Annotated in this window: 31 protein-coding genes and 7 pseudogenes; 13 read left to right on the top strand and 25 right to left on the bottom strand. The window is 58.9% G+C overall.

The annotated features are described in order from the left end of the window. Positions 1–51: 51 nt before the first annotated feature. From EN808_RS19425 to EN808_RS37805, 4 genes and pseudogenes are all read right to left on the bottom strand, one after another. A complete protein-coding gene (locus EN808_RS19425) occupies positions 52–1,260 on the bottom strand; it encodes a beta-ketoacyl-[acyl-carrier-protein] synthase family protein (RefSeq protein WP_135916645.1) in 1,209 nt (402 codons plus the stop codon). Further along, a complete protein-coding gene (locus EN808_RS19420; protein WP_126057635.1) occupies positions 1,261–1,542 on the bottom strand; it encodes an acyl carrier protein in 282 nt (93 codons plus the stop codon). Between the two features lie 1,218 nt (positions 1,543–2,760). Continuing rightward, positions 2,761–3,285, bottom strand: coding sequence for a transposase (locus EN808_RS37810; protein WP_245265439.1), 525 nt, complete (start codon positions 3,283–3,285; stop codon positions 2,761–2,763). A gap of 91 nt (positions 3,286–3,376) precedes the next feature. Continuing rightward, positions 3,377–3,751: pseudogene (locus EN808_RS37805) on the bottom strand (IS110 family transposase); the annotation flags it as partial. A 701-nt stretch (positions 3,752–4,452) separates the two neighbouring features. Here EN808_RS37805 and EN808_RS19410 point away from each other — a divergent pair. Further along, on the top strand, positions 4,453–5,370 hold the full coding sequence (locus EN808_RS19410; RefSeq protein WP_024505887.1) for a LysR family transcriptional regulator: 918 nt from the start codon (positions 4,453–4,455) through the stop codon (positions 5,368–5,370). A 48-nt stretch (positions 5,371–5,418) separates the two neighbouring features. Here EN808_RS19410 and EN808_RS19405 read toward each other — a convergent pair whose 3' ends face one another. The 11 genes from EN808_RS19405 to EN808_RS19355 form a co-directional block, all read right to left on the bottom strand. Then, positions 5,419–6,222 (bottom strand): TIM barrel protein, encoded by an 804-nt coding sequence (locus tag EN808_RS19405; RefSeq protein WP_024505888.1) that lies wholly within the window; start codon positions 6,220–6,222, stop codon positions 5,419–5,421. 164 nt (positions 6,223–6,386) lie between these two features. Next, positions 6,387–7,448 (bottom strand): LacI family DNA-binding transcriptional regulator, encoded by a 1,062-nt coding sequence (locus EN808_RS19400; RefSeq protein WP_024505889.1) that lies wholly within the window; start codon positions 7,446–7,448, stop codon positions 6,387–6,389. Positions 7,449–7,720: 272 nt separating this feature from the next. Next, a complete protein-coding gene (locus tag EN808_RS19395; RefSeq protein WP_126063813.1) occupies positions 7,721–9,007 on the bottom strand; it encodes a dicarboxylate/amino acid:cation symporter in 1,287 nt (428 codons plus the stop codon). A 377-nt stretch (positions 9,008–9,384) separates the two neighbouring features. Further along, positions 9,385–10,146 (bottom strand): sulfotransferase, encoded by a 762-nt coding sequence (locus EN808_RS19390; RefSeq protein ID WP_024505871.1) that lies wholly within the window; start codon positions 10,144–10,146, stop codon positions 9,385–9,387. A gap of 289 nt (positions 10,147–10,435) precedes the next feature. Next, a complete protein-coding gene (locus tag EN808_RS19385; RefSeq protein ID WP_029356621.1) occupies positions 10,436–11,224 on the bottom strand; it encodes an ABC transporter permease in 789 nt (262 codons plus the stop codon). Between the two features lie 3 nt (positions 11,225–11,227). Beyond that, entirely contained in the window at positions 11,228–12,142 is a 915-nt protein-coding gene (nodI, locus tag EN808_RS19380) for a nodulation factor ABC transporter ATP-binding protein NodI (RefSeq protein WP_024505873.1), read from the bottom strand. A 260-nt stretch (positions 12,143–12,402) separates the two neighbouring features. Further along, positions 12,403–13,728, bottom strand: coding sequence for a chitooligosaccharide synthase NodC (gene nodC / locus EN808_RS19375; protein WP_032899868.1), 1,326 nt, complete (start codon positions 13,726–13,728; stop codon positions 12,403–12,405). 15 nt (positions 13,729–13,743) lie between these two features. After that, positions 13,744–14,403, bottom strand: a complete 660-nt coding sequence (gene nodB / locus EN808_RS19370) for a chitooligosaccharide deacetylase NodB (RefSeq protein WP_126057632.1) — start codon at positions 14,401–14,403, stop codon at positions 13,744–13,746. Further along, complete coding sequence (locus EN808_RS19365) at positions 14,400–14,990, bottom strand: NodA family N-acyltransferase (protein WP_024505875.1); 591 nt, start codon at positions 14,988–14,990, stop codon at positions 14,400–14,402. The genes nodB and EN808_RS19365 overlap by 4 nt, the downstream gene beginning before the upstream one ends. Before the next feature lie 853 nt (positions 14,991–15,843). Beyond that, on the bottom strand, positions 15,844–17,052 hold the full coding sequence (locus tag EN808_RS19360; protein ID WP_126057631.1) for a beta-ketoacyl-[acyl-carrier-protein] synthase family protein: 1,209 nt from the start codon (positions 17,050–17,052) through the stop codon (positions 15,844–15,846). After that, a complete protein-coding gene (locus EN808_RS19355; protein WP_029356603.1) occupies positions 17,053–17,334 on the bottom strand; it encodes an acyl carrier protein in 282 nt (93 codons plus the stop codon). A 369-nt stretch (positions 17,335–17,703) separates the two neighbouring features. Here EN808_RS19355 and EN808_RS37055 point away from each other — a divergent pair. Then, positions 17,704–17,832: pseudogene (locus EN808_RS37055) on the top strand (LysR family transcriptional regulator); the annotation flags it as partial. Between the two features lie 104 nt (positions 17,833–17,936). Here the strand turns inward: EN808_RS37055 and EN808_RS19350 are convergent. Further along, a pseudogene (locus EN808_RS19350) lies at positions 17,937–18,083 on the bottom strand (multicopper oxidase domain-containing protein); the annotation flags it as partial. 993 nt (positions 18,084–19,076) lie between these two features. On the opposite strand from EN808_RS19350, the gene EN808_RS36375 reads away from it, so the two are divergent. Beyond that, the gene (locus tag EN808_RS36375; protein ID WP_024504272.1) at positions 19,077–19,346 is read left to right on the top strand and encodes a hypothetical protein; all 270 of its coding nucleotides are present in this window, start codon (positions 19,077–19,079) and stop codon (positions 19,344–19,346) included. A 594-nt stretch (positions 19,347–19,940) separates the two neighbouring features. Here EN808_RS36375 and EN808_RS19340 read toward each other — a convergent pair. After that, a complete protein-coding gene (locus EN808_RS19340) occupies positions 19,941–20,882 on the bottom strand; it encodes a TauD/TfdA family dioxygenase (RefSeq protein ID WP_281041791.1) in 942 nt (313 codons plus the stop codon). Between EN808_RS19340 and EN808_RS37050 the strand changes: the two are divergent. The 3 genes and pseudogenes from EN808_RS37050 to EN808_RS19325 all read left to right on the top strand — a co-directional run. Further along, positions 20,788–20,994, top strand: a pseudogene (locus EN808_RS37050) (pyridoxal-phosphate dependent enzyme); the annotation flags it as partial. The gene EN808_RS19340 and the pseudogene EN808_RS37050 sit on opposite strands and share 95 nt — an antisense overlap. Positions 20,995–21,269: 275 nt before the next feature. Further along, positions 21,270–21,433, top strand: a pseudogene (locus tag EN808_RS19330) (thioredoxin domain-containing protein); the annotation flags it as partial. Between the two features lie 41 nt (positions 21,434–21,474). Continuing rightward, positions 21,475–22,929 carry a glutamate synthase subunit beta gene (locus tag EN808_RS19325; RefSeq protein WP_024504270.1) on the top strand — a complete coding sequence of 485 codons (1,455 nt, stop codon included), beginning with the start codon at positions 21,475–21,477 and terminating at the stop codon, positions 22,927–22,929. A 464-nt stretch (positions 22,930–23,393) separates the two neighbouring features. Here the strand turns inward: EN808_RS19325 and EN808_RS37045 are convergent, their stop codons facing one another. Further along, the gene (locus EN808_RS37045; RefSeq protein WP_245454714.1) at positions 23,394–23,759 is read right to left on the bottom strand and encodes an extracellular solute-binding protein; all 366 of its coding nucleotides are present in this window, start codon (positions 23,757–23,759) and stop codon (positions 23,394–23,396) included. Positions 23,760–24,813: 1,054 nt separating this feature from the next. Here EN808_RS37045 and EN808_RS19315 point away from each other — a divergent pair. Together EN808_RS19315 and EN808_RS19310 are read left to right on the top strand one after the other, a co-directional pair. Then, positions 24,814–25,034, top strand: a pseudogene (locus tag EN808_RS19315) (insulinase family protein); the annotation flags it as partial. A 57-nt stretch (positions 25,035–25,091) separates the two neighbouring features. Continuing rightward, positions 25,092–26,150, top strand: a complete 1,059-nt coding sequence (locus EN808_RS19310; protein ID WP_024504268.1) for a class I SAM-dependent methyltransferase — start codon at positions 25,092–25,094, stop codon at positions 26,148–26,150. Between the two features lie 606 nt (positions 26,151–26,756). On the opposite strand, the gene EN808_RS19305 is transcribed toward EN808_RS19310, so the two are convergent. From EN808_RS19305 to EN808_RS19295, 3 genes are read right to left on the bottom strand one after another with little or no spacing between them, the layout of a single operon-like run. After that, positions 26,757–27,812, bottom strand: coding sequence for a hypothetical protein (locus EN808_RS19305; RefSeq protein WP_126057630.1), 1,056 nt, complete (start codon positions 27,810–27,812; stop codon positions 26,757–26,759). Continuing rightward, a complete protein-coding gene (locus EN808_RS19300; RefSeq protein ID WP_126057629.1) occupies positions 27,809–29,875 on the bottom strand; it encodes a hypothetical protein in 2,067 nt (688 codons plus the stop codon). The genes EN808_RS19305 and EN808_RS19300 overlap by 4 nt, the downstream gene beginning before the upstream one ends. 2 nt (positions 29,876–29,877) lie before the next feature. Next, positions 29,878–31,335: a metallophosphoesterase gene (locus EN808_RS19295; protein WP_126057628.1), complete on the bottom strand. Its 1,458-nt coding sequence runs from the start codon at positions 31,333–31,335 to the stop codon at positions 29,878–29,880. A gap of 59 nt (positions 31,336–31,394) precedes the next feature. Here EN808_RS19295 and EN808_RS19290 point away from each other — a divergent pair, with 59 nt between their 5' ends. After that, the gene (locus EN808_RS19290) at positions 31,395–31,724 is read left to right on the top strand and encodes a hypothetical protein (RefSeq protein WP_186815491.1); all 330 of its coding nucleotides are present in this window, start codon (positions 31,395–31,397) and stop codon (positions 31,722–31,724) included. 21 nt (positions 31,725–31,745) lie between these two features. Here the strand turns inward: EN808_RS19290 and EN808_RS19285 are convergent, their stop codons facing one another. Beyond that, a complete protein-coding gene (locus EN808_RS19285; protein WP_126063811.1) occupies positions 31,746–34,430 on the bottom strand; it encodes an AAA family ATPase in 2,685 nt (894 codons plus the stop codon). Positions 34,431–35,101: 671 nt separating this feature from the next. On the opposite strand from EN808_RS19285, the gene EN808_RS19280 reads away from it, so the two are divergent. Genes EN808_RS19280 through EN808_RS19270 form a run of 3 tightly spaced genes read left to right on the top strand, consistent with a single transcriptional unit; the run spans position 35,102 to position 44,833 of the window. Then, complete coding sequence (locus EN808_RS19280; protein ID WP_126057627.1) at positions 35,102–41,065, top strand: DUF3320 domain-containing protein; 5,964 nt, start codon at positions 35,102–35,104, stop codon at positions 41,063–41,065. 13 nt (positions 41,066–41,078) lie between these two features. After that, positions 41,079–42,203: a DNA repair exonuclease gene (locus EN808_RS19275; protein WP_126057626.1), complete on the top strand. Its 1,125-nt coding sequence runs from the start codon at positions 41,079–41,081 to the stop codon at positions 42,201–42,203. Next, the gene (locus tag EN808_RS19270) at positions 42,200–44,833 is read left to right on the top strand and encodes an ATP-binding protein (protein WP_126063810.1); all 2,634 of its coding nucleotides are present in this window, start codon (positions 42,200–42,202) and stop codon (positions 44,831–44,833) included. The genes EN808_RS19275 and EN808_RS19270 overlap by 4 nt, the downstream gene beginning before the upstream one ends. 21 nt (positions 44,834–44,854) lie before the next feature. On the opposite strand, the gene EN808_RS19265 is transcribed toward EN808_RS19270, so the two are convergent. The 3 genes and pseudogenes from EN808_RS19265 to EN808_RS37040 form a co-directional block, all read right to left on the bottom strand. Beyond that, complete coding sequence (locus EN808_RS19265; protein ID WP_126057625.1) at positions 44,855–45,232, bottom strand: DUF5615 family PIN-like protein; 378 nt, start codon at positions 45,230–45,232, stop codon at positions 44,855–44,857. A 4-nt stretch (positions 45,233–45,236) separates the two neighbouring features. Next, positions 45,237–45,887, bottom strand: coding sequence for a DUF433 domain-containing protein (locus EN808_RS19260; RefSeq protein WP_126057624.1), 651 nt, complete (start codon positions 45,885–45,887; stop codon positions 45,237–45,239). A 533-nt stretch (positions 45,888–46,420) separates the two neighbouring features. Next, a pseudogene (locus tag EN808_RS37040) lies at positions 46,421–46,943 on the bottom strand (SMC-Scp complex subunit ScpB). Between the two features lie 898 nt (positions 46,944–47,841). Here EN808_RS37040 and EN808_RS37800 point away from each other — a divergent pair. Next, a complete protein-coding gene (locus EN808_RS37800; protein ID WP_306283303.1) occupies positions 47,842–48,303 on the top strand; it encodes a hypothetical protein in 462 nt (153 codons plus the stop codon). The last annotated feature ends 500 nt before the right edge of the window (positions 48,304–48,803 follow it).

Raw genomic sequence — 48,803 nt, 5'->3', positions numbered from 1 at the left:
CAAGCAGCTAGATACGACAGGTGACCTCAAATGAGGCGTCTTGCATGGCTTCTACACCTGCCTGAATGCCAGAACTGCGTTCGTACCGCCCATGGCGAAGGCGTTGCTCATGGCGACGCGCACCTTGCGCTCGCGCGGCACATTGGGTGTGATGTCGAGGTCGCAAGCGGGATCTGGCTCGCGATAGTTGGCGGTCGGCGGCACGACGTCCTCTTGGATTGCCATCACGCAGGCGATCATTTCAAGCGCGCTCGCTGCGCCGAGGCAATGCGCGTGCGTGGACTTGGTGGAAGAGATGGACATCAAATAAGCGTGGTTTCCAAACACACGCTTGATCGCCGCCGTTTCAGTCTGATCATTGCTTTTGGTACCGGTGCCGTGCGCGTTGAGGTAGTCGACGTCCTCGGCATTCAGCCCGGCATCGGCAAGGCAGGCGCGCATCGCCGACGCTGGCCCCTCGACAGATGGCGCGGCAATGTGGAAGGCATCGGCGGAAAGGCCGACGCCGGCGATCTCGGCAAGAATTGTGGCACCACGCCTCGTGGCATGCTCGTAGCTTTCCAGCACGGCCATGCCCGCACCCTCGCCCAGCACCAGGCCCTTCCTATCGGCGGAGAAGGGCCGGCAGGTATCGGGTGAAAGCACGCGCATTGCTTCCCATGCTTTCAGCACGCCCCATGCGAAGGGTGCGTCGCTGCCTCCGGAAACCATTACGTCGGCCCGGCCCAGCTTGATCTGGTCCACCGCCGAGGCGATCGCATGGTTGGCCGAGGCACATGCGGAGGTCACCCCGAAGACCGGCCCGCGCAAGCCGAGGCTCAAGCTAAGATGGACGGAAGCGGCGCTGGGCATCACCTTTACTCCAGTGAAGAGTTCAGCACGGATTGCGCTACCCAAAAGCAGTGAGCGGTAAGTTTGTTCTGTTGCGTATGAACCGGTAAATCCGACGCCCACTGTCGCGCCGAAGCGATGGGCATTCCCCTCGTCCCAGGAAAGTCCGGCCTGCCGCATGGCTTCGCGCGCTGCAAGCACGGCGAGCAAGCTGAAGCGGTCCATGGAGATGAGATGCCCCCGGTTGATGTCGTGCTGGGGCAGCGCCTTGATCTCAGCGCCGGTCATGCCCTCCAGGTCATGAAGCTCGGAATTGGCGATCGGGCCGATGGCGGAGCGGCCTTCGCGCANCTCTTTCCACATAGAGGCGGCGTCGGCGCCCAGTCCGCACAGGCCGCCCACTCCGGTGATAACGACGCGCCTGTCCATTCAAGCCTCCTTCGCAAGCAAGCCGCGGACGGCTTCCACGACGTCGCCGACATTCTTGAGATTGGACCAGGCATCGGCCGTGTTCATGTCGATCTTGATGCCGTAGGCCTGCTCCACATCCCAGAGGACGTCCGCCAAACCCAGCGAATCAAACCCGAGCGCGTCCAGTTCCGTGGCGATTGTTATCTCGCCGACGAATGACGTAGGCATTCCCTCACCGCTCTCCGACTCGGCGCGTTTCTTGATCAGGGCAATGACGTCCGTTGCGAATTGATCGGCCATTCTGTTTCCTGTCTTTCTTTCCCGCGTTTCGACCTGGACGCGGCTCAGTTCCTGAGGCGCGCCGCGTCGCGAAAGCCATCACGCTTGGGCAACTGACAAAGCCCAATGCTCATAAAGCCGGATCAGGTCCGGCCGGTGTGTGGCGTAGGTGCAGTATGACGATGTGAGCCGCTACACCGTGCGCGTCTCCCAGTCTGTCCATAGGCTCGGAAGAAGTCGGACCCGGTCAGTTGCAACTCCCTTTCCCAGCACTCCACTGCCCGGTAGAGCGCATGAAAAATCTCCTTTCGGGCGGTTTCTTAAGACGCTCGCCACGCCATGAGGCAGTGGGGGCATCGGTGTGCGTCAGGTGCTTCTGCCCATGCAGGATTCCAGAACATTGATGAAATCGTTTGTTTCGATGAAAGGCATCCACACTTTGGATAGTTGACCACGCGTTTCAAAGATCGTGAACTACATCTCGTCGTTGTGCTCGACGCACTCCCGACAGAGCGCAACCTCATGGGCGCGGCATGCAGGATTAACCGAGCCCAGCCGGTCATGAGTGCGGCCGGCGCTCGGCTGCTCGATTATTTGCGCGATAAGCTCGCGACCATGTCCGCGGAGGTATTCAAACTTAACGCTGCGTCCGGGAGCTCTTGCCCTCCAGTTCGCGACGCTCTCCCGCCCATCCAGTGCTCGTTTATTTCGTCGGATAGTTTGACCCGGCTCTACCGAATCGCCGCTTCAGGATCATTCTTCCCGATTTCGTCACGCTCGTATTTTCTGCCGCGTCCTACACCGATTGGGCGCGAACAAAACTGAGCGCCTTGGAACCCGAACCCGTGCGTCGTGACCGGGAGCATCCGGGGCGAACTCATCCGCTCGGGGGCATCGCATCACCGGACGGCGACAGGCACGGTCGACCGGCATCTCGGCATCGGCTGGGAATTCGTCCATGGTCTGCATTGGCGACGACGCTTCCTGAGGCCACGTAGCCCTTATGCCAAGCTGGGCGCCCGGTTTGCGGCATCCGTGCCTACCCTCTTCGGACCTCGTGGGTTCCAACCGGCGACGAGGCGTGCATAGGCGCCCTCGGCCTGCTCCACCCAGCGGCGCTCTTCTTCCCGGTGGCTCTTTATGTTGTAGGCGTGCGCTCCCTTTTGGCCGCGCACAGCCTTGCTCCCGGCCTTGAGTTCCACATCGCGCAAGCTTCTTGGCATGCAGGGAGGGTCGAGCCTACGCGTAACTCTCGCCCTTCTCAACAGATGACAGATCACGACAGAGAGTTTGCGTGCGGTTGCCACGGCCGCGACATGCTGTCCGCGCCGGGCTCGCACGCCGCAGGGAGAAGGCTCGCAACGGTCCGGGAGCACGAGCGGCCGCCCAGGCCGCCTCGACGAGCATGCCGCGCGCATGACCACGGCCCTGCTTGGTGATCCGCCCATGGTAGGCCGGACCTGGCCGGACTGCTGGACGCTTGGGTTCAACCCGAGATAGGTCACGAGCTTCTGCGGATCGTCGAAGCGCGACACGTCGCCGATCGCCGCCCTTCATCGCCAGCGCGACGGTGATGTCGACGCCGGGAATGGTCATCAGCCGCTTCACGCCTTCATCCTCGAGAGCCGAGCGGACAAGATCGCGTTCGATGACCTGGAGGTCTTCGCCCAATCGGTCGAACTCGCGCAGATGCCCATCGATCGCGAGGCGCTCGTCCTGCGGTACGACCTGCTCGATTACCAGGTCCGACCCTTGGCGCCGCACAGGTCGGCATGCGGGCAGGACGGATCAGGTGGCTATGAAGGATCGACTGGATGACGCTCTTCAATCGAGATCTCTGTCGGACAATCTGATTGCGCCGTGTCACCTGTCGACGCAGAGCCTGCGTCGGCTCGTCCGCAATCCAGACTTCTGGCAAGAAGCCGCTGGCATAGAGCTGCGCAAGAACGTCGGCGTCGATCGTCGTTTTGATCTTGGCATAGGCAACGATAAACACCTGTTTCGGCTTGGCGATCCCCACCTTCTTCACATGCGGCGCAATCACAGCTGCAGCGGACGTCGCGCTGCCGGTGGCCTCGATCACCCCGACATCGTTCGGCGACAGCTTCGCGGCGAACGCCGCCAGCAGATCGCGCCGCATGTCGACGCGGCCGAGTCGCCTGAGCCTGCCCTCCTCCCATGCCACTGCTTCGGCGAAGGCGCGGTGAATATCCAGTCCGATGATAAGCATGCCCGTTCCTCCTTCTTGGCTCGGTCAAAGACGGGAGCTGGCGGGCAACACGACATCTACTGATCCGCGCTCGCAGCGCATCCGGGAAAGTCGCCAGGGGCGGCCATGTAACGAGCTCGGGCTCTCAGCCCACGGTCTATTGACGGCCTGCCTGCACCTTTGTGCTCCCGGTGCCCCACGTCCCGGATGGGCTCACCATAAGGGCGTTCCAAAACAAGAACAGCAGGACGAGAAGACACCACAGATCACATACCGGATAGCGGCAAGGCCAAGCGCTTCGTTCAGATAGGCTTGCGCCAATGGGCTTAGGCCGAGCCTACAACAGCTCTCAAAAACGCTGCCGGACTGCTGCATTGGCTCGCCGATACAATTGGCACAGGCCTCACGGCAGCTTAGGATCAAACCGCCCATCAGTCGCCTCGGACTGGAAAGGTGCACCCTATTAGATTCCACGCCCAGCTAGGTCGGGGCCGCCGAAGACGCTGGTTGATAGCCCGGCGCCATCGGCCCGGCGTTTCAAACTGCCAATCTCTGACCTGCACAGTACGAACGATTGCTCGCTTCGGCAGATCACGCGGCTCATATGTCGGACCTTAACGTCATCCATCATAAACTTTTTGCGACAAAAGATTGCAAGAATGCTAAATTGTTAAAGTCGTTTGTTTCGGTTAAAGGCATCCATCCCATGGATGGCTGATGACATGCGTTTCAAAGGACTTGATCTAAATCTCCTCGTTGTGCTCGACGCACTCCTGACGGAGCGTAATCTCTCGGCGGCGGCACGCAGGATCAACCTGAGTCAGCCCGCCATGAGTGCGGCCGTCGCCCGACTGCGCGATTATTTCCGCGATGAACTGTTTACGATAAGAGGTCGCGAACGATTTCTAACCCCGCGTGCGGCAGCATTTGCCCCCGCAGTTCGCGACGCTCTCCAGCACATCCAGTGCTCGATTATTTCTTCGGATCCGTTTGACCCAGCTCGAGCCGATCGCCTCTTCAGGATCATTCTTTCCGATTTCGTCACGCTCGTGTTTTTCGAAAAGCTTGTGGAGCGTATTTCACGGGAAGCCCCCGCCGTCAGCTTCGAACTGCTGCCTGTCGACGATAGCCCCGATGAGCTTCTCCGGCGCGGTGACGTCGATTTTCTAATTCTACCGGATATGTTCACGTCGAGTGTGCATTCAAGCATTGCGCTGTTTGACGAGAAGCTCGTGTGCGTAGGCTGTCCCACAAACAAGCAGCTGCCACAGCAGCTTACATTCGAGAGATACATGTCGATGAGGCACGTCGCGGTCAGGTTCGGGCGTACGATGAAGCCGTCTATCGAGGAATGGTTTTTGCTTGAGCATGGCCTTAAGAGACGTGTCGAGGTCGCCGTGCAGGGCTTCAGCATGATTCCACCTATGGTGTCCGGCACAGCTCGTATAGCGACCATGCCCTTACGGCTGGTCAGGCATTTCGAAAAAACGTTCCCCCTGCGGGTTATCGAACTTCCGCTGCCATTTCCCACATTCACCGAGACCCTCCAATGGCCGGCCCTCCACAATAGCGATCCGGCAAGCATCTGGATGCGGGAGATAATGATACAGGAGGCATCTCGGATGGCTGCCCCGCTGTGAACCCTCGGAAAATTCAGGCGCACCTATAGTCACTACACCTGTCACCATCTACTTTGACGACAATAGCCCTCGCCGGATAAAGTCGATGCTGGCGGCAAGTGCGCCTGCGAGATCGTCCAGAGAATGGACTTCCTCGATCAGCTCGAACGAGAAAGGTCCCGCGTAGCCGCCATCCAGCAGCGCCTGAATCTGGCTGCCATTGTCGGAACCTGCAAGAAAGCGATCGGGGTAAATCCAGAAGGTCGGGTCGTTTACGCTTGAAATGTGCACCAGGCCGGTAAGCTCGCAGAACAGGCATGTCTCCCCGGCCAGGGTGTGGTGGAACGTGTCGTGCACGAGGCGAAAGACGGACTGGCCATCAACCGCGGCAACGGCCTCGGCCGCTTCCTTCTTTGATCGAAGCGAGCAGGTTCGGAAACCCAGCGGCTCGATGAGACCGATCAGACCCCGCGACTGGAGGATTGGCTTGATCTCGTTTAGAGCGAAACGAAGATTGTCCTGGCGCTCGCTATTGGTGGGCCACGAGCTGCGGTTGGCCGGCACCAACACGAGCGTCTCTGCCCCGCACGCCGTCGCATAATCGGCGAGGTTGCTTGCCTCGGCCTGACGCGTTGGAGTCCAGTCGTTGAACCGCTGCAAGGCGTTGACAGAGATGATCGTGACGCCCGCTTCGGTAGCGGCAAACCGAACGTCCGCAGCCGGAATGCCGCGTGCGACAGGATTGCTGAAATGAGGGTAACGGATTTGGACGTCGGTCAGGCCTTGGTCACGGGCAAGCGCGAAAAGCGCACTGACGTCAAGGCGGGGCGCCGCCATGTGATCGAGTGCAAAGCGGGGCGATACCTGGCGCATTGCTTGACTTTCCTTCCATGAAGCGCGGCTGCCATTTCGGCATCCGGCTTCTTTCAAGACGGAACCACGCCGGTTCACAGATCGGACAGAGACGGCCGAGTCAATCGAGCTTTCCTTTCATCGGTGAAAGGAAAATGGGCGCTCATGATAGAAATCCATCAAGGTCAAATATTTTCCGGAAGATAAATGTCGAACGGCAGAAATGTCTGCCCCGGGCTCTCCGCGACGCCGGCTTTGATGGCCCGCTCCATTGCCATTATCAGCTCCTGGCAAAGTCGGCGCATTGGCGTGCCGACCGCCATCGTCAAGATGTCATCCGCAAGCGCCCCACGTGACTGCGGCGTCATTTCACTCACGATCGCGACGAGATCCTGACCGCTCCCCTCTTCTCGGAGCGCGGAAATTGCTCCCTCTATACCCCCGCCGGCCATATAGAAGCCGACGAGCTCTGGTTCCCGCTGCATAAGATCCAGCAATTTTTCGTAAGTGAGCTGCCGTTCATCAAGGTTCACGAGCGGATCAAGCACCTCGAATTTGGGCGCGTTCTCACGAAAATAGGCACGAAAGGCCGTTTCCCGCGTCGCATGCGCCTGGAAGCGATGGCTTCCGACAAACACCGCCACCTTGCCGGGCCGTTTTGCGGCCTTGGAAAACACCCAAGCGGCAGTCCGTCCGACCTTGCTGTTGTTGAGGCCGATGTAGCCCTCGCGCACGCCATCGGCGAAGTCGGATAACAGCGAAAATACCGGGATACCTTTCGCCTTGAGCTCCTCGACTGATGCTGTGATTTTCGGGTGATCGGCCGCCACCATGGCGATCGCCTGGCAGCGGCTTCCAAGGTCCTTAAGAAGCGGGAGCAGGTCACGCGGCAAATGTGACTGCGCGAACTCGATGATCGGAAGGCCGTGGAAGGATTTAGCCATACTGACCGACTCTTCAATATTGCGAGCGAAATCTTGGTAAAAATCGTGGGCAGGTTTTCTCAAGATGAAGCCCAGCTTGTAGTGCGGCAGGTGCTGCTGCAAGCGCTGTTTGATGAGACCGGCAGCATGATAGCCGATCGCGTGCGCGGCCGCATGGACCCGCTGGGCGGTCTCCTCTCGCACCGGAAGGCGGACGTTCAGAACCCGATCGACTGTTGCTACGCTGACTCCGGCTTCGCGGGCGAGATCGGCAATTGTGACGCGCTTTCCCCTAGCGATTCTGATCGGCCGGTCCTCCGTCATCCGGTGCGATCCCGCGACGGCTTGGGGCGGCAAGCTGAAATAGTTACCACACCCCACGGTTGATAACGCATTCGACGAACAGCGCTCCATGCGGACCCAGATGAGTTTCCGTGAACCGTTCGTTTGCTTAGGGGCTTCATGGTGTTGTATTACTCTCCGCGTTAGTACACTATTTCCAGCGCTCTTTGGAGGCCGGCAATTCGACTGCTGTGAAGGCCGTGACTTACACGTCGCGCTATTGCTTGCTTGCGGGGAGCCCGTTTGATGTAACCCTAACCGCGGAAAGCGGCTTCCATCCGGGACTGGTCCAATTCGCCTTCCCAGCGAGCGACAACGAGCGATGCCACCGCATTACCGACTAAATTCGTCAGCGCGCGGCATTCCGACATGAAGCGGTCCACGCCAAGAATTAGAGCCATTCCGGCAACGGGAACACTCGGCACGACAGACAGAGTAGCGGCCAATGTGATGAAGCCGGCGCCGGTGACGCCTGCCGCACCCTTCGAGGAAAGCATCGCAATTAGCAGCAGGAGGATCTGATCGGCAATTGACAAATCTGTGTTCGTCGCCTGCGCGATGAAGAGGGCGGCGATCGTCATGTAGATATTGGTGCCGTCCAGATTGAATGAGTATCCAGTAGGGATGACGAGACTTACGACCGAACGCGCGGCGCCGGCCTTCTCCATCTTCTCCATGAGCGAGGGCAGCGCGGCCTCCGAGGAGGACGTTGCCAGGACAAGCAGCAGCTCGTCCTTGATGTAGCGGACAAGAGAAAAGATCGAGAAGCCGTTGCAGCGGCAGACCACGCCGAGAACCCCGAACACGAAGAGGAAGGCGGTCAGATAGAACGTCGCGACCAGTATCGCGAGGTTGGCCACCGAACCGATTCCGTATTTGCCGATCGTAAAGGCCATAGCGCCGAAGGCGCCGATGGGTGCAGCCTTCATCAGAATGCCGACGAGCTTAAAAATGGGGGCGGTGAGCGCCTGGAGAAAGGTAACGACCGGCCTGCTCGTCTCTCCGGTCATCGCCAGAGCAATGCCGAACAAGACCGAGAAGAACAAGACTTGCAGGATGTCGCCTTCCGCGAAGGCACTGGCAATCGTTGACGGGATGATGTTCATCAGGAAGCTGGTCACGGACTGCTCGTGAGCCGTGGCCACATAGCCCTTAACGGCTTCGACATCGAGCGAGGCCGGATCGATGTTGAGGCCGGCGCCAGGCTGAACGATATTCGCGACAATCAGCCCGACAACGAGTGCAAGCGTCGAGAAGGTAAGGAAATAAACCATCGCCTTGGCGGCAACTCGGCCGACCTTCTGCAGATCGCTCATGCCGGCAATGCCGGTCGCAATTGTCAGGAAGATGACAGGTGCGATAATCATCTTGATGACTTTGATGAAGGCATCGCCGAGCGGCTTCAGGCTTTGGCCGGTTTCCGGATAGAGGTAGCCAATTGCGGCTCCAAGGACCATGGCGGCAAGTACCTGCACGTAGGTCCGGGCAAAATGGCGCTTGCGGGGCGCTGCGATCGCGCGGGGGACTCTTGGAACCAACATCGTTTCTCTCTCCCTGACCGGATCGGGGTGGGGGCTCCTCCTTCTCCCATGCTGCGCTCCGGTCGAGCGCTGCTGTCATCTCGGAGCAAGCGCCGTGCCAACTGGACGCCTGTCCCGTCCAGCGAGATTGGTGCAGTTGCGCACTGGAACCCTCCACCTTGCCGGAATTCTGCACTCGAGGCTCGCCAAAGATCGCGTCTGAGGAAGTGCTTCATCAGAGAGGGAATTGACCAGGTCGCCTTGCGCCCGTGCCCTTTGATGTTCGCCGCAGATCGACTGCCGGTTGCCTTGGTGACTTTGGTTTGTCAGTTTTGGAACGGAATGCGCGCAAACTGCAGGATATCCTACACGCCCATCAGAGCACGCGGTACAAGCGATTAAGCGTAGGAGCGCATTGAATCTCCGAGGTCAAAAAATCTTGAATAAGGTCCGCGTGCGAAGTGAATCCGCAACTCGTCAAAGTTCTCCACCGTTTGATCAAGCGGTCGCGTTTCCTGGCGCTGCAAGATGGCGTTATCTGATGGCTCAAGCGCTGGAACGCCCAGGAAATCCCAAACCGCTCCCAAGCATTGGGCAGGTTCGTGAAGTAGGCTCTCGTATTCCATTACAAGCAGGTTGGTCGACGTGAAGGAGTCCATAACGCGAGCGTGAAAATCGTCGGCGGCTTTGAAATAAGCCTCACAGTCGGCGATTGACAACCTGACGCTCGGTGGCCGAGCGGTATCGTTGTCCGAGCTGAACTTCAGCCACTGACCGCTTTCCCTGGCCTGCACAAAGGATCGGAGCGATTCCAATACGTTTCGGCGAACAACGAGGATGACCTTGAGTGCTGGCCAACGAGCTAATTCCGCAAAGAATGCTGGACGCTCGCGAAACTGAGGTTCATTGATCTTGCAGCCAAGATGCGTCACATTCTTGTAGTCGCGCATAGGGCAGCGCACATAGGCAAGCTCAAGAAGCTCGCGATCCGTGCCTAGCAGGCGATCCGTGCTGGGCCAATTGGGATCATATTCGTTTAGCAACTCACCGTTACTCAGAACGGTCGGATGCTCGTTTAGCAATTCTTCTAAATAGTGTGTTCCGGTCCTTGGCATAGCAAGGATCACAAAAGGCTCAGGAGTTGGTTCGTTGTGGGTCATTGCATGTGTATCCAACTAAATAATGGCCGCGACGGTCTGGGGACGCGCACAAGAAGCTTGGCTGCTATCGCTTGAACGCTCCGGGTGGGTCCGCGCGCCTCACCACCCAGCCTGTACTCCGAGGTGTGGTCGCGAAGATGGGCGCGTGCCTGCAGCGGCTGGGTGGCGCCCGGCTTCGGCGTTGTTGTACCACTCGCGATTCCTGGCACACGCATGCCTCCGGGCCGCTGGGGGCAGTTTGCAATCCGGCATTGCGGACCTCCTTCTCGTTGATGGGCGTAGGTAAGCGTCAACGCATTAGTCGTCGATGAAACAGTCCAGCCGACAGAAAAAAAGGCAATACAGCGAACATGCAAAGTGCGCCTATATGCAGCCCTACATTGTCGCCCAGGCGGCCGAGCATCACCGGACGGATTAGATCGATAGAATTCGCCAGCGGCGAGAAGGCCGCAATCTGCTGAAACACTCCTGGCAATTGGCCGACTGGAAAAACCGCGCCCGAAAGGAACAGCATGGGTGTGATGACAAGCGTCTGATAGAAAATAAAATAGTGATAACTGGGCGCGAGCGCGATGACGAGCATGGCCAGGCTCGCAAAGGCGAACCCGGTGAGAGCGATGACCGGCAGCACGTAGAGAACCGACGTCCACGCGGCATAACCTAGCGCGGCGGCAACAATCGCAATTGTCGTACCGGCCAGAAAGGCCTTTGTGGCTGCCCAGGTCAATTCACCGAGAACGATGTCGCCGAGGGTAAGTTGTGTGTGCAGGATTGCTTCCCAAGTGCCCTGATCGCGCATTCGACCGAAAACCGCGTAAATTGTTTCGAAGGTTGATGCTGTCATCGCGCTCGTCGCAACCATGCCGGCTGCCAGAAAGGCGATGTAGGATGCACCTTCGATGCGGCCTACCAACAGTCCAAGGCCAGTGCCGAGCCCGAAAAGGTAAATCATCGGATCAGCAAGGGTGCCGAGCATTGAAGCAAATGCCACCTTCTTCCATGCCAGATGATTGCGGCGCCACACCGCGATCCAGTTCCAGGCGTTGGCGGGTAGAGCGGCCGCAAAACGTTCACCCATTGCTCACTTCTCCATCTCACGTCCGGTTAACCTCAAGAAAACGTCCTCCAGACTGGGTGGACGCTCTAGAATACGCAGACCCGCTCGACCGCGAAGCTGGATGCGCACATCCTCCGGCTCAGGCGCATAGCAAAAGAGCGTCTCGCCGCTTACCTCGACACGCTGAACGTACGGTCTGATCAGCGAAATCAGCTCCTGTGGATTGCCGCCGAAGATCTCGATCACGTTGCACCCAATGTACTCGTCGATCAGCGCATGAGGACTGCCCTCGGCGATCTTGCGTCCCCGCTCGAGAACACACAGCCGATCACAAAGCCGCTCAGCCTCTTCCATGAAATGGGTGGTCAAAATGATCGTTTTTCCGCTCGCCAGCAGGAAACGAAGTCGCTCCCAGATCAGATGGCGGGCATGCGGGTCGAGGCCGGTCGTGGGCTCATCCATCACAAGCAACTGGGGGTCGTTGATCAGAGCACGTGCCAGCGTCAGGCGCCGCTTCATCCCGCCGGATAGCAGGCCGACACGTGAATCCGCCTTGCTCTCAAGGCGAGCGAACTCGAGGAGCCGTGGGATGACGGCGTTGATCTCTCTTGTACTCATGCCGAAGTAGCGCCCGAACACCAACAGGTTCTCGCGTACCGTAAATTCCAGGTCGAGATTGTCGAACTGCGGGACCACGCCTATGCCCTTGCGGGCCAAGCGGCTGCGTGCCGGCACTGGTAGACCGAGGACTGTTATATCACCCGCGTCAGGCCGGGTCATACCGAGGAGCATACGCGCAATCGTGCTCTTGCCTGCGCCGTTCGGCCCCAGCAGACCGAAGCACTCTCCCGATGCAACGGTGAAGGACAGCCCGTCCACAACGAGCTTGTTTCCGAATAATTTGGTTACGCCGGTAAGGTCGATTGCTACATTGGACATGCGTCTATCTCAAGCGGAATGAGTCCGATTGGCCACCGGCAGCTTACTTGCGAATTCTGGTTCAGAGCAGGCCACCGCCTTGAGATGGCACCTTTGGAAAGTCGCGGCCGGAGCGACGCGTGTATCGCTTCCGCCAAAGAATAACGTCAAGATGCCACGTGTCGCTTCCAGATAGTTCCCGTTCTGACCATAGGTAACTCGAAAGCTTCACCCCGTGTCGACTGACACAACTTACTCGGTCACTCGGCGCTGCAAGGCCGTCAGACTTCACCAGCTGTGAGCGAAAGATCTGCAGTATGAAGTGACTCCGCAATTCCAGAATTGCCCGCAGCATTTGCTCCGGCAAGCGGCATCGCGCTTGTGATTTCCTTTGTGCTCCTGTTGGGCAGGGGAACACTTTTACGCGACAGCCAATCGCTATTGCTCAATGTACACAGGGCGTAAGCCTTCAAGGGGATCAACAGGAATATCCTGATTAACGCGTGCATTGAATAGCCGATGAATCGAAGCTGCCGAGTGCGGAAAGATAACACCGTAGATCTGATTATGGTCATCGTGACAATAGCCAGCACCGTCCACCAATTTACTGTATGTGAAAATAGTAGCTCACCGAGCGCCGTTACTACCGCGATGCCGAGCAACAATGGGCCGAGATTCTCTCCCATCACATCCAAAGTTAGATAGCGATCCAGGCCACGCAGTAGACCTCGCGCAAGCATCGTGTCCCGGAAGGTGCTTCGTGCCCAGCGGAGTTGTTGGCGCAAATAAGGTCCCATCTTGTCCGGAACGACTGTCGCCGCGACGGCACCTGGAACGTACTCGGTTCGAAAGCCTGCTTTCAGCATGAGGATCGTAAGATGACGGTCTTCACCGAAGTCGCTTGGTTTCCCCCTGAACAGCTGCGTCTCGTATTGATCCAGCAGAGAAAGGAGACAAGACCGGCGGTACATTGCACATGGGCCGCAGCAGCACATGACCGCACCAAAGCGACCTTGCGCCGCGCGCTCCTCATTGCAAGCCAGCCAGTATTCCATATCGATCAATCGGGTCAACCAAGTGTCGCTGCGGTTGTATGCCGTCAGCTGGCCCATGGCCGCTCCGACCATGGAATCCCGCATTTTTACTGCAAGCTTTGTGATGACGTCGGACGCAAGTGTCGTGTCAGAGTCGACGCTGAGCACGAAATCTCCAGATGAGCGGCGGATGGCGGCGATCTGCGCCTTGCGTTTGCCAACATTCTCGCGGAGCAGAATGAAATTGAATCTCGGGTCGCCCTCGTAGGCGTGATGTACCGGGATGACGGCATTACGATTTCCAGAACCGTCGTCAACCAGATAGACCTGAAATGTTCCGGCGTAATCTTGATTTGCAATGGAAGCTAAACACGCCGCGAGTGTGCGCGGGTCCTCATTGTAGCAGGGGATAATGACATCCACGCTCGGCCAACGGTCGGATCCGAACAAGCTTTCCGACGGCGGCGTAACATTTTCCGGTTGGGAGTAGACCGCTTGCATGCCTCTGTAAACAGTCGAGAGCACCGCATAAGACGAAACGGCAACAGTACTGGCTGTGGTGAGAAGGTCCATAGGATCTCTGTTTGTTCAGGGGTGTTGAGGAAGTGATCGGATTACAAATCCGCGGCCGTGCAATTCTGGAATTAGGCGTGACAACGCTGTCACCGTCTGGTCGCGCAGACTGGCTTGATTGCCTGGTTGCAATTCGTCGGGAGCGCACCCGTCGTGCAACAGCACGATTGCGCCCGGCCGGATATCGGCGAGCACTCTGTCGACGATGGCGTCAACGCCGGGGCGAGACCAGTCGCGTGGATCAATGGACCAATGGACGGGCGCCAATGCCGCACCCGCTGATGCAGCGATTACTTCTTCGGTCCAGATGCCATACGGTGCACGAAAGTACCGAACCATGGCCTGCGGGCAAGCCATCCCTATGACTCTGTTTGCCTCAACTATCTGGCAGTCGACTTCGACGGACCCGCATTTGGCCAGGTCCGGATGAGTCATCGTGTGGTTGGCTATACCGTGCCCGTCTGTAATAATTCGGCGAACGAGTTCCGGCTCGTCGGCCGCGTAGGCCCCAACAACGAAGAAGGTCGCCGTCACCTGATGTTGCGCCAGCACATTGAGTATCTGCGGTGTGAAAAATGAATTGGGACCATCGTCAAACGTCAGATAGACGCTGCGCTCTGCAGTGCCATCGGCATTGTCACTCTGCCCTTCGCATATGTAGTCCAGAGGCTTCATAGTTCCGGACCGTTCCGGTCGATCAGGGTACCGGACGGCCACTCGTCCATCGAGCGTCCGATCGGCGAAACCAACACGAGTACGTCTTCCAGGCGCGTGGGCGGCAGGTCGGGATGCACATCTGGACGGGTCGATCGTACGCGAACGCCCGACACAATGTTCGCGAGGCCGGCTCTGCAGAATCTTTCGACATGGTTTCGCAGCGCGTGCCGAACCGTGCCGAAAGCGAATGGAACACCCAACTGATGGAGCACTGGGTACGCCACGCGCATCGAAAAACCGATTCCGAGCCCTTCAAGATCCGGACGAACCGCGTACAGGCCCAATTCAGCGACGATCAAGTCGACCTCGCCAACTTTGATGAAGCGCCGCAGCATGCCGATGTGAGCCGCTACCCCATGCGCGTCGTAGCCGATTGCGCGGAATTCCGGCCTCGCGCCGGCCCAACTGCGGCCGCCTTCGAATGGCTCCGCGTTGAAGGCGCCAGTCCGTCCATAGGTCTTTCGAAAAAAGTCGGAGAGTTCGACATGGTCGGCCAGTTGCAGCTCATTTTCCCAGCACAACTTCCAATCGACATTCGGGCGCATGGAAGACCTCACCTTGGAGCTGTCTGGTTGAGATAAATGTCCAAGCATTGGTTAAATAATTGGCATCGCACCAACGGGGCGTAACTTGTGGAGACCGCCGAAAGACCAAGCCGTAATGCAGATGCGACTGACTTTGTGCGCCCCGCACACCAGATGATGCTCCTCGGATCCAACGCAACCATGGGAACTACCTATCTTTCCAACTTGAAGCGCCTCTATGGGACCTGCAGCAAAAACGGTAAAATCCTTTGTTTAGATGAAAGGTATCCACGCTTTGGATAACTGGGCGAATGCGTTCCATATGGCTGGTCAATTATCGTCGTCACGCTCGAGGCACTTCTGACGAAGCGCAAAGCTCACGCCCGCGGCACGCGCGGCCGTTGCCGGGCCGCGCGATTATCTCCGTAAGAGCCGAGCGGAGCTCAGACACGACGATTGATCAGAATCTGATTCGCGGGTTCAGTATCTCTTTCGTGTATCCAGCTCTGGGCTGTCCTTTGGCGGGAGTTAGGTTCGCCCAGGTTCTGAGCCTGGGGCGTCGGCCCGTTCGCCGCACAGGCTCCTTCGCACATCGTCGAGGCCGAGAAAGAGGGGGCCACACAGCTCCCCCTGTACTTTCCACCACCCGACACCAGCGCTCACCCAGGGCGCCGGCCTTGCTCACCTCAACGGATAGCGCACTCGCGCCGCTTCACGATTAAAAGAATTCTACAAGCAGATGCCTGTTTGATCGTGAGACGTCCGCTGCCAATTCCCGCATCGCAGAGGCAGCCAATAGCGCTCGCTTCACATAGTGGTCCGGCAAGCAGCTAGATACGACAGGTGACCTCAAATGAGGCGTCTTGCATGGCTTCTACACCTGCCTGAATGCCAGAACTGCGTTCGTACCGCCCATGGCGAAGGCGTTGCTCATGGCGACGCGCACCTTGCGCTCGCGCGGCACATTGGGTGTGATGTCGAGGTCGCAAGCGGGATCTGGCTCGCGATAGTTGGCGGTCGGCGGCACGACGTCCTCTTGGATTGCCATCACGCAGGCGATCATTTCAAGCGCGCTCGCTGCGCCGAGGCAATGCGCGTGCGTGGACTTGGTGGAAGAGATGGACATCAAATAAGCGTGGTTTCCAAACACACGCTTGATCGCCGCCGTTTCAGTCTGATCATTGCTTTTGGTACCGGTGCCGTGCGCGTTGAGGTAGTCGACGTCCTCGGCATTCAGCCCGGCATCGGCAAGGCAGGCGCGCATCGCCGACGCTGGCCCCTCGACAGATGGCGCGGCAATGTGGAAGGCATCGGCGGAAAGGCCGACGCCGGCGATCTCGGCAAGAATTGTGGCACCACGCCTCGTGGCATGCTCGTAGCTTTCCAGCACGGCCATGCCCGCACCCTCGCCCAGCACCAGGCCCTTCCTATCGGCGGAGAAGGGCCGGCAGGTATCGGGTGAAAGCACGCGCATTGCTTCCCATGCTTTCAGCACGCCCCATGCGAAGGGTGCGTCGCTGCCTCCGGAAACCATTACGTCGGCCCGGCCCAGCTTGATCTGGTCCACCGCCGAGGCGATCGCATGGTTGGCCGAGGCACATGCGGAGGTCACCCCGAAGACCGGCCCGCGCAAGCCGAGGCTCAAGCTAAGATGGACGGAAGCGGCGCTGGGCATCACCTTTACTCCAGTGAAGAGTTCAGCACGGATTGCGCTACCCAAAAGCAGTGAGCGGTAAGTTTGTTCTGTTGCGTATGAACCGGTAAATCCGACGCCCACTGTCGCGCCGAAGCGATGGGCATTCCCCTCGTCCCAGGAAAGTCCGGCCTGCCGCATGGCTTCGCGCGCTGCAAGCACGGCGAGCAAGCTGAAGCGGTCCATGGAGATGAGATGCCCCCGGTTGATGTCGTGCTGGGGCAGCGCCTTGATCTCAGCGCCGGTCATGCCCTCCAGGTCATGAAGCTCGGAATTGGCGATCGGGCCGATGGCGGAGCGGCCTTCGCGCATCTCTTTCCACATAGAGGCGGCGTCGGTGCCCAGTCCGCACAGGCCGCCCACTCCGGTGATAACGACGCGCCTGTCCATTCAAGCCTCCTTCGCAAGCAAGCCGCGGACGGCTTCCACGACGTCGCCGACATTCTTGAGATTGGACCAGGCATCGGCCGTGTTCATGTCGATCTTGATGCCGTAGGCCTGCTCCACATCCCAGAGGACGTCCGCCAAACCCAGCGAATCAAACCCGAGCGCGTCCAGTTCCGTGGCGATTGTTATCTCGCCGACGAATGACGCAGGCATTCCCTCACCGCTCTCCGACTCGGCGCGTTTCTTGATCAGGGCAATGACGTCCGTTGCGAATTGATCGGCCATTCTGTTTCCTGTCTTTCTTTCCCGCGTTTCGACCTGGACGCGGCTCAGTTCCTGAGGCGCGCCGCGTCGCGAAAGCCATCACGCTTGGGCAACTGACAAGCCCAATGCTCATAAAGCCGGATCAGGTCCGGCCGGTGTGTGGCGTAGGTGCAGTATGACGATGTGAGCCGCTACACCGTGCGCGTCTCCCAGTCTGTCCATAGACTCGGAAGAAGTCGGACCCGGTCAGTTGCAACTCCCTTTCCCAGCACTCCACTGCCCGGTAGAGCGCATGAAAAATCTCCTTTCGGGCGGTTTCTGTTCTGCCCATGCAGGATTCCAGAACATTGATGAAATCGTTTGTTTCGATGAAAGGCATCCACACTTTGGATGGTTGACACGCGTTTCAAAGATCGTGAACTACATCTCGTCGTTGTGCTCGACGCACTCCCGACAGAGCGCAACCTCATGGGCGCGGCATGCAGGATTAACCGAGCCCAGCCGGTCATGAGTGCGGCCGGCCGGGTCGGGCGATAGGCAGTCATGCCCTGCCCTTCCTGCGGGTCAAGCACTCCGAAAAAACATTTCCCCCATAAATGCTAGATCTTCCGTTGCCTTTTCGCGGGCTTCTGCGTGAGGTGAGGCACGCCATCCATGGCATGTGGCACACGCACGCGATGCCAGTGCACGGTCGTTTTCTCGGCAAGGCCGTTCTCTACCTCGACCCGCACGCGCTCGCCCTGACGGACCCGGATTTCCGGGCCTGGAACGGGCCTTCGGCGCGCAATCGAGCCCGGTTCACCCGGCCCAATGGCGTCCACTTTGGGGGCGCATGCACTGCAGACCCGCTGGACCTGATCCGGGAGAGGATGGGCGCGGCGATTGGAATAGCTATGAAAGCGCATCGGACCGTGGAACTGCGCGCGCAGACTTTCGGAGGAAGGCTCGCTTTTAAACGTTATCGTGCAACTCTGACCGTTCTTCGCCTTGGCGGGTGCCGCGGAAGAATCCCGGGTTCTGCGAGCGCTGCGAGAACACCTGCGGTCGATCCTGTACCACAATCTCGCGAAGCTCGATGCTCTCTACAAACGATGTCTTGGATTCTCACGCCCTTATTTCAGCACTTCGCTCGCTTGCCCGACTCGGCCGCGGTCAGCCTTCACCGCCAATTTTATTGGCGCAGCGACGTTCCTATCGGTTCAGGCGAAGCTTCTTGAACCTGCCGCTCTCTCGTTGCCCTGGCACGATTAATCGTCCTCTCAGTCTGTCATTGGCGGAGTCGCTCCTGAGGCGCGCGCCGGCGAGTTCGAGGAGCGCGTGGCTATCTCCTCGGTCCAGCCGGATTCCGCTGCGCGCTCAGCCAATTCCTGGAAGGCCGATTCCAAGGCGAGCTGGCATTGAAGGCCGCGGTCCGGATGGTCGACTAGCTTGGTTCCACGATCGCAATGCTTGATCGCTTCATTGCAGGCCATGGGCTCTCGCCCTCTCCTTTTGCCACACGAGGCGCCAGCTCACGTGTTGTGCGCCCCGGCAACCGCTTTCACCAGCCGCTCCAGCGATCCCGCGCGCTCCAGCTCCGCAAAGAATGATGCGGCGTGACGCTACCCAGCCGGTGCTTCTCGGCCATTTGCACACATAGGGATAGTCGACCATGAAATCGGACCGAGGCGAGGCGTTGGACGTTTCAGTCTTGGTCTGAATGCGCCGCCCACGAGCCGATCGGCCTTCTCGATGATTTGGCGCACCCTCGTTGTCGACAAGCCATGTTCCTGAGCCAGGTCGGCGAAACTCTTGCCCTTCAGAAAGCCGTCGACCAGGGCTATGTTCCTATCGACGGTCGGCTAAATCCCAGCAGGCGCGCGCAGTTTTCCGGCATCATTCCGTTTGTTCATCCGCTTGTCCGCGCCCCCTGCAAATCCTACCGGGCCAAATCGGTGCTTGGAAGACCCACTCATGTCATGGCCTCGGGAAAGTACAAGGCCGACGGTTATGTGAATACGAAAGATGCTGGCGATCACCATGATCGTTGGTGACCGCTGACCTCCCCAATGTCGGCTTCGACGGCACACCGGGAGCTCTCGGCAATGTTGAATAATTCCGTTTGAAGATGGTTGACTTCGTCGTCGAGGCTCGATCCATCAGGATCGGTATCGACGATTCTATATTTGAGAAACCCAAATTCGTTTGACTCGCGCAATTCGCTGTACGGCGTATCATCGCAAGCGCGGGATTCCGACATCCTGCGAAGTGCCCGCGTTGCTGGAATCGATTTTGCGGAAGTAAAAAGGCCCCGGCGCTGGGTCGGCGCGCAGGGCCTTCAGGCATGTACGAGCTACCAGCATGTCCAGTTATGATCGTGCGCTATCATAATGAACAAACGGTGAATGATCGCTATCCGAGGTGCAGGGCGGGCGAGATGGTGGGGCGGTGGGGGACCTGTACCGCTGCAGCGGGGCCACGAGCAGCGACTCGAGCCATGCGCCACGCTGCAGGACCTCGATTTCGGGCCAAGCCTCGAGCCCGCAACTCGCCTTGCTTCTCGGAAATCATAAGGCTTTGTGGGGCGGTTAAGCAGCGCGATATGGCCGCGGCGATACGAAGTTTTCATCTTTACCCTGTTCAGACGGTCAGGCTGCCTTCGCCGCCGGCTTGGCTGCCTTGACATGGGTTATACTGCGGCGACCGTCGACGCCGATCGGAACGTCACCGTCAACCGTAGCGCGACGCACAACCCGGTGCTGGTCGCCATAGTCGTTGACCGCATAATGCTGGTTAGCACGGTTGTCCCAGATAGCGACGTCGCCTACTTGCCAGCGCCACCGCACGGTATTTTCCGGGGCAGTGACGTAGGACTGGAACACCTCGTAGAGTTTGGCGGAATCGCTCTTGGAAAGGCCGACGAGGCGCTGCACGAAATTGCCGAGCAGCAGCGACTTCTCCCCGGTTTCCGGATGGACGCGCACGACCGGATGCTCGGTCTCGTAGATCGTCGATGTGAAAACTTCCTCGAAGTGCTTCTTCTCTTCGGCTGTGGCGCGCGGGCGCACGGCTGCGTAGTCGTAGGCATTGCTATGAATAGCCCACAGATTGTCCGCCAATATTTTGAGCGGCGCCGGCAGATTCTCGTACGCGGCGTGCGTGTTGGACCAGATCGTGTCGCCCCCCGCCGCCGGAATGACGACGCCACGTAGGACCGAGAATTTCGGATAGGCATCGACGAAAGTCACATCGGTATGCCACTGGTCTGCCCTGCCACCGCCACGGCCGGAATCGAGATTGAGGATTGAGGCCGTGCCGGCTGCCGGCTCCTGCGTGGGATGAGGTACAAGGTTACCCAGACGCCGCGCGAACAATTCCTGCTCCGCATCGTCGAGATGCTCCTGGCCGCGGAAGAAGATCACCTTGTGTTTTAGAAGAAGCTGGTTGATGGCTGCTATCGCTGCGTCCGAAAGGTCTCCACCAAGGCGAACTCCTCTGATTTCAGCTCCAACACGGCTGGTCAGCGGTACAACGTCGGAGTCAGGAATTCTCTTCGTCAAGCTCGAAAGCCAAAATCCCGGCGGATCGATCAAGGATCGCATTGCGTTGTCGATGATCGTTAATGCCGAACAGCGTGGCCAGCTCGCGCCGGGCGGTACAATCATCGAAGCGACCGCTGGCAACACAGGGCTCGGCCTGGCCTGGCGGCACGAAGCGCGTGATCGCGTGTCCAAAAGCTGACAGCGTCAGACAAATGTCAGGTTCATTACAACCAACATCTGGGCACTGACGAGGTTTTTCGAAGCAATGGGCGCTAACTGCGCGCTGAGCGCGTTGGCATGGCTTTTGAGACTGAGTGACTGTGACTGCACTTAATGGGGCAAGACGAGCGATGCGCTCCTCCCTGAACCCGTGTGCCGTCTCTGAGAGGAAACCAGCTCGTGCAGAAACCTTTGGAAATAGCTTTGGACCGCAACGTGGTATTGCAGATGGAGTCCCCGGCTCCTTCGATTAGAGTCGAGAACTGGCTGCATGGCGAGCCCCTCACGAGCTTTGAGCCCGGCAAGTGTACATAGTCGAATTTTGGGCAACTTGGTGCGGCCCATGTGTGGACGGGATGCCCCATCTGATCCAGCTGCAGGGCGTCGCCAGGCGCGCCATCTGGACAGCAGGAGCTGGACTATGGGCAAGGTAACAGGCTTTCTCGAAATCGACCGGCAGGTGCACAAGTACCAGCCGGCCTCCGACCGCATCCGGCATTTCCGTGAATTCACGCTGCCGATGTCGGACAAGGAGGTCGAGAAACAGGCCGCGCGCTGCATGGATTGCGGCATTCCGTTCTGCCACGGGCCAACGGGCTGTCCCATCCACAACCAGATCCCGGACTGGAACGACCTCGTCTACAATGGCGACTGGGACAATGCGATCCGCAACCTGCATTCGACCAACAATTTCCCGGAATTCACCGGCCGCATCTGCCCCGCACCTTGCGAGGAAGCCTGCACGCTGAACCTCGAGGACATTCCCGTCGCCATCAAGACGGTCGAGCAGGCGATCGCCGACAAGGCTTACGAGACCGGCCATATCAGGCCCTATCCGCCGGAGAAGAAGACCGGCAAGCGCGTCGCCGTCATCGGCTCCGGCCCGGCCGGCATGTCGGCTGCCCAGCAGCTCGGCCGCGCCGGCCACGACGTCCATGTCTATGAGCGCGAGAGCCGGCCCGGCGGGCTGATGCGTTACGGCATTCCCGACTTCAAGATCGAGAAGCACTATATCGACCGGCGCATCGAGCAGATGCAGGGCGAGGGCGTCACCTTCCATTGCGGCGTCAATGTCGGCGTCGACAAGCCGGTTGCCGAGCTGCTCGCCGAACATGACGCGGTGCTTTATTGCGGCGGTTCCGAAACGCCGCGCGCGGCCGGCATTCCCGGCGACGATCTCGGCGGCGTGCATGACGCGATGCCCTATCTGGTGCAGCAGAACAGGCGTGTCGGCGGCGAACCGATCCAGTCGGTGGCGTGGCCGTCGCATCCGATCCTCGCCGGCGGCCAGCATGTGGTCGTCGTCGGCGGCGGCGATACCGCGTCCGACTGCGTCGGCACCGCCTTCCGCCAGGGCGCGGTCCGCGTCACCCAGCTCGACATCCGTCCGCAGCCGCCGGAAAAGGAAGACAAGCTTTCGGTCTGGCCCTACTGGGCGACCAAGATGCGCACCTCGTCCTCGCAGGCCGAAGGCGCCGAGCGCGAGTTTCAGGTGGCGACGCTCGAGTTCATCGGCGAAGACGGCCAGCTGACCGGGGTCAAATGCTGCGAGGTCGACGAAAAGCGCAAGCCGATCGCCGGCAGCGAATTCGTCATTCGTGCCGATCTCGCGTTCATCGCCATCGGCTTTGCCGGGCCAGCCGCTCGCGGGCCGGTGTCGGAACTGGCCGGCCAGATGAAGATCGCCATTGACAGCCGCCGCTCGAAGAATGTCGAGGCCAATGACCGGGACTACAGGACCAGCGTCGAAAAGCTCTATGCGGCGGGCGACGTGCGGCGCGGCCAGTCGCTGGTCGTCTGGGCGATCCGCGAGGGCCGCCAGGCGGCGCGCGCCATCGATGAGGCGCTGATGGGATCGAGCGTGCTGCCGCGCTGAGTCCGTCTCGAGACCCTACTTGTGCGGCCACCTGAAGGCGCTTTCCGCCCTTCCGCTGCCCCGGGCAGCTTACGGACTGATCGCCGTGGTCGTTTCGGTTGTGGCCCCGGCCGCAGGCTGCCGCCTTGGCGGCCAAGAAAAATCGTCGGCGCGGCCGGGCGAAGCAGCGCTGGGTTTAAGTGCTTGGGGTGACACGGCGTGATCTCCGCCGTTGGCGGGAACAGGGCAGTGCAATAGTACTGCCCTGTTCCTTTTGATCAGAGGCCAGTGCGGATTTCTTCGGCAAGCGCCCTCAACGTCGTCTCGACGTCATCGCCGTTTGCCATCTTCTGCATCGCCACGGCCCATGCGTTCATGGCTTCGCCGAAGCCGACACGCGGTGTGAAAGCCAGCGCGGCTTGATCCTGTATCTTTTTGAAGCTGTCAACGAAGTTGTTGAACTCGGGCTGCGAAGCGTACTTAGTCTAGGTATCGTCCTGCCAGGTCGACGTGCGCGGCGGATTGACGAGCTGGCCAGCAAGGGCACCCTTGAGCGCCACCTGCTTGGAGGTGGCCCACGGGATGAACAGCCAGGCCGTGCCCTTCTTTTCGGAAGCCGCGTTCATGGCGAGAGCCCAGATCCAGATGTCAGAATCCAAGCTCGTGGCGCTCGGTGCGTGCAGCGGCGGAGCGAAGGCGATCTTGCCGGATGCCGGCTTCCCCGCAACATCGTTCCAGAAGCCGAACATTTTTGAGTCGATCGTCATCGCGGTGCGGCCGGACGAGATGCCGTCCACGACCTGGTTCCAGTTATCATTGGCGAAGGAAGGAGCCGCGCACTTCTTGATCATGTCCGAATGTAGTCGTATCCAGCATCGGTAAGCTTCGGATCACTCAGGTATTTGTCCAGCAGGCGCCACTCGGAGCGAGGTCCTACGCGGGCTGAATGCCAGTGCCGAACACATCCCATGCTGGCGACTTCGTCGTCAGTTGGATCGTCATCTTGTTCCAGTAAGAATCGTCTGGGTAGAGTTCCGGCGTGACCTTGATGCCGGGTCAGCTTCTCGAACTCCGGAAAGTTGCGCAGCGAGAGCATCCGCATAGGGGTGGATGTCGTAGGCCCAAGTTATGCTGGTCCCTTCGAATTGACGCCAGTTCACGGTGTCGGCAGCGGCCGAATTAGTGAGCGATGCCGAAACGGCAAGAAACGCCAAGTCAAAAGCAAGCTGTTTGCGTAGCGACGCGCACCTGTAACGAGTACGGGGAATGAGCGACCCATGTAATCCTCCCTGGGGCATTTTGCCAATTTTTGGGTCCACTCCTCCATCCCGAGTTTGCTCATAGCCACAATAAGCGGTTTCCAACGACCTCGCTCTGAATGCACCAGGCCAACTGGGTAAAAACGGGTAACCGGCACTTAAAGGCGATGTAGTATCGCCACCAGAAATACTGCTCCGTGGTGCTGGCCTTTGCCTGGGGGCGCAACACGGCAACTACCCGCTCAAAACGGTTGGTCCTCTACCTCTTATTCACCGTCGCTTTCCTCGCGGCCTAACCCGGCCGGAATATCCGTTGCCAGAAAAAGGCCTCGCGGCCGGTTCGAGGCGCATCCCTCCTCCGAAGCAGCACGCTCAAGTATCGTCACAAGCCCCGAGCGCTTCGCGTTCGGCGATGTCCAAATTCCGACAATGTCGGATACAGTCAGATCTACTGGATTGCGTTTGAATGGTTTTCTCATTTGGCACAGTACATGCGGGTCATCCGCAAAACACGTGACCGACCAACAAGAGTTCGCATGATCACCTTACCACAACATACAGCCGCCGCGGAACAATCACTTGGCCCCTGATCGCCCGCCCCGGCACCACAACCGGAGTCATCGATGTTCTGACAGGCTGCCCAAGGATACCTGCTGCAACAGGGCTTGCCCTGGTGACGACCACTCCGGCTCCGCCGGTTACCGACGAGGGCAAAGTGACGGATTTCCTGCTTTTCAACGGCATGGAGGTGGCTGTCATTCCCGACCACCGCGCCGCTCGTCACCGATATGGTCTGGTGCAGGATCGGCAGCGCGGATGAGCCGCCGGGGATATCTGCATGTCTTCGAGCATCTGATGCTCAAGGCGCCTCATGACGAGCACGGCTCCGTCGCCTGGAGAGATTGAACCCAAAGGGAGATTCAGATGTCTGAAGCGAATCAGGAAAAGTTGGACGCATTCTTGGGGAAAATGGTCGGCGATCTCGGTGCGATCGCAACGGGCGCGGGAGTCCTGCTGGGGGACAGACTCGGCCTGTTTAAGGCATTGCGCGAAGGCGGCAAGATGACGGCCGCCGAACTTTCGACACGCACCGGCACCCAGGAACGCCTCGTAAGGGAATGGCTTTCCGGGCAGGCGGCGGCGGGTTACGTCGACTACGATGAAGCGAGCGACAAATTCTATCTCAACGCCGAGCAAGAGCTGGTGTTCGCTGATGAAGACAGCCCGGCCTTCATGGCAGGCGCATTCGAGTTCCTGTCCGCGCTGTGGCTCGATGAAGAAAAGGTGAGGCAGGCATTCCAGTCCGGCAAGGGCGTCGGGTGGCACGATCATAGCGCGTGTCTGTTTCGCGGTACGGAACGGTTCTTCCGTCCAGGCTACAATGCCAATCTGATCGACTCCTGGCTGCCGGCCTTGGAGGGCGTCGTCGAGAAGCTCGAACGCGGCGTGGACGTCGCGGATGTTGGATGCGGTCATGGTGCATCGACCGTGCTCATGGCACAGGCCTTCCCCAATTCGCGCTTCGTCGGCTTCGACTATCATGCCCCCTCGATTGAGCGCGCCCGCAAGGCGGCCGAGGTAGCCGGCGTCGGCGTTAACACGCGGTTCGACGTGGCGGCCGCCAAGAGCTATCCCGGAACGTATGACCTCGTCACATTCTTCGATTGCCTTCACGACATGGGCGACCCGACGGGCGCCGCCACCCATGTCCACGGATCGCTCAAGCCGGACGGCACGTGGATGATCGTCGAGCCGTTCGCGCATGATCATCTGGCGGCGAACCTCAATCCCGTCGGCCGCGTTTACTATGCCGCTTCCACTTTCGTGTGCACGCCCGCATCCGTGTCGCAGGAAGTCGGGCTCGCGCTTGGAGCCCAGGCCGGTGAGGCGAGGCTGCGCAAGGTTGTGACCGGCGGCGGCTTCAAGCGATTGCGTCGCGCCGCGGAGACACCGTTCAACATGGTGCTGGAGGCCCGCCCTTAGCGTGGCCGTCGCCAGAAATTGCAGCTCATCGCATTTGATTGAAGATCACCGCCAAAAATCCGGACGCATCGGGGACATTTTCAAGGCGCCTGGGTTCACGCAGAGGTCGCTGCCGAGTTGTGTGCCAAGAGTCCCATACGTTGCGGCTCAGAAAGGACCCGACGCACGGCTACGAACATGCCCATAGTGATGGCCGCTATAATCACATATGCCCACCATGGCGCGTTCACAAAGCTGGTAAGCCACGTCGCACCGAACGCGCTTACGACAAAAACGAGAGCCTCGATAAAATGACTGAGCCTGTACACATTCAGTCGTCTCATCCTCATACCACCCATCCAAAGACTGAGCTTGTTGCGCTACTGCGACAGAGCCTAACATATTGGAGAGCGCTCACTATTTCTATGCTAAACAGTCTCGCCTGAGTATATGTTTTGAGTCGCTAATTATGGAATTCTGCCAGTCTGCATTTCCCCTGATCTGATGTAGAGCAGCTTCTAAGTGGGAATTAGTCCCCCATCGACCGGATCGGGCGACACGAACATGCGCTGAAGGCTTGGCGGAACGGCTACTGGGACCATGATGCTACTCGAATGCAAGATCGTGTCAGAACGTCCCGGGAAGGCTGCAGGCAGGGGATGTCAGGTCAATCAGCCTATAGATATGATACCGCCCATTCGCTGAGACTTCACGATGGGCATAGGAGGTGGGAATTCGTGCCTTGAGATGGACGCGGCTGTCGGAGCAGGCGAGCACGGCAGCAGCGATGGCCTGAACCTTCGGGCCGCTGACAAAAACGTTCACCACCGCACGCGAGCCGAACCCGTCGAGATACGTCTCGAAAGCATCGAGGTGGGCCATCAGCCCGAAAGCCTGGATGTCGCGAACTTCGCCATCTTCGAGCCGGTGGGTTTCACGTACCTTGGCCACCTGTTGATCGAGCAAAGCATCGATATGCGCATTCTTCTCGCTTCTTGGGACGAGGAGCGAGATCCGTTCCGGACTGACGATATCGATCAATCCGTAGAATACGTCGGCATCTCCTCCGATCCCCACGAGCAGGACTTTCTCTTCGCCCATTCCTCCGCTGCCTTGAAGATGAGGGACGGTGACGTATCGGTCCAAGCCGCTGGAAAAATCCTCTTTGCCGATCGCGTTCCCGTAGATACCTTCGGCGTACCCGAATTCGAGAGACTGAATCGACATTTTCTTGAATGCCACCGCAATCAGCCATTGGATGTAGATTCGCGGCATCGTCGAGCACTCGACGAAAACCTTCCGCAGGCTTCCTTCGTATGAGCCACATGAAGCGGCCATCTGAGTGAGCAGGTGATCGAGGAGATTGATGTTCTTCTGATACTCGATGGAAGGCTCGAGGGTGATCGCAGTCACTTCGACGCCCCATCGGGTACCCATAGCGATGAGCTTTCGCCGGTTTTCTTCGACGGCTGGGACGTTCGCTTCCTTCAGAGCAAAGTCCAGAACCACGATTTTGCCGACCTTCAGGTCAAGATGGTTTTCGAACGCGGCGAAACGCGTTTCCCATCCAAGCGCGACGATCGCGATATCTGCCTCCATCGTTTCGCAGGTACCTGCATCTCTCGCCTTCTCAGTGACGGCCAGATGGCCGAAGACTCGATACTCGACAGTTGAAGCGGTCATTCGAGATCGCTCTCGAAAAGCGAGTGCTGGAATTCGGTCTTGAGTGCGGGCCGCGCGACGAGCTCCTTAAACACCGAGTCGGCCCAGTCTTCTGGGAGCCGATGCCTGGTAAAAAGCAGGTCGACCATCTGCGCCGCAGGGATTGTGTTGATTTCGTACGGGCCGCGATAGGAGAACCCGAAGTAAGGTGCAAATCGCCGATGCAATCTGATCAGCATCTCCTTCGATGCGGGGTCGGCGCGGTCCACCTCAAAGTTGCCGGCGGCGGAGACCTCCCGGATAAACCCATCCCTTTCCGCCCGACGCAGGACCTCGTCCAGTTTTCCGCTGGGTTGCTCCAGTCGGTTCACCAGCGAGCGCATTTCCTTTAGATCAACCCTGAAAATGCCTCTCTCTGTCGTTCCTAGAGCATTTTCTTCGGCAAACTCTGTCTGGAGGCGAGCGGTCAGGTAACCCAACGCCCGCACCATGCGCACGCTCTCTTCTTCGTACGGATGTGAAAGCGCCTGAAGTCCATCAAGCTTCCGTTGAGAGGCGGCGTTCACAGCCTGTCTCTGCTGTTCGAGATGAATCTGTAAATCCGAGTTGATGAATTCCACCAGTTTTCGTGGATCACTGGAACTCGGAACACTGCGGCGGAAGATCTCTCCCATTATATCAAGGAAATCGCGTATACAGACGTCGCTCAATGATGTGATGATCTGGTGCCCTACGTACGGGTAGTCATGCAGACGCAGCATCTGGCACGCTTTCAGAAAAGCCCATCCCTGTTTCCGGGCGATCGACCTCTTCAGATTTGAAGCATCCGCCTTGCTCATGGGCCGGCGCTTGATTTCCGGGTTCATGAGCGCGAGCGCCAGCCCTTCGGCATAAGGGCGCGCTTTTCGATCAAGAAGGAATTGCTGCTGATCCGCCGTCCTCAAATTCACGGAGAGGAATTCACGTGCTGCATCAGCGAGTGCCACAAGCTCTTCTCTGCCCTCGGAATGACCCGATATGATAACCCGCTCGATGATGTCATTGACGGAAAGCCGCCCCAGCCGGTTTTTGAGCGAAAACGCGCTGAGCGCATCGTTGCGCTTGAGATCACTCCGCAGATGGTCAGGAAGCGCATAGTAGAGCCGAAGCGACGACACGTTCTCGCACAGCGTGGCGAACTCCCTCGGATCGACTGAATCAAGATTCTCGACGTCCCGGTCAGCATTCGAGAGCGACTGGCCGGGTATGATCGTCCGGATCGTGTCGTAAAGGCCGCCGATGTAGGCGAGGACCCATTTCACATTGCCGCGCGTCTTCCTCACCAAGGTGTTCAGGAACTGCTGTTGGAGCGGTGTCAGTGCCTCACAGTCGTCAATCAGGATCTTGAAGAAGGGCGCCCTGTCACCGGCGAAAGATGGGCCATTTAAAAGTGGGGTGATCGCGGTCGCGACCTTGTTAATGATCGCGCCAGGGTCTGTCGCTCTGAAGCCGGTCGCTCCCTCATCGGCGGCAAAGAAGAACGCGTTGAAGCATTCGTCGACGTACCGGGTTATCCCACCCCGCAGCTCATCTATGCTGAAGAAGTCGAGACGGGCAGGTTGGGGTATGAAGTGCAGCACTTCGCGATGCAGTGCCAAGGCGACGTCCCTATCTTCAGAGGCCCGGTATTTCAAGTGGCTGTCGCGTCTGAGCTGGCTGATGCTCTCGAGCAGGCGTTCGACTATCTTCAGCTCCAGATAGTGAGAGAAGATTACGAATTGCCGCGGGATCACGGCGGCCGTGTCGAAGCGTATCCGCTCCGGAATGAGGTTCAGAACCGCGTTGTCGATTAGGGGCGAAAATGTCTCATTGAGCTGGAAGAAGACGCCATACCAGCCGAGCTTGCCGACTTGGTCCGCGAGACTTTTGTCTTCGAGGATATGAACTGTGGAAAGCGAGCGAAGAATACTGGTCTTGCCGCTGCCTCTCGTCCCTGCGACGAAGACCGGCTTGGCGGCGGCAGAAATCAAGGCCGACTTCTGACTGAACCACAGTATCGGGCGACTTTCGTACTCGATCCTGTTGGGGCCGAACGGATTCTCCATCTCTATTCGTCCCTTACCTTAATGCGCCAAGCCGAGTTTGCCTTCGTGAGGCCGTCTATCTCGACGAAGCGCGCCGCTTGGAGCATCAGAAGAGAGTCTTCCAAATCTAGCCCGAGCTCGGCGGAGGCGGCAATCTCAGTGATCTCGTCCCAGAAGAGTAACCCATTCCCGCGCCTGGTGGCATGGTCGCGCAGTCGGCGCATCAGGTCAAACGTGTCGTTGTTCAGAAAGGCCTTGCCGTTGGACATAGTCGAGATGAAGCAATGTTCGCCTTCCATGACCGTCCCGTCGGCGACATTGGTGCGGTAGGGTATAAGTCGGATGCCGACGAGCTCTCCCTGATCGGTCGTGAAGAAGACGAGCTCATTGAAACCTGACTGTATCTCTGGTGCTGAGATGCAGATCAATTTGCCGTCCGGAAACCTTGGATCGTTGACGATCTCGACCGGATCGGCATGTATGTGTCCATGCAGGTAGACGATAGGCTTGTTGCCCTGCAGCAGCTGAGTTCTGACAAATCCGCTGTTGAGCATCTCCGCGTATGGCGTAATGCGCGGAGTCTTTTGTGGCAGCAGATTGTGATGGCCGATCATGATGCCGTAACGCATGTCGGGCTGCTGGAGCAATTCCTGTAGGCCTGCAAGCATCTCACGCGAGATGTATGGCGTGTCCATCTGACCGTAATACTCGTCGTCGGACGCCTCCTTGTCTGGATCGCTGGGAGGTGTCGCGGGCGAATGTCCCGAGGTGTCCGGCGAGCCGAGATCTACAGGTTCTGTAGAAGGACCGAGTGCCTCGAGACGATCACGAAGGAACGCGGGAAGGTTCTGAAGCTCCCAACTGCCTATCGCTGTGTTGACGAGGATGAAGTTTGCGCCTGCGGATCCTGTCGGAAGTCTGAAGTGCACGGGTTGGTCCACGGGAACGGTCTGCCAACCCAAGCGGGCGGCTAAACTCGCCATTTCGCTGAATTTCTCAGTCGGTCCAAGTTCGCGCGCGTCATCACGGTTCACATCGTGATTTCCCGGTACGAATATCAACGGAAGCGCCTTTGAACTGCGCCCCTGTGCGCGGCAGAGCAACGTGAAATGCTGGAATGCCGAAGCAATGAAAGTCTTGTCGCCACGGCTCGTGAAATCCCCCATGAAGGCGATCGAATCCAAGGGCTTCGAAGTCGTCAGCCGCCGAAGCTTCGTCAAGACGGCACGCAGCGAAGACGCGCGTAGCTTCTGCGTTATTTTCGGAGCGAACTTGCTATCCTTGGCATCGATGTTGCTAGAGGAAGGATGCCAATCCGGATAGTGAATATCGCCTACTTGAAGGATTCGCACCCGTCGCATAACTCGCCCCCCCGCCGAGAGCCATAGACTAATCCGTTCGCTTTTGCCAAGCGCGAAACGATCATCCGACCGCATCGCCTGGAAAGCGCGTTTATCTTTTTGTTGGTAATGGAGAGGCACGACGCAATTGTGCCCCCGGTTGCTTGTCTGCCCACCAAATGGGCACTCAATCTGGGCGCATGGCTTATGATTTCTCGAGTTTGTCCCATAACGAGTTTGAGGATTTGGCCCGCGACCTCGTAGGTCGCGAGATCGACAAGCGTTTCGAGGCCTTTCCCGAGGGACCGGACGACGCGATGGATGGTCGACATGCCCTTGCCGGCGGCGACATTGTGCAGGCGAAGCACTACCAGCGGTCAGGCTTCTCGGCGCTGAAATCCAAGATGAAGAGCGAGCGCACAGCCATTGATGGCTTGGCGCCCTCGCGATACTTCCTCGTCACGTCGGCTTCGCCCGCGGCAGGCGGACACCGGCATGCGCAGCAGGATGAAGCCAGTGAGGGCCAGTAATACACGACAATAGTCATTAGGCTAGAGTACAGTCGCCTTGGGAGGCTGTTCGAATTCAATCCGGCGCTTTTCGGCATCCTTTTTTCGTTTGGTGGTGTCGATACGATATTGGTCAATTCCATCAAGATCGCTCTTCATATCGTTTGGTGTTGGAACTGGAATGGCCTTGGCGGACGCCATGTCATGTCCAGAACGCTCCGAAACTCGCTTCATGGCCCAATAGATTCGCTTGTGGTCTTCGTCCTCGACCACCACACCCTTCAGGCTCTGTGTCTTGACATCGCTGTTAAATCGCTCGACGACTTTACCGAGCAGGATTTCTTCAACGAGCCTCTCCCAGGTTTCCCGAAGATCGCTGTAGAAATCCTTCGCTGACCTTCGCCAAGCATCGGTGGTGAAATCAGTGGCGCCGTCGAAGCTCTTCAGGCGCGTCTTGAGAGTCTCGATGCGCTTCGTGACAGACTGTGCGATCCACGGCTCGTCAGTTTCGCTAATCAAGCCAAAACCGGCAGATTCGGACTTGTTGATGTAGTTTCGAACAAGGGGAATCGGCGGATTGGCCTGCGCAGCTGCGTCAACCACCTCGTTGAAGAACAGAAGATTATGGGTGAAAATAATAATCTGACGTCCTGTGGCCGCTTCTTTTACGAGCCTTGCCGCGACCCGCCTGATCCGAACATGGTCGAGAGATGACACGGGGTCGTCGATGATCATGCCTTGACGCGATGTGTCTCCTCCGACCTCGGCTAAGAAACAGGCCAGGGCAAGCGCGCGCTGCTCTCCTTCGCTTAAGACCTTGCTGTTTGAGATCGCTTTTGCCGCGTTGAGCCCGACCTCGAAATAGCTCTGCCCATCTTGACTACGATCATTAACTGCGAACGGGATGTGCGTTAACGCCAGAGTCTCAATCTCGGCGACGACGCGCTTTTCGAGATCCTGCATGACGAGGCTTCGTCGAAGCGACGTCATCTGCCGTGACACCGAGCCTGTTTCGACAGCATCGCAGCATGAGAGAAGCTTGCGCCGCTCTTCGAGATTCGCCAAGCGCGCGAGAACGATGGTGAGATCGTCGCCCAGTTTTTTCCGATCCTTGAGTGTATCGCGACGAGCTCGATCGGTAGCGCGGTTCCCGTCGTCGGCCGCTGCCTTGTCGTCCGTCAGCGCTTCGGCCTCTAGCGCCTCCGCCTCCGTTCGGAGTTTCGATGCAACTGGCGCCGCAAGTTGCGGGAACGCAGCGTACTCGGACAGCGCAGCCGCAACGACAATTGCATCACGCCTTTTACCTGCCTCGACATAATATGCCGAGATCAGGGCCACCATCGCCTTGCGTGCGGCGGACAGATCGCCAAACTCTCCGAGAGCCGCCTCAACCGCCTCCCCGGTCGCAATGGTGAGTCCTTTGATTTGGCGCAGGGCCTCTTCATGGGCAATAGATGCGACTTGCGCCGCCTTATTTGCGGCGCCCGTTACGAAGTCATTGAAGGATTGGATCCGCCCCGCGGCGTCCGCCGTCATCGGCTCCTGGCAGAGCATGCAACGATCGCCTTCCTGATCTGGCAAGTGCTGATGATCGATGCCAGTGACGCTCGCTAAATAGGCTCGTGCATGGTCGAACATATACCGCCAGGGAGAAAGCCCAACGCCGCTCAACGGCATAGTCGCGAACGCTCCTGAGGCGGCAAGTTGTGCAGCCTGCGCTGTAGAATCGGCTGTTGCATATAGATTGCGATAAATCTCGAGGGCCGCCGCTGAGAGAGCCGCGTCGATCTGTTCAGATGCAGTCAGCAGTTTTTCCAAGGCCGCCTTGGCACGCCGACGCTTTGTCGCCATCGTTGAAGGGTCGCTTGCCAGAGCCTGTTCGAGGCCAGCGAGATCAGCCATGTCCTGCTCTGAGAGGGCAGCGAGGTTTTTGATTTCGGCTGCGGAAGGCATCACGTCCTTTGACTTGATTTCGAGACGAGCCAGCAGCTTTACGACCGCGCCGGCAGCTGTGTACCCACTCGGCAATGGTGTCTTTAGGTTCTTTTCGATCGCTTTGATTTCTTCCCGGAAGTCGGCTTCGAGCTCGGTGCGGTGACGTCCATGGCTTTCGAGAAGCGCGATGGCTGCGGGCAGAAAACCGATACGGTTTTGCTTATCGACGTAGAGGCGAGCGTTCGCGGAGTCGAAAACGGAGATCCGTGCAATTGACGCGGGGGGCAGCGTTCCGTCCTTCCAGGTTATGGGGGTCGGTTCCGTAGCACCCTCTTCGAGAAACCGGACAAGCACTTCGGCTGGCGGTTTGGTGCCGATCTCGAACACGTTGCCAAGAAGATCATCCGCCGTCAGACTACGGCAAAGCTTCTTCGCGATCCGGCAATAGCCGCTCTTTCCGCTTCCATTGTCGCCGTAGATAATGGTGATGCCATCGGTGGCGAAACGCAGTTGCTGCTCTTCGGCGAGGCGGTTCAAATGCTTGACGGGGCCGAGTGAGCAAAGCACCGCGCGCGGCTCGTTCGAACTGTTGGCCCTCAAATGCTCCGCCGAGAGCGGAGAGCATTCGGGCAGATCAGCGGTAAATCCACCGACGTGGCGGACCCGAGCTGTTACACCGGCCTTATCCTCCTGCTCGAGGTTGAAGCCCGGCCGCGCGGCGTGTCTTCTTAAGGCATCCCTAATCCAGTCGGGCTGCTTATCCGCCCATTCCAAAAGTCCAACCTCGGCCATTCCTGCCCCCCGAATCTTACCATCATTATACTTATTGATTAGTCCAGATTCGATGAATTCGCTTGTCTGGACAAATTTTCCTCGCGATCGCACATAGAGTGCTGGAGATGTACCCAATAAATGACCTCCCCCCGCGCCGCTAGGTCAGCAAACAAATGCTTCAGCGATCAAACGTCTCCACAACGACATCAGCAATCAAAGGCATTGGACCGCGCGCACGAATTTAGGTAGCCGGCAACGCGTACGAGGAGATAGAGCTGGAAGTGCGTGCCTTTCGATAGTCTATGGGCGGAATTCGACCGCCTCACCGATAGGCCGATCGAGGTTCGCCGTCACTGTCGGGCTGGGTCCGAGTCCGCGATAGGCGCCACGACAGCGCTCGCGATAGGCGCGCAACGCTTGGTCCATGGCGCCCGGACCGCCACACATTTGCGGATGACGTCCTGCCCGTCTTGGGTTTCAGCAGCGTGCGCCGGCGCTCCGATTTCCGCGACTTTTGGATCCCCTCCAATCGTGACGACCGATTATCGCCTGTCTCCATTTCGACCGTTATCTGGGCGGTAACACTTTTAGAAATCTATGCTGCTGGACATAAGCGGCGACCATACCGAGAATTTACTTTCAAATTCTGGCGGCAAAGTTCTATCGTAAATGAAAATAGGGGATGGGGTATGGAAACGAGTTCGGAGACTGGCGATGCTGCCGGTATATCAGCCGCGCCCGTAATAGAAGTCGTGGCGGACATCGCCGCCAGCTTTACATATGCGTCCTTCCAAAATGCTATTCCGGTGATCCGGTCTATCGCGCTCAACAACCCGACCCAGCAGGGTTTCGAAAAATGCACTCTCGAGCTGACATCGAACCCCCCTTTTTTGCGCGCCAAAAGCTGGACAATTGATCGGATCGTTGCTGGCGACCGGCTTCCCTTAAGCGATCGAAAAATCGATCTCGACGCCGGCTATCTGGCCGGTCTCAACGAGGCTGAGCGCGGGGAGATAACGTTGCGCCTAACCTCAGGAGGCGCAGTGCTGGCCGAGCAGCGCGTTGCGGTGCGCCTGCTTGCCCGCGACGAATGGGGTGGCGTCGTCGATATGGCGCAATTGCTCGCCGCATTCGTCATGCCGAACGACCCGGCGATCGCAGGACTGCTGCGTTCCGCAGCGGAGCTGCTCGCAGCGCATGGTCATCCTTCCAGCCTCGATGGCTATCAAAGCGGCAATCCGCAACGCGCATTCATGCTGGCGGCCGCAATTTATTCGGCCATTGCTGGCCTATCGCTGCATTATGCAGAGCCACCTGCGAGCTTCGAAAGCCGCGGCCAAAAAATTCGACGTCCCTCAATTATTACGGCAGAAAAGCTGGCAACCTGTCTCGATACCAGTCTGTTATTCGCGTCCGCCCTGGAGGCGACGGGCTTGCATCCCGTCGTTTTGATGTTTCAGGGACACGCGGCCGTCGGCGTCTGGATGACACAAAGGACGCTCGCCAACGCCATTGAACCCGATGCCATGGAGGTCCGCAAGGCGCTGGCATCGCGCGAACTCATCGTGTTTGAGACGACAGGCGTGACGCATCGGCCGGCGATGACGTTGGAGGCTGCCCAACACGCAATCGAACAGCGGCTCGACGAAACGCAGGTAGCCACCTTTGTCGCAGCCATCGATATACGCCGCTCGCGCAGCGGCGGCATCACACCGCTTGCTTCGCACGAACCGACGCGCCGCAGCGTGGATGCAGAGGCGGCAACCGAAATCGCGTTGCCGTTGCCAGCCGCACCGGCCGTGGTAGCCCTGCCGGTCGAGATCGTCGAGGTAAAGCCGACGACAGCGGCCGGACGGATCGACCGCTGGCAGAAAAAGCTCCTCGATTTGACACTGCGGAACCGCCTGCTCAATTTTCCGGACTCCAAGAAGACAATTCCGTTTCTTTGTACTGACGTCGGCTACCTCGAGGACCGTCTGATGGCAGGCGCTTCGATCCGGCTGATTTCGCTCCCCGAACAGAATCCACTGGGCGAGCGGGATGCTGTCCTCTATCGCGAGGTGCACGGACGTGACCTCCAGCGTGGCTTTGCCGCGGAAGCGCTTCTGCGCGACGAGCTCCCGTCGACGCTCGATGGGCGTCAATTGGAATCCCGGCTGATCGATCTTTACCGGCAAGTGCGCAACGATTTTGCCGAGGGCGGCGCGAATACGCTCTTCCTGGCGGTCGGCTTCCTGCGCTGGAAGAAGAAGGCCGAGGACGAGCGCAGCTATCGCGCGCCATTGCTGCTCGTACCGGTCAAAATCGAGCGCCGCAGCGCAACATCGCATTTTACCTTGCGCTTCCATGAAGATGAACCGCGATTCAACGCAACCTTGTTGCAGTTTCTCGAACGCGACTTCGAGCTCAAACTGCCACAGTTTTCCGGTGAGCTGCCCGAGGACGAAAGCGGCGTTGATGTGCCGAGGCTGCTCGGTCTTATGCGCCAGGCAGTGCGCGACGTCCCCGGCATGGAGGTGGTGGACGAGACGGCGCTGTCGACCTTTTCCTTCGCCAAGTTTCTCATGTGGAAGGATCTGGTCGAGCGTACCGATGCGCTGCGCGAAAACCGTGTCGTGCGCCATCTGATCGACACGCCGGAGATAGCTTTCGAGGGCAATGGCGCATCATTCCGCGACGAGCGCGAACTCGACCGGCACTATGCCCCGTCCGACATGGTTTTGCTGCTGCCGGCCGACTCCTCACAGACCGCCGCAAGTCTTGCCGCCGCTGAGGGTCGCGATTTTGTCATCATCGGTCCTCCCGGCACTGGCAAGAGCCAGACCATTGCCAACATGATTGCCAACTGTCTTTCAGTTGGCAAAACCGTGCTGTTTGTGGCCGAGAAGACGGCGGCGCTCGATGTGGTGTATCGCCGCCTGCGCGAACATGGCCTGGGCGCGCATTGTCTCGAACTCCATTCCAGCAAGGCGGACCGACGCAACTTTCTCACCCAGCTCAGGATCAGCTGGGAAAGCGGCGTGCGCGTGGACGCAGCGGAGTGGATTGCGATCAACGAGCGGCTTCGCGTCCGTCGCGACGAACTGAATGCCTATGTCGAAGCGCTGCATCGGCACCATGTCAATGGTCTGACGCCTTATCTGGCGCTCGGCATCGCTCTCAAGAACAAGCGGCAGCACGCTCCGAGATTGTCCTGGCCATCGCGCGATTCCCATGACGAGGCAAACCGGCTGGCGCTGGAGCATATTGCCGCCGAAACAGGTCTCGCATTTCAGTCGGTGGAGATGCGGTCGGTCTTGCGTCTTATAGATGTCACCGAGTGGACGTCAGGCTGGCAGGACAATTTGCTCGAAGGGGCAAAGACCCTCAAGAATGCGTCCGAGGTTCTAGCGACCGCACTCGACGCCTTCCTGGTGAGCATCGGCCTGCGCGCCAAAGGCGACGCGTCAAAAGCGGAGCTCGAAGCGCTGCGAAAACTAGCAGCGGCACTCCAGGACAGTGCCGGCTATGACGTCAGCATTGTCTTTGATCGAGATTTCGCCCAGTTGCGGGGAGCCCTCGCCACTCTCAATGAGGCAATCGGAGACTATCGCAAGTCTCGCAAGGACCTGTCGGCCCGCTATGACGAGGCTGCCGTTGCGCGCATACGGGTGGAGGACATAGAGCAGCAATGGCAGCAGGCCGCTTCTGCATTCTGGCCAAACAGTCAGTTGGGCAAACGCAAAGTCCAGAAGCTGCTTCAAGGCTATGTCACAGAGGGGGTAGCCGATCCTCAGCACGACTTGCTGCTGTTGCGCCTGATGCAGGACCGCCGGGCCACTGTCGAAGCCAACATCCTATCTGGGAAGCCGATCGGATTTGCCGCACTTGATACCGACACCCACCGTATCGATCAGATACTCTCGATGGCCGAAAGGCTTCGACAGACGCTACGCCTGCCCGGCCTCGGCACGGAGGATTTCAAAGCGCTCCTGCAAGCAACCGCCCCGAGCCTGCGAAGCGGTGCAGCAGATAGCACGATGCGCTATGGGGCAGCCCGCTTCCTTGCGGCTTCTGCAGCATTCGAGGCTGCCAAGACCCAATTTGCGATCCCTGCTGGAAAGACGCCTTCTTGGGCAGAACATGATAACCCGCTGACCGAATTGACGACTGCGATGGGAGACTTGCTCGACGCCCGTCATCTTCTCCGGGACTGGACTTCGTGGTGCGGCATTCGTCGCAGGGCTGTCAGTCACAATCTGGGAGCGTTGGTCGACGATATCGAGGCGGGTCTAGTGCGACCAGCTGAAGCTCAATCCGCGTTCCGCCTGGCCTATGTACGCTGGTGGCTGCCGGCCACGCTGGATGCCGATCCGGTGCTGCGGAATTTCCGTCGCTTCCAGCACGAGCACGCCATCGAAGATTTCCGGGAAATCGACGATCTTGTCCGCGCTCAAGCAAGCCTTCGCGTCATCAGTGCCATCGCTCATGGTTTGCCGGCTGTGCAAGGCGTCCCGCGCAATTCCGAGTTGGGCCTGTTGCGCCATCAGATGGAATTGCAGCGGCCCAGCCGGTCAATCCGCGAGATGATTGGCGCGATGCCGACGAGCTTTGCCAAGCTCGCGCCGTGCATGCTGATGTCCCCTCTTTCAATCGCTCAATATCTACCGCCCGACCAAGCCCTGTTCGACGTGGTGATTTTCGACGAAGCATCGCAGATCACCACCTGGGACGCCGTCGGTGCCATCGCGCGAGCCCATCAAACCATAATCGTAGGCGATCCCAAGCAGTTGCCGCCCACCAATTTCTTTGGCCGCAACGAGGAGGACGAGGAAGTCGTCGAACACGAAAAGGATCTTGAGAGCATTCTCGACGAAGCCAAAGCGGCCGGCATCCCGGTACGTGACCTGCGCTGGCATTATCGTAGCCGCAATGAGTCGCTGATCGCCTTTTCCAACCATCACTACTATCAGAACCGGCTCATCACATTCCCTTCGCCAACGGTGGAAGATCGGGCAGTTCAGCTGCGAAAAATCACGACCGGCATCTATGACCGTGGCAAAAGCCGCACCAATCGAATCGAAGCCCAAGCGGTAACCGACGAGGCGGTCAGCAGGATGCGGCGTTGGCTGGCCCTACCGGAAAAGGACCGACCCACGCTCGGAGTCATCACTTTCAACGCGCAACAGCAGTCGCTCATCCTCGACCTTTTCGACAAGGCACGCCAGACAGAGCCGGAGCTTGAATGGTTCTTTGCCGACGAGCGTATTGAGCCCGCCATCGTCAAGAATCTGGAAAATGTCCAAGGGGACGAGCGTGACATAATCCTGTTTTCGATCACCTTTTCGCAAGATAATGCCGGCAAGCGCAGCATGGATTTCGGCGCGCTGAATCGGGACGGCGGCGAACGCCGGCTGAATGTCGCGGTGACGCGTGCGCGGCAGGAACTGATCGTATTTTCAGGTTTTGCCGCCGACCAGATCGACCCCAACCGAACCAAAGCGATCGGCGTACAGCATCTCAAAGCCTTTCTCGATTTTGCCGAACGCGGCGCTGTGGCATTGCCAGCGCAGGAACGCGGATCGGTCGGAGCCCTGGAATCCCCTTTCGAGGAGGCCGTCGCTGCCGAGCTTGAGAAGCGCGGATGGACCATCGTTCCTCAAGTCGGCATTTCGGGCTTTCGAGTGGATATAGGGATCCGGCATCCCGATCTCGCCGGCGCCTATCTGGCTGGGGTCGAATGCGACGGCGCGACCTATCACAGTTCTGCCACGGCGCGAGATCGAGACAAGGTCCGCGAGCAGGTCCTGCGCGGCCTCGGGTGGAACATTGTCCGGGTATGGTCAACCGATTGGTGGTTTGATCTCGAAGGTTGCACCGAGAGGCTTCATGCCAGCCTGGCCGCGCTGCTCGAGGAAAGCCGTCGCAAACAGGCTGAACAACAGGAAAGTGAAGCCGCGATCCATTGGGACATGGGACATAAGGTCGACCCCATGGACCCATTGCCAGCCGAAGACCTAGCATCGGCCGGCGAACCGGAACATCCGTCGATAAAATCAGAGCCAGAACTTGTCGCCGCTCCCCTCGCGACGGGAGAGCGCCCATCGGCATCTGCAGGAATTTTGCCTGCGGCCGCGCATTCGACGCATGATACCGTACCGACGGGCGGCCGTTATCGCCTGACTGATCTAACCGGATTTTCCACCAGCCCGGATCAGTTTTATGACTTCGTCTACCGAGGCACGCTGCGGTCCATGGTCGACGCGGTGATCGAGCAGGAAGGACCTCTGCGAGATGACGTCCTTGCGCAGCGCATCGCACGGGCGCATGGCTGGCTCAGAACGGGCAACAAGATTCGGGAGCGGATCGACCTGCATCTGCGCGAGTTCGATAGAACTGAAGAATCCAGCGGCAGCTTCCTATGGAAGAGAGGGACGGTGGTCGACCTGCTTGATTATCGCATGCCGTTCGATGCCGATGCCCGCCGGTCCATTGCCGACATTCCAATCGCCGAGCTGGCCGCTGTCGTCGTTGCGAACGAGGACATTCTGGAACAGTCCGACCCCGCTCTCGACCTTGCACGTCTGCTCGGTGTCGAGCGACTTGCGGCGATTTCACGCTCCCGGCTGGATGAAGCCATCGATCGCGCCCAGCGCAACCTGGCATCGACATAGTCTCGGAGACTCCATGTTTCGATTCATCCACAGCTCCGATCTTCATATCGGCAAGCGGTTCGGCAACATGCCAGAGGATCTGCGCGGGCGGCTCCGTGAAGCGCGCCATGGCGCGATCAGCCGGCTGGCAGAGCAGGCACGCGTCCATGGTGCATCCACCATACTTCTGGCCGGCGATACGTTCGATACCGAAACGCCCACTCCAGCGATGTTGCGGCAGGCCATGGCCGAGATGAGCCAGAGCGCGCCTCTGCGCTGGATATTGCTGCCTGGCAACCATGATTCCCTGTTGGCTGATCAATTGTGGAGTGCAGCGGACAGCGTTGTGCCGGACAATGTCCTGCTGGCGACGCGGCCCGAAACCCTGACCATTGGCGCGGACGTGGCGCTGCTGCCTGCACCTTGCACCACCCGCAGACCCGGTCGCGACCTTACCGAGTGGATGAACAGCGCCGCGACGCCGCAAGGCGCCATCCGGCTCGGCCTTGCTCATGGCGCTATTCAGAACTTTTCCGAAGATTCAGCAGCGTCCGATGTCATTGCACCAGATCGCGCGACTAAGGCCGGCCTCGATTATCTGGCACTTGGCGACTGGCACGGACCCGTCACCATCAATGAGCGCAGCCGTTATAGCGGTGCGCCCGAACCTGACCGTTTCAAGCATGATACACCCGGTCAGGCCCTTGTCGTTTCCATTGCCGGGCCTGGCGCCGTGCCCGAGATCGTGGCCGTTGAAACAGCTAGCTTTTCCTGGAAAACCGCTCCCCTGCATCTGCTGTCTGGCGACGACAGCGCCGCGGCATTTGAAGCGTTGCTTCCACCGGCTCATCTGCGGCGTCAGACTTTGCTGCGAATTGCCGCGTCTGGCCGGGTGCGGTTAAGTGGGCGAACGATCCTTCAAGCGGCGATCGCGGTAGCCGCGCCCGACTTCGCCTATCTGGAACTGGACGGGGACGGGCTCGCGACCGACTGCGAAAGTGGCGATTTGGATCGGATCGACCGCTCTGGTGCCCTTCGCGAGGCAGCGCAGGCACTGTTGGATGAAAGCAGCGACGAAACCCGGTCGGCTGTCGAACGCGACATATCGCGAGAAGCACTGGTTCGGTTGTTCAGCTATTGCGAGGCGATGGGATCATGAAACTTACGGCCCTTCGGCTCCACAACGTCAAACGGTTCGCCGGGCAAGGCGTCGCCATCGAAAACATCGGCGACGGCGTCAACGTGCTTTGCGCGGTCAATGAGTTCGGCAAATCAACCTTCTTCGAAGCGCTGCACGCACTCTTTTTCCAGCCTCACACGGGCACACCCGAAGGCGTGCGACTGTTGCGGCCTTACAGTGGGGGCAATCCGGTGGTGGAGGCCGACATCACCACTTCAGAAGGACGCTATCGACTTGCCAAGCAGTTTTATGGCGGCAGGCTGGCCAGCGTTATTGACCTCGACGGCGGGCGACTGTTGGCTCAAGCCGATGAGGCCGAAGCCTTTATCGGCAAACTAATCCATGGCGGAAGCGCAGGACCGGCAGGATTGCTCTGGGTTCGCCAAGGGGTCACCGGCATCGAAAGGCGCAGCAAAAGCGAGGAGGACGGCGAAAAACGCGTGCGCGAAAGCCTACTGTCCTCGGTTCAGGGGGAAGTTGAAGCCCTGACCGGCGGGCGACGCATGGCCGAAATCGCCGCGGCATGTGAAGAAGAACTCTATAGCCTGGTTACGTCAACGCTGCGTCCCAAGAGCGGCGGTCTCTATGCGGCAGCGCTCGACGAGCGTGACAAGCTGGTGAAAGACGAGCAGCGTCTCAGCGCCGAAGTCACCGGTCTGCGCGATTCGCTCGACAAGCGGCGCATGGCGTTGGCGCGTCTGTCTGAGCTTGAAAACCCCGAAGAAGGCGCCACTCGGCGGGAAGCCATCTCGGCCGCGGAAGCCGCAGTCGAGGCCGCCAAATCGCACAGCGAAGCCTTGAAAGCCGCCGAGGCGGAAGCTGCCCTTGCCGCAATTCACCACGACGCGGCGCAGCAGGCCCTCGATAGTTTTCGGACCGCGCTCAAACGAGCCACGGATTTGCGCCAGCAGTCGACGATTGCGCAGCTTCGCCGCAGTGAGGTTCTCGATCGGCGCGCTTCTGCCATTGCCGAAAACGAACAAGCGATGGGCGAAGTTCAAGCAGCCGAACTGGAAGAGCGCGAAGCACGCGAATTGCTCGCGCGGCTGGATGCGACTCTTTTGGCGCGTGACGCTGCCGAACAACTGGCCGGCTCGGACAACCGGTTGAAACAAGCCGAAGTCGCCAGAACCCAGATCGAAGATGGAGAGGCAGCACTGGCGATGCTGGCGGTGCCGGAACAAGCTGTCGAGCAACTCCAGGCGCTCGAAATCGAGATCGCCAGCCTTCGTGCAGCTCACCTGGCAACCCTGCCGACGCTATGCATGGAATACCGGGACGGCGCCGCCGATTTGGTGACCATCGATGCCAAGCCCTTGCCCCATGCAGAAGACCAAAGCTTTGCTGGCACCGTACGCCTGGATATTGCCGGCATCGGAGCCTTGACCCTGCGATCGAATCGGCCGCAGCAGGCCGACCGGACCATCGAAGACGCCGAAGCGAAGCACCGCAGCCTGCTTGCGTCCCTCGGTGTCGATAGCCTCAGGACGGCACGCCAGCGCCTAGTGGAAGCGCGCGACAAAGCTACCGAACTGGGCTTGGCGCGTCAGCGACTTGCCGATCTCGCGCCCAAGGGGATACAGCAATTACACGAGGAGCTTGCTCGTCTGAGTGCCCTCGGGGCCGGGGACCTCGAACTCAAAGTCGATCCAGAACAGATCCGGCAACATCATGCCGCAGCCGAGCAGCGTGTGGCGACAACACGCAACAGCGTGCGCGAGGCCTTGCCTTTGCGCAGCCATGCCGACGAGGCTGTCATGGCTGCGGAGACGGCTTATGTCACCATCCAGGCGGAACTGACCAGCCTCGAGGTCATATTGGGACCCGATGCAGCGCGCGAGGAAAAGGGGCGCTTGCTGCTCACCGAGGCCACCGCACGACAAAAGCTGCGCGAAGCGGCCGAAATGCGCGCTGCTCCCCTGCGCGACGGCGCTCGCGATCTCACCAGCGCTGAAGCCGTTCTGCGCCGCGCCCGTTCGGTTCAGGATGCCGCCACACAGGAAGCAAGTCAGTTGCGTGTAACCCTGGCCGATCTCAATGGCCATATTCGCACTCGGTCCGACGACGCGGTGGAAGAAGCTTTGCGCGAGGCCACAGAAAAATTGGAAATCGCTGGAGAGCGAGCGAGACGCTTCGAATTCGAAAAAGCCGTCCTCGACCGGCTGCGCACGACGCTGGTCGCTGCGCGCTCGACGGCACGCGATCTTTATCTGAAGCCGGTCATGTCCGAGCTGCGACCGCTGCTTGGATTGCTATTCGATGACATCTCCATAGTGTTCGACGAGAACACACTGTTGCCACAGACCGTTCGCCGCAATGGTCAGGATGAGGATGTCGATAGGTTGAGTGGCGGCATGCGAGAACAGCTTTCGGTTCTGACACGTCTGGCCTTCGCCCGTTTGCTTGCCCGCGACGGCCGACCCACACCGGTTATCCTGGATGACGCTTTGGTTTATTCCGATGACGACCGCATCGAGCGCATGTTCGACGCTTTGCATCGTCAATCACACGATCAGCAGATTCTCGTTTTCTCCTGCCGCCAACGCGCGTTTGCAAAACTCGGCGGTAACATTTTGCAGATGAGCGACTGGCAACCGGGTCGATCATAAGCGGAGATCGCGCAGCCTCAGCTAGGGCGACGGCAGATCGTATCGTGTTACGATTGCAATGCCGTTTTCGATCTCGATTTCGATAACTTCATTAATCAGGAATTCCTCTGGGCCAAGATCCTCGAGGAGAGCATCGAAGAGCTCTCTCTGTTTTTCAGGCCCGACCTGAGGGACGACGATAATCAGGCCGGCGTGAACCGGTTCTTTGGCATAGAGCTTCCTGAAGTCCTTAGCATTGTTGGTGACGAAGGTGAAATCCTCATCGATAATGAGCGGCATGAGGTCCCAGTCGGTTTCGCCGCTTAGCCCAAGCCAGTTGACGTGGTTTGCTTCATGTCCGCGTTCTTGGGCTACCGCAACCAGAGACGTGTGCAGGCACTCATCGATCAGAAACCTCACGAGGTCACACGCGTCTCGACCTGGCCGACGGACCTGGGTCGCCCTTCAAAACCACGCGCTTCGACGACTTTATTTTCACGCCCTGCTCGACCAGCTTCTTAGGCCGCCCACGAACCGGGTGCGCGGCGACCCACATTCTGGCGAGCTCAATCACGCGCGGCGTTAGCTTCGGATATCCCTCCAGAACCTCCGCTTCATCTGCGCCCTGCGCTAGCATCGTCGTGATCATACGAACAGGGATGCGGGTTCCTTTGAAGACAGGCTCTCCGCCCATCACCCCTTTAACGCGGCCGATGGCGGCCTCCGCTTCATCAAGATCCACGATGCGCGCTTTGAGCTGTTTACGTGCCTCGGCGACGTCGACGATCAGCAGGTCGTCGGCCCTTACGGTCTTGGCCCTTGGGGCAGCTTTGATTTCCTCGAACAGGCGGTAGCGACGATCAGCGGGCAATGTCGCACCCACGCCATACCAAAGCTTGAGCCGCAGCAAATCCTCGCCGGTCAATGCCCGTCGGACGACCCCACCGATGCGCCGAGCAGTGCTTGGCACAGTATCGACAATGCGTTTGTCGATCGCATTGTGCACGGCCTTGATTCCTATCCCGCTGACGGCGGCTGCCTCTGCGGGGGTGTAGATGCGAGCAAGTGTGCCCATTATTCTTCTCCTTATAAAGAATAATATAGGCCGTTTGACCCCCTCCGTAAAGGCACGCGTCTTTGGAATCACGGCGGTTAGCAAAGGCGGTGGTGAGCCGAGAGGCCTCACAAACCCTTGGGGCTCGAGATGGCAGACTCGGCGCAGTATAATTGCGCTAACTATCGAATTTGCAGTTGGCGACAAACGACACACGAGTTCGTCGCGGACTTTTAACTCTGCGAAGGCGCGTCTTCGAGCGCTTTGAAACCCTACACCCATCTGCAGGCCATCTGTATCAAGCTTTGGACCAAAACCGTTTCCATCGCTCACGAGCGTTCTCTCTGGGGGTCTCAAGTGGGGCTTGCCCATGGCCACGAATTTTTGGGCGACAGCGGTGCAGAGGCCGCATACCGCTGCCTGCTTGACGTCGCTGACCGTGTCCATGTCCGAAATTTGCCTACAAATTTCGGACGCCCTTGGGCGCGCTAGATTCGCTATGGAAAGCTGGAAGCACTCGCAAGCCCGGTGGCCACAGCGTCTGCAGCGCCAAGCTATTCCTCCGTATCCAAACCCGCATCCTCATGGCCACTAGCCAACTCTGGCATAATTTCACCAGCAAGCAGCTCATCTCTGCTCAGCAGCCCGGCATCCTCGAGCGCCTCGCAGTCCGGGAGATCGCGAAGCGTGTCGAGGCCGAACTCGAGCAGGACGCTTTTGTCGTCACATAGGTGTAGGGAGCGCCGGGCGTCGGACTGCGCGGGTTCGACGCGATCAGGCCGGTGCCGCAGATGGCCGATCAGGTCGCGACTGATTACTTCCCGAAAACCGACGACAATTCGGCGCGGGTAATCGGCTGGAAGTGCCGATGCACATCAGCATCAGCACGTCCGACCACGTCAGGTCCACGGCACGCCCGCTGCTTCCGCAGGCGCGGATGGCATCGGCATAGGCCGGCCGTGTCAGGTGCTTCCAGCCGCCGGCGACAGCGACGAGGTCATAGGGCCGTCCGCGCAGCTCTCGGATGTCGTCGATGAGAAGGTCACGGGCGAGCTCGCGGGAGAGACTGCACCGCAAGCGCGTCCCGCGCGCGCGAACTGCTCGATCAACTGATCTCAGACGACGACGAATCTCGTCCAGATTCCAAAAGCGGTGGCCGCAGCGGCGCTTTGCGGGCTCGCGTTACCACAGATCGCAGAACTGTGATCTCGCCTTGTGCCCGAGACCGCAATCTGGGCTCGCGACGAAGCATATCGCTTGCGATCATCAAAGGACGCGTCGACGCCGTCGGTTGCCTTTTCCACCGCCGCCTCACACATCGTGTTGGGGCTGAAGAGCTACCTGCAAATCCTCGCAACGGGCGCGGCCGCATCCTTGATTTTACAAATTGACACGTCTTGGTTTTTAGAAAATGCCACGTGCGATGATGGCGCCAAAAAAAAATGTCACGCGAGATGATCATGCCTGAGGTAAATGGTCCGCCAAAGTTGGGAAAGGTATACCGGTTGAATGGTGGATAGGTACGCCGGATAAAAAGGGCTTCGGGTTCCGGAAGACGAACTAATCGACGGATAGGCGCTGCTCGTGAGGGAAACTGCATGCGCATTACGGTTATGACCATCCAGGGATGTCGGATATGATCTTGAATAGTGACATTGCAGGCCAAAGAGCGGCCGAGAAGCTAGCAGAGGGCCTGAAATCGCAGGGCAAGCAGCAATACGAAGAAAGGTCGAGGGAACGCGAACGAGATGTGTCTCGTTAGGTCGCACGTTGCACCAGGGGTGCGTCGGAAGGCACTCCGCCGTGTCCTGAAGAGGTAGCCTGCACTTGAGAATAGCCACGGTGGTACCTTATTTTCGGCTGTGAAGCACACGAGACCCGCGACGTGAGACCCAGTTGCTCAATACCCAGTTGCTGGGTGAGCGTGCATGACTGCCAACGGAAGGTCTTGCACGCACCCTCGCGATCTTGAGCAATGGTCGCCATGACTTTCTTCTTGCAGGCTTTTGAGTGGCCCAGCCTGCAATCACCAGACCCCACCGACTCTAAAGAGCGTGGCAGACGGGATAGTCGAGGTTGCCCGGCACAATTACGCTCAAGGCTTGCGCCGCCCAGAGGACACGCTGAAAAGGCAGCATGGGCGCGCAAGCACGCCATTCACGAGAGGTTCGACATGAAGACTATGCAAGAAAAAGACATTCCGGCATTCGTGCAAGCAGTTGTGGAGGCCGGCTGCAACATTTGCGCGATTGGCAACTTGGGATATGTCTTTGGCGATGCTGATTTGACGCCGGCGCAACGGAGGTCCGTCGAGCCACAGCTGCGCAGGATTGCTGAGATCTACGGCGAACGCGATCATCTCATGGACGAGATAGCTGTATATCTGCGGTCGATCGGACGCCATGTCGAGGTTGAGCCGAAGACAGGTGTTTCCTGATGGCCGCGATCGATCGCGTTCCGTAGTCGCCATTTCTATTGGGTAACGAGCAGCCGTCTTCCAACCTCTGAAACAAAAAAGAGGTGACCCCCAAAGGCCGCTCTCGAGACCGCAAGTCTGAGCCGCTAACGCATTGCGATAACCAGGCTGTCCGAACTGGGCGTCGATGCCTTCCTCGACCAGGTCGCGGTAGGCGGCGATCTCATCTACCGCATGCATAGCCAAGCCAGAGAAGTTTTCGGCAGCGGAATTCTCGGTCGCTTCCCCTTTTATGACTAGAGGGTGCGGCCGATCCGGCCGCGACGATCTCGCAGGGATTGCCATATACGGCAACACGAACACCGGCGGATCAATACTCGGATAATGGCGGCCGGCTATGTAGCGATCGATCGCGCACCAACATATCAATGCAATAGCTTAGTTGCTTTCAAAGGCGGGTCTCTACGAACTGCAAGCAAGCTAAACGATTGCGTCAACTCTTCCTCGCAGAGCGAAAACTC

It is taken from the genome of Mesorhizobium sp. M8A.F.Ca.ET.165.01.1.1 (genome assembly GCF_004792065.1).
GTDB lineage: Bacteria > Pseudomonadota > Alphaproteobacteria > Rhizobiales > Rhizobiaceae > Mesorhizobium.
The sequence above is the reverse complement of the archived record's forward strand: the minus strand, read 5'-3'. Positions and strand labels throughout refer to the sequence as shown.

Excerpts from the sequence above, each read along its gene's own strand:
- EN808_RS19305 (WP_126057630.1), bottom strand. The coding sequence starts at position 27,812 with ATGACCGCTTCAACTGTCGAGTATCGAGTCTTCGGCCATCTGGCCGTC.
- EN808_RS19385 (WP_029356621.1), bottom strand. The coding sequence starts at position 11,224 with ATGGGTGAACGTTTTGCGGCCGCTCTACCCGCCAACGCCTGGAACTGG.
- EN808_RS36375 (WP_024504272.1), top strand. The coding sequence starts at position 19,077 with ATGTTCCTGAGCCAGGTCGGCGAAACTCTTGCCCTTCAGAAAGCCGTC.
- EN808_RS19280 (WP_126057627.1), top strand. The coding sequence starts at position 35,102 with ATGGAAACGAGTTCGGAGACTGGCGATGCTGCCGGTATATCAGCCGCG.
- EN808_RS19410 (WP_024505887.1), top strand. The coding sequence starts at position 4,453 with ATGCGTTTCAAAGGACTTGATCTAAATCTCCTCGTTGTGCTCGACGCA.
- nodI (WP_024505873.1), bottom strand. The coding sequence starts at position 12,142 with ATGTCCAATGTAGCAATCGACCTTACCGGCGTAACCAAATTATTCGGA.
- nodC (WP_032899868.1), bottom strand. The coding sequence starts at position 13,728 with ATGGACCTTCTCACCACAGCCAGTACTGTTGCCGTTTCGTCTTATGCG.
- EN808_RS19285 (WP_126063811.1), bottom strand. The coding sequence starts at position 34,430 with ATGGCCGAGGTTGGACTTTTGGAATGGGCGGATAAGCAGCCCGACTGG.
- EN808_RS19355 (WP_029356603.1), bottom strand. The coding sequence starts at position 17,334 with ATGGCCGATCAATTCGCAACGGACGTCATTGCCCTGATCAAGAAACGC.
- EN808_RS19365 (WP_024505875.1), bottom strand. The coding sequence starts at position 14,990 with ATGCGCCCGAATGTCGATTGGAAGTTGTGCTGGGAAAATGAGCTGCAA.
- EN808_RS19310 (WP_024504268.1), top strand. The coding sequence starts at position 25,092 with ATGTCTGAAGCGAATCAGGAAAAGTTGGACGCATTCTTGGGGAAAATG.
- EN808_RS19260 (WP_126057624.1), bottom strand. The coding sequence starts at position 45,887 with ATGGGCACACTTGCTCGCATCTACACCCCCGCAGAGGCAGCCGCCGTC.
- EN808_RS19420 (WP_126057635.1), bottom strand. The coding sequence starts at position 1,542 with ATGGCCGATCAATTCGCAACGGACGTCATTGCCCTGATCAAGAAACGC.
- EN808_RS19390 (WP_024505871.1), bottom strand. The coding sequence starts at position 10,146 with ATGACCCACAACGAACCAACTCCTGAGCCTTTTGTGATCCTTGCTATG.
- EN808_RS19270 (WP_126063810.1), top strand. The coding sequence starts at position 42,200 with ATGAAACTTACGGCCCTTCGGCTCCACAACGTCAAACGGTTCGCCGGG.
- EN808_RS37800 (WP_306283303.1), top strand. The coding sequence starts at position 47,842 with ATGGTCGCCATGACTTTCTTCTTGCAGGCTTTTGAGTGGCCCAGCCTG.
- EN808_RS19300 (WP_126057629.1), bottom strand. The coding sequence starts at position 29,875 with ATGGAGAATCCGTTCGGCCCCAACAGGATCGAGTACGAAAGTCGCCCG.
- EN808_RS19360 (WP_126057631.1), bottom strand. The coding sequence starts at position 17,052 with ATGGACAGGCGCGTCGTTATCACCGGAGTGGGCGGCCTGTGCGGACTG.
- EN808_RS19400 (WP_024505889.1), bottom strand. The coding sequence starts at position 7,448 with ATGACGGAGGACCGGCCGATCAGAATCGCTAGGGGAAAGCGCGTCACA.
- EN808_RS19275 (WP_126057626.1), top strand. The coding sequence starts at position 41,079 with ATGTTTCGATTCATCCACAGCTCCGATCTTCATATCGGCAAGCGGTTC.
- nodB (WP_126057632.1), bottom strand. The coding sequence starts at position 14,403 with ATGAAGCCTCTGGACTACATATGCGAAGGGCAGAGTGACAATGCCGAT.
- EN808_RS37045 (WP_245454714.1), bottom strand. The coding sequence starts at position 23,759 with ATGATCAAGAAGTGCGCGGCTCCTTCCTTCGCCAATGATAACTGGAAC.
- EN808_RS19395 (WP_126063813.1), bottom strand. The coding sequence starts at position 9,007 with ATGTTGGTTCCAAGAGTCCCCCGCGCGATCGCAGCGCCCCGCAAGCGC.
- EN808_RS19290 (WP_186815491.1), top strand. The coding sequence starts at position 31,395 with ATGGCTTATGATTTCTCGAGTTTGTCCCATAACGAGTTTGAGGATTTG.
- EN808_RS19325 (WP_024504270.1), top strand. The coding sequence starts at position 21,475 with ATGGGCAAGGTAACAGGCTTTCTCGAAATCGACCGGCAGGTGCACAAG.
- EN808_RS19405 (WP_024505888.1), bottom strand. The coding sequence starts at position 6,222 with ATGCGCCAGGTATCGCCCCGCTTTGCACTCGATCACATGGCGGCGCCC.